The 57,671-nt window shown below is 65.9% G+C and carries 52 protein-coding genes (1 of these 52 only partly in view); 12 read left to right on the top strand and 40 right to left on the bottom strand.

Annotation, left to right across the window (positions count from 1 at the left end; all coding sequences use genetic code 11):
• Positions 1-104 precede the first annotated feature (104 nt).
• Positions 105-695 carry a YdcF family protein gene (locus tag A5788_RS09255; protein WP_049700781.1) on the top strand — a complete coding sequence of 197 codons (591 nt, stop codon included), beginning with the start codon at positions 105-107 and terminating at the stop codon, positions 693-695.
• Between the two features lie 82 nt (positions 696-777).
• On the opposite strand, the gene A5788_RS09260 is transcribed toward A5788_RS09255, so the two are convergent.
• The 3 genes from A5788_RS09260 to A5788_RS09270 form a co-directional block, all read right to left on the bottom strand.
• Positions 778-1,941, bottom strand: a complete 1,164-nt coding sequence (locus A5788_RS09260) for an acyl-CoA dehydrogenase (RefSeq protein ID WP_049700780.1) — start codon at positions 1,939-1,941, stop codon at positions 778-780.
• Between the two features lie 122 nt (positions 1,942-2,063).
• Positions 2,064-3,173, bottom strand: a complete 1,110-nt coding sequence (locus tag A5788_RS09265; RefSeq protein WP_064866540.1) for a GGDEF domain-containing protein — start codon at positions 3,171-3,173, stop codon at positions 2,064-2,066.
• A gap of 157 nt (positions 3,174-3,330) precedes the next feature.
• Positions 3,331-4,020: a TetR/AcrR family transcriptional regulator gene (locus A5788_RS09270; RefSeq protein WP_049700857.1), complete on the bottom strand. Its 690-nt coding sequence runs from the start codon at positions 4,018-4,020 to the stop codon at positions 3,331-3,333.
• A gap of 198 nt (positions 4,021-4,218) precedes the next feature.
• On the opposite strand from A5788_RS09270, the gene A5788_RS09275 reads away from it, so the two are divergent.
• Positions 4,219-4,794, top strand: coding sequence for a hypothetical protein (locus A5788_RS09275; RefSeq protein ID WP_231894150.1), 576 nt, complete (start codon positions 4,219-4,221; stop codon positions 4,792-4,794).
• Positions 4,795-4,807: 13 nt separating this feature from the next.
• On the opposite strand, the gene A5788_RS09280 is transcribed toward A5788_RS09275, so the two are convergent.
• The gene (locus A5788_RS09280; RefSeq protein WP_416259122.1) at positions 4,808-6,493 is read right to left on the bottom strand and encodes an AMP-binding protein; all 1,686 of its coding nucleotides are present in this window, start codon (positions 6,491-6,493) and stop codon (positions 4,808-4,810) included.
• A 216-nt stretch (positions 6,494-6,709) separates the two neighbouring features.
• On the opposite strand from A5788_RS09280, the gene A5788_RS09285 reads away from it, so the two are divergent.
• Both A5788_RS09285 and A5788_RS09290 read left to right on the top strand, forming a co-directional pair.
• Complete coding sequence (locus tag A5788_RS09285; RefSeq protein WP_064866542.1) at positions 6,710-8,281, top strand: hypothetical protein; 1,572 nt, start codon at positions 6,710-6,712, stop codon at positions 8,279-8,281.
• 57 nt (positions 8,282-8,338) lie between these two features.
• On the top strand, positions 8,339-10,390 hold the full coding sequence (locus A5788_RS09290; RefSeq protein WP_049700778.1) for an acyl-CoA dehydrogenase family protein: 2,052 nt from the start codon (positions 8,339-8,341) through the stop codon (positions 10,388-10,390).
• 16 nt (positions 10,391-10,406) lie between these two features.
• Here A5788_RS09290 and A5788_RS09295 read toward each other — a convergent pair whose 3' ends face one another.
• From A5788_RS09295 to A5788_RS09335, 9 genes are all read right to left on the bottom strand, one after another.
• Complete coding sequence (locus A5788_RS09295; protein ID WP_049700777.1) at positions 10,407-11,126, bottom strand: hypothetical protein; 720 nt, start codon at positions 11,124-11,126, stop codon at positions 10,407-10,409.
• On the bottom strand, positions 11,123-11,692 hold the full coding sequence (locus A5788_RS09300) for a hypothetical protein (protein WP_082937907.1): 570 nt from the start codon (positions 11,690-11,692) through the stop codon (positions 11,123-11,125). Before A5788_RS09300 ends, A5788_RS09295 begins: the two co-directional genes overlap by 4 nt.
• Positions 11,679-12,725 carry a DUF998 domain-containing protein gene (locus A5788_RS09305; RefSeq protein WP_064866544.1) on the bottom strand — a complete coding sequence of 349 codons (1,047 nt, stop codon included), beginning with the start codon at positions 12,723-12,725 and terminating at the stop codon, positions 11,679-11,681. Before A5788_RS09305 ends, A5788_RS09300 begins: the two co-directional genes overlap by 14 nt.
• Before the next feature lie 791 nt (positions 12,726-13,516).
• Positions 13,517-14,494, bottom strand: coding sequence for a porphobilinogen synthase (hemB, locus tag A5788_RS09310; RefSeq protein WP_049700774.1), 978 nt, complete (start codon positions 14,492-14,494; stop codon positions 13,517-13,519).
• A gap of 11 nt (positions 14,495-14,505) precedes the next feature.
• On the bottom strand, positions 14,506-16,176 hold the full coding sequence (locus tag A5788_RS09315; RefSeq protein WP_049700773.1) for a uroporphyrinogen-III synthase: 1,671 nt from the start codon (positions 16,174-16,176) through the stop codon (positions 14,506-14,508).
• Positions 16,177-16,228: 52 nt separating this feature from the next.
• The gene (gene hemC / locus A5788_RS09320) at positions 16,229-17,155 is read right to left on the bottom strand and encodes a hydroxymethylbilane synthase (protein WP_049700772.1); all 927 of its coding nucleotides are present in this window, start codon (positions 17,153-17,155) and stop codon (positions 16,229-16,231) included.
• Positions 17,152-18,546: a glutamyl-tRNA reductase gene (locus A5788_RS09325; RefSeq protein WP_049700853.1), complete on the bottom strand. Its 1,395-nt coding sequence runs from the start codon at positions 18,544-18,546 to the stop codon at positions 17,152-17,154. Before A5788_RS09325 ends, hemC begins: the two co-directional genes overlap by 4 nt.
• Positions 18,547-18,580: 34 nt before the next feature.
• Complete coding sequence (locus A5788_RS09330) at positions 18,581-19,387, bottom strand: redox-sensing transcriptional repressor Rex (RefSeq protein WP_049700771.1); 807 nt, start codon at positions 19,385-19,387, stop codon at positions 18,581-18,583.
• Between the two features lie 131 nt (positions 19,388-19,518).
• Entirely contained in the window at positions 19,519-19,776 is a 258-nt protein-coding gene (locus A5788_RS09335) for a glutaredoxin family protein (RefSeq protein WP_049700770.1), read from the bottom strand.
• Positions 19,777-20,033: 257 nt separating this feature from the next.
• Here A5788_RS09335 and A5788_RS09340 point away from each other — a divergent pair, with 257 nt between their 5' ends.
• Positions 20,034-21,119, top strand: coding sequence for an HAD family hydrolase (locus A5788_RS09340; RefSeq protein ID WP_082937919.1), 1,086 nt, complete (start codon positions 20,034-20,036; stop codon positions 21,117-21,119).
• Positions 21,120-21,633: 514 nt separating this feature from the next.
• Here the strand turns inward: A5788_RS09340 and A5788_RS09345 are convergent.
• The 12 genes from A5788_RS09345 to A5788_RS09395 form a co-directional block, all read right to left on the bottom strand.
• Positions 21,634-22,797 (bottom strand): zinc-binding dehydrogenase, encoded by a 1,164-nt coding sequence (locus A5788_RS09345; RefSeq protein ID WP_049699838.1) that lies wholly within the window; start codon positions 22,795-22,797, stop codon positions 21,634-21,636.
• 147 nt (positions 22,798-22,944) lie between these two features.
• Positions 22,945-23,247, bottom strand: coding sequence for a hypothetical protein (locus A5788_RS09350; RefSeq protein ID WP_049699839.1), 303 nt, complete (start codon positions 23,245-23,247; stop codon positions 22,945-22,947).
• 2 nt (positions 23,248-23,249) lie between these two features.
• On the bottom strand, positions 23,250-23,678 hold the full coding sequence (locus A5788_RS09355; protein WP_049700076.1) for a DUF6325 family protein: 429 nt from the start codon (positions 23,676-23,678) through the stop codon (positions 23,250-23,252).
• 33 nt (positions 23,679-23,711) lie between these two features.
• Entirely contained in the window at positions 23,712-24,884 is a 1,173-nt protein-coding gene (locus A5788_RS09360; RefSeq protein WP_049699840.1) for a lysophospholipid acyltransferase family protein, read from the bottom strand.
• 214 nt (positions 24,885-25,098) lie between these two features.
• Positions 25,099-26,163: an NAD-dependent epimerase/dehydratase family protein gene (locus A5788_RS09365; protein WP_049699841.1), complete on the bottom strand. Its 1,065-nt coding sequence runs from the start codon at positions 26,161-26,163 to the stop codon at positions 25,099-25,101.
• Positions 26,164-26,285: 122 nt separating this feature from the next.
• Positions 26,286-26,387: a 30S ribosomal protein bS22 gene (locus A5788_RS23490; RefSeq protein ID WP_003402602.1), complete on the bottom strand. Its 102-nt coding sequence runs from the start codon at positions 26,385-26,387 to the stop codon at positions 26,286-26,288.
• 241 nt (positions 26,388-26,628) lie between these two features.
• Positions 26,629-26,859, bottom strand: coding sequence for a helix-turn-helix domain-containing protein (locus A5788_RS09370; protein WP_005204681.1), 231 nt, complete (start codon positions 26,857-26,859; stop codon positions 26,629-26,631).
• Positions 26,860-27,080: 221 nt separating this feature from the next.
• Positions 27,081-27,917: a pyrroline-5-carboxylate reductase gene (proC, locus tag A5788_RS09375; RefSeq protein ID WP_049699842.1), complete on the bottom strand. Its 837-nt coding sequence runs from the start codon at positions 27,915-27,917 to the stop codon at positions 27,081-27,083.
• A 67-nt stretch (positions 27,918-27,984) separates the two neighbouring features.
• Positions 27,985-28,836 (bottom strand): thioesterase family protein, encoded by an 852-nt coding sequence (locus A5788_RS09380; RefSeq protein ID WP_064866548.1) that lies wholly within the window; start codon positions 28,834-28,836, stop codon positions 27,985-27,987.
• On the bottom strand, positions 28,833-29,729 hold the full coding sequence (locus A5788_RS09385; RefSeq protein WP_064866550.1) for a sugar phosphate isomerase/epimerase family protein: 897 nt from the start codon (positions 29,727-29,729) through the stop codon (positions 28,833-28,835). The genes A5788_RS09380 and A5788_RS09385 overlap by 4 nt, the downstream gene beginning before the upstream one ends.
• A 7-nt stretch (positions 29,730-29,736) precedes the next feature.
• A complete protein-coding gene (locus A5788_RS09390; RefSeq protein ID WP_064866552.1) occupies positions 29,737-31,464 on the bottom strand; it encodes a hypothetical protein in 1,728 nt (575 codons plus the stop codon).
• A gap of 27 nt (positions 31,465-31,491) precedes the next feature.
• Positions 31,492-32,508 carry a Ppx/GppA phosphatase family protein gene (locus A5788_RS09395; RefSeq protein WP_049699846.1) on the bottom strand — a complete coding sequence of 339 codons (1,017 nt, stop codon included), beginning with the start codon at positions 32,506-32,508 and terminating at the stop codon, positions 31,492-31,494.
• Between the two features lie 127 nt (positions 32,509-32,635).
• Between A5788_RS09395 and A5788_RS09400 the strand changes: the two genes are divergently transcribed.
• Both A5788_RS09400 and A5788_RS09405 read left to right on the top strand, forming a co-directional pair.
• Positions 32,636-33,460: a hypothetical protein gene (locus A5788_RS09400; protein ID WP_416259124.1), complete on the top strand. Its 825-nt coding sequence runs from the start codon at positions 32,636-32,638 to the stop codon at positions 33,458-33,460.
• A 39-nt stretch (positions 33,461-33,499) separates the two neighbouring features.
• Positions 33,500-34,660, top strand: a complete 1,161-nt coding sequence (locus A5788_RS09405) for a GGDEF domain-containing protein (protein ID WP_064866554.1) — start codon at positions 33,500-33,502, stop codon at positions 34,658-34,660.
• On the opposite strand, the gene A5788_RS09410 is transcribed toward A5788_RS09405, so the two are convergent.
• The 7 genes from A5788_RS09410 to mshA form a co-directional block, all read right to left on the bottom strand.
• A complete protein-coding gene (locus A5788_RS09410) occupies positions 34,642-35,328 on the bottom strand; it encodes a response regulator transcription factor (RefSeq protein WP_049699848.1) in 687 nt (228 codons plus the stop codon). The genes A5788_RS09405 and A5788_RS09410 overlap by 19 nt on opposite strands.
• Positions 35,325-36,812: a sensor histidine kinase gene (locus tag A5788_RS09415; RefSeq protein WP_064866556.1), complete on the bottom strand. Its 1,488-nt coding sequence runs from the start codon at positions 36,810-36,812 to the stop codon at positions 35,325-35,327. Before A5788_RS09415 ends, A5788_RS09410 begins: the two co-directional genes overlap by 4 nt.
• A 109-nt stretch (positions 36,813-36,921) precedes the next feature.
• Positions 36,922-37,260, bottom strand: a complete 339-nt coding sequence (locus tag A5788_RS09420; protein ID WP_049699850.1) for a GNAT family N-acetyltransferase — start codon at positions 37,258-37,260, stop codon at positions 36,922-36,924.
• Positions 37,261-37,314: 54 nt separating this feature from the next.
• Complete coding sequence (locus tag A5788_RS09425; protein WP_049699851.1) at positions 37,315-38,061, bottom strand: phosphoglyceromutase; 747 nt, start codon at positions 38,059-38,061, stop codon at positions 37,315-37,317.
• A gap of 136 nt (positions 38,062-38,197) precedes the next feature.
• Positions 38,198-39,805 (bottom strand): AMP-binding protein, encoded by a 1,608-nt coding sequence (locus A5788_RS09430; RefSeq protein ID WP_064866558.1) that lies wholly within the window; start codon positions 39,803-39,805, stop codon positions 38,198-38,200.
• A 95-nt stretch (positions 39,806-39,900) separates the two neighbouring features.
• Positions 39,901-40,509 carry a YbjN domain-containing protein gene (locus A5788_RS09435; protein WP_049699853.1) on the bottom strand — a complete coding sequence of 203 codons (609 nt, stop codon included), beginning with the start codon at positions 40,507-40,509 and terminating at the stop codon, positions 39,901-39,903.
• 42 nt (positions 40,510-40,551) lie between these two features.
• Positions 40,552-41,889 (bottom strand): D-inositol-3-phosphate glycosyltransferase, encoded by a 1,338-nt coding sequence (gene mshA / locus A5788_RS09440; protein WP_064866618.1) that lies wholly within the window; start codon positions 41,887-41,889, stop codon positions 40,552-40,554.
• Positions 41,890-42,068: 179 nt separating this feature from the next.
• Here mshA and A5788_RS09445 point away from each other — a divergent pair, with 179 nt between their 5' ends.
• The 3 genes from A5788_RS09445 to A5788_RS09455 are packed head-to-tail and all read left to right on the top strand — an operon-like array spanning position 42,069 to position 44,715.
• Positions 42,069-42,986, top strand: coding sequence for a metal ABC transporter solute-binding protein, Zn/Mn family (locus tag A5788_RS09445; RefSeq protein ID WP_064866560.1), 918 nt, complete (start codon positions 42,069-42,071; stop codon positions 42,984-42,986).
• Positions 42,983-43,795 carry a metal ABC transporter ATP-binding protein gene (locus A5788_RS09450; protein ID WP_064866562.1) on the top strand — a complete coding sequence of 271 codons (813 nt, stop codon included), beginning with the start codon at positions 42,983-42,985 and terminating at the stop codon, positions 43,793-43,795. The genes A5788_RS09445 and A5788_RS09450 overlap by 4 nt, the downstream gene beginning before the upstream one ends.
• Positions 43,792-44,715: a metal ABC transporter permease gene (locus A5788_RS09455; RefSeq protein WP_064866564.1), complete on the top strand. Its 924-nt coding sequence runs from the start codon at positions 43,792-43,794 to the stop codon at positions 44,713-44,715. Before A5788_RS09450 ends, A5788_RS09455 begins: the two co-directional genes overlap by 4 nt.
• Positions 44,716-44,878: 163 nt before the next feature.
• Here A5788_RS09455 and A5788_RS09460 read toward each other — a convergent pair whose 3' ends face one another.
• Positions 44,879-45,382, bottom strand: a complete 504-nt coding sequence (locus tag A5788_RS09460) for a DUF2599 domain-containing protein (RefSeq protein WP_064866620.1) — start codon at positions 45,380-45,382, stop codon at positions 44,879-44,881.
• An 81-nt stretch (positions 45,383-45,463) separates the two neighbouring features.
• On the opposite strand from A5788_RS09460, the gene A5788_RS09465 reads away from it, so the two are divergent.
• Positions 45,464-46,594 carry a hypothetical protein gene (locus A5788_RS09465; RefSeq protein ID WP_064866566.1) on the top strand — a complete coding sequence of 377 codons (1,131 nt, stop codon included), beginning with the start codon at positions 45,464-45,466 and terminating at the stop codon, positions 46,592-46,594.
• Between the two features lie 7 nt (positions 46,595-46,601).
• Here the strand turns inward: A5788_RS09465 and A5788_RS09470 are convergent, their stop codons facing one another.
• From A5788_RS09470 to A5788_RS09485, 4 genes are read right to left on the bottom strand one after another with little or no spacing between them, the layout of a single operon-like run.
• On the bottom strand, positions 46,602-48,278 hold the full coding sequence (locus A5788_RS09470) for an ArnT family glycosyltransferase (RefSeq protein ID WP_064866568.1): 1,677 nt from the start codon (positions 48,276-48,278) through the stop codon (positions 46,602-46,604).
• Positions 48,275-49,855, bottom strand: coding sequence for a glycosyltransferase (locus tag A5788_RS09475; protein WP_064869432.1), 1,581 nt, complete (start codon positions 49,853-49,855; stop codon positions 48,275-48,277). Before A5788_RS09475 ends, A5788_RS09470 begins: the two co-directional genes overlap by 4 nt.
• The gene (locus A5788_RS09480) at positions 49,852-51,390 is read right to left on the bottom strand and encodes a hypothetical protein (RefSeq protein WP_064866572.1); all 1,539 of its coding nucleotides are present in this window, start codon (positions 51,388-51,390) and stop codon (positions 49,852-49,854) included. The genes A5788_RS09475 and A5788_RS09480 overlap by 4 nt, the downstream gene beginning before the upstream one ends.
• On the bottom strand, positions 51,387-53,312 hold the full coding sequence (locus A5788_RS09485) for a hypothetical protein (RefSeq protein ID WP_064866622.1): 1,926 nt from the start codon (positions 53,310-53,312) through the stop codon (positions 51,387-51,389). Before A5788_RS09485 ends, A5788_RS09480 begins: the two co-directional genes overlap by 4 nt.
• 286 nt (positions 53,313-53,598) lie before the next feature.
• On the opposite strand from A5788_RS09485, the gene A5788_RS09490 reads away from it, so the two are divergent.
• A complete protein-coding gene (locus A5788_RS09490; protein ID WP_064866574.1) occupies positions 53,599-54,423 on the top strand; it encodes an alpha/beta fold hydrolase in 825 nt (274 codons plus the stop codon).
• Here A5788_RS09490 and A5788_RS09495 read toward each other — a convergent pair.
• The 3 genes from A5788_RS09495 to cysS form a co-directional block, all read right to left on the bottom strand.
• A complete protein-coding gene (locus A5788_RS09495) occupies positions 54,394-55,989 on the bottom strand; it encodes a carboxylesterase/lipase family protein (protein WP_064866576.1) in 1,596 nt (531 codons plus the stop codon). The two genes, A5788_RS09490 and A5788_RS09495, sit on opposite strands and share 30 nt — an antisense overlap.
• A gap of 69 nt (positions 55,990-56,058) precedes the next feature.
• Positions 56,059-57,012, bottom strand: coding sequence for a 23S rRNA (guanosine(2251)-2'-O)-methyltransferase RlmB (gene rlmB, locus A5788_RS09500; RefSeq protein WP_005204812.1), 954 nt, complete (start codon positions 57,010-57,012; stop codon positions 56,059-56,061).
• A 27-nt stretch (positions 57,013-57,039) separates the two neighbouring features.
• On the bottom strand, positions 57,040-57,671 hold the 3' portion of the coding sequence (gene cysS / locus A5788_RS09505; protein WP_064866578.1) for a cysteine--tRNA ligase. Its footprint extends 757 nt past the window's final position; the window shows 632 of its 1,389 coding nt (coding positions 758-1,389); its start codon lies beyond the right edge, outside the window — the gene reads right to left on this strand; the stop codon is at positions 57,040-57,042.

Below are 57,671 nucleotides of genomic sequence, written 5' to 3' on the forward strand. Positions count from 1 at the left end.
CGCGCAGTCGACACGCCCAATCGCAACGTTACATTCGTGAGAATTGTTGCTGAAGTGATCCTTGTGGCCTTTAGCGCGTACAACCTTCTCCGTAGGATGGCCGCATGCGTCTACGAACAGATCTCCGACTGCGTAGCGCCGCGGTGCTGCTGGCCCTGACGACAGCTCTCGCGGGCGGCGCGGTCGCCGCTGCTCCTGCCCACGCCGACATCAACGCGGGCAGCGTAGATCTCGGCAGCTCAGACCTGTTGAGCGCCAACAGTGTGTTCCTGTGGCAGAGTCCGCCGACTCGATACATCGTGGTGCTCGGCGCAAAGCAGGGGGTGTTGGGGCAGCCGCCCGCGATCCTGCAGCAGCGCATGAATGTCGGTGCCCGGCTTGCGCGCACCCATCCCTTCAACCGTGTGATCGTGTCCGGCGGCGACACCTGGTGGCTGCCTGTGTCCGAAGCGCAGTTCATGAACATCGGCCTGATCCATCGCGGGGTCCCGATGTGGCAGATGGTGAACGAGTCGGCGTCGACCTCGACAGTCCAGAACGCCGAGTTCACTGTCCGCATGCTCAAGTCGCTGGGCGCCACCGGAGCGGTGGTCGTCACCAATAACTTCCACATGCCGCGCGCGATGAAGAACTTCCGCGACGCCGCCAAGGCACAGCGCGCCAACCTGCTGTTCCAACCGGCCTACGCAGGCTGACGACACTGATACGACGACGCCCCGCTCACGAACCGAGCGGGGCGTCGTCGTTGATTCTGTTGTAGCCGAACGAGATTGGAGGTCAGCGCAGCAGCGCGCGGCTCATCACGACGCGCTGGATCTGGTTGGTGCCCTCGTAGATCTGCGTGATCTTGGCGTCGCGCATCATGCGCTCGACCGGGAAGTCGCGCGTGTAGCCCGCGCCGCCGAACAGCTGCACGGCGTCGGTGGTGACCTGCATCGCGACATCGGAGGCAAAGCACTTCGATGCCGAGCTGATGAAGCCGAGGTTCTTCTCGCCGCGCTCTGCGCGAGCGGCCGAGGTGTAGACCATCAGGCGCGCTGCCATGATGTTCATCGCCATGTCGGCGATCATGAACTCGACGCCCTGGAACGTGCTGATCGGGCGGTCGAACTGGCGACGCTGCTTTGTGTATTCGATGGCCTGGTCGAGGGCACCCTGTGCGATACCCACGGCTTGCGCGCCGATCGTCGGGCGGGTGTGGTCGAGGGTCTCGAGTGCCGTCTTGAAGCCGGTACCGGGCTCGCCGATGATGCGGTCGGCGGGGATGGTGCAGTCTTCGAAGTACAGCTCCGCGGTGGGCGAACCCTTGATGCCCAGCTTCTTTTCAAGCGGCCCGACCGTGAAACCCGGATCGTCCTTGTGCACCATGAACGCCGAGATTCCGTGAGCACCCATGTCGGGGTCAGTGACCGCCATGACGGTGTACCAGGTGGACTTGCCGCCATTGGTGATCCAACACTTGGTGCCGTTGATGACCCAGTTGTCGCCGTCCTTGCGCGCACGCGTCTTCATCGCCGCTGCGTCAGAACCGGCCTCACGCTCCGACAGGGCGTACGACGCCATGGCTTCGCCGGAGGCAATGGAAGGCAGGACCTGCTGCTTGAGCTCTTCCGATCCGTTGAGGATCAGGCCCATCGTGCCGAGCTTGTTCACCGCCGGGATCAGCGAAGCAGAAGCGTCCACTCGGGCCACCTCTTCGATCACGATGCATGCGGCCACCGAGTCTGCACCCTGGCCCCCGTACTGCTCAGGTACGTGGATCGCGTTGAACCCCGAGGTCGTCAGCGCCTTCAGCGCTTCTTCGGGGAATCGTGAACGCTCGTCTACGTCTGCCGCGTGCGGCTCAATTTCCTTGAGCGCGAGTGCTCGAATCGCCTCGCGGAGCGCGAGATGCTCTTCTGGCAGCTGGAATAGATCGAAATCGGGGTTGGCATACCCCATGAGAGCCTCCTCATTCAGTCAACGATGACATGATTTTAGGATGATGATGCGTTCCCATGAACGCGACACTGAGTGTCATATTACTCGCCCTCCAAGCCCATTGTCGACACTCGGTGCCACCCTTACGTCCATTCGACGCGATCACCGCCCGCGCGCTTCGCGCGGTACATCGCCGCATCCGACGAGCTGAGCGCAGCGCAGAGCACGTCGGCGCTCGACGACACCGTCGATGTCGGCCAGAGCGTCACCAGACACAGCCCGACGCTCGCGCGCACGTCGTACTGCGGCGACGACTGTGCGATCGCTTGCCGTATCAGATCGCCGATCTGCTCCACTCGTGTGAGCGAAGGCTGCGGACACACGACGGCGAATTCCTCCCCGCCGGTCCGAGCCACCAGGGCACGCGGCGAGACGACGTCCCCGATCGCACGTACGACGTCGCAGAGAATTCTGTCTCCGGTGCCGTGGCCGAACGTGTCGTTGATGCGTTTGAAGTTGTCCAGGTCGATGGCGATGAAGATCGCGCGGCGTTCGACTTCGGTGGAGAGATCGCGAATGAGCAGGTCGAATCGGCGCTCGAGACCCCGCCGATTGAGCGCGCGGGTGAGCGGGTCATGGTCGGACTCGGCGGCGTCGTCGCGCAAGACGAGTACCGCCACCTGCTGGCCGAACGGAACGGTGACGATCGTGACCGCCGCGATCATGCAGATGAATAGACCGAGCATCGCGTGATGATCGACGACAACCAGCGCATACAGCACGGAGATGAACACGCCCGCGACAACCAGGATCACCGCCAGATGTCGGACACTGTGGAAAAGCGAGACATACGCGGCCAGTGCCGCATACGCACATGAGCCGACCAACCCGACGAGCGGCATCCCGATCACGAACAGCGAGAGTCCGTACAACATGCACATCGCGTAGACGCGAATGAGAGAGCCCCGACGCGACGGCCAGGACGGAGCGATCAGCCAACTGATCCCGATGATCAGGGCAATCACGTTGTCGGCGACGAGGACCGCTCGTGCGATGGTGGTGTCAGGTCCACCATCGACCGCGAGCAACAGCATTGCGCCGATCGCCACGAGCACAACGCTCATGCCGACGCAGCCGCGCACAAGTGCGCCCATCCCGCTGGATTTGATCGACGCAACCACGGCGTCGTAACCGTCGGGCGCCATCCACGCCCGACGCAGCGCGTGCGAGTACCGCTGAGTCTGAACACTCACGGAGACTCCTCGAAACTGCTCCCCCGGGTGCCGCGCCACCTACAGCACATGGCAGGCAACGCCGACCACGGACCACATCATGGCACTTCAGCGACCATTTCGCGCTTGAATCACTCGCGACCCGCTCGTATTCATCCGATCAGGCGATCGGAGAGTGTCAGGTGCCGGAGTCGGGGATCGTCGAGCCGATCTTTTCGCTGACCGCCCGCGAGATTTCGAGTGCCGACGCGCCTGCGGGGAAGGTGATCACAGCTACCTCGGGTCGTCCGCTGGCACCGAGGGCCATCCGAATCCGTTCGAGGTCTCGACGCAACCGACCGAGCGTCGCGTCCGCGTCGCCGCGGATCATCGACCGCAGCAGGTAGTTGTGCGCCGAGGTGATCGCTGCGGCGAACGCGACGATGTCGACCGGCGACTCGTCGGGTAGCCGACTGCGCAGATACTCCTCGAAAACCCGCTGGTACCGATACGTCGTAACCAACTCGCGCTCGCGCAGAGTCGGCACCTTAGATACGACGTCCATGCGTCGAACCGCCAGGTCACGGGTGTTGTGAAAGTGCGTGAACACCAGCTCGGCTGCTGCGCACACCGCAGTCGGCGGGTCGACGTCGTCGCTGTCGGCGAGTTGCGCGGCCACGTCGGTCAGCAGTTCCTCATGGTCGGCGAAGATCATGTCCTCTTTCGACCGGAACTGTCGAAACAGGGTTCGGCGCGACACGCCCGCGGCGGCCGCGATCTGATCGACCGTCGTCGACTCGTAGCCGTTTTCGCTGAACAGACGGATCGACGCCGCGACGACCTGGGTTCGGAGATCGACCGATCCGCCCGCTGTGTCACTCGGTGCCATGGATTCAGTATCGCTGGTGGCCATCCCGTTGTGCCAACACGCGGCCGTCCGACGTGTGCGAAAGGAACACCGATTGTCCGATGGTCGGCGGAGAACCTCGCGCTTGGTCAGCCGAACGACACCCGGGCCGACGACGGCGTCGACCCGGGTGTTCTCGGCTACATTTTCGACGACCACTCGCCAGTCAGAGGAGATCGCGTGACCGTTCCGTCGTCGCAAGGACCCGACACTTTGCCGTCAATCCCCCGCTTCGACGCGACGACGCCGCCTCCACCCCCGGGTGTGGTGCGCAGCCAGATGATCGCAGGACCCGACATGTCGTCGCGGGCGGCGAAATCCCTGTTGCTCGGTCTGCGCCGTCAGCTCGTCGTCCAGGCTGCTGTCTTCGGCGGGTTCGGCGTTCTGCTCGTCGTCTTCGGTGCGTTCATGGCGGCAAGCGACGACTCGTCGTCCTCGGTACTGATCTATGGCTGCGCACTCCTCGTGCTCACGCTCGCGCTGCCGTTCTTTGCCTACCGTCGGATCATCGCCGTGTGGGCGAGATTCGCTCCTGCGGGCACGCCGATGTCGAGTGAGTTCTCGTTCGATCGCCTCACCCTGACGGCGGGCCCGACGACGAACTCTGTGCACGCGTCGGCAATCACCGGAGTCGCACACCTCGGGACCATGTTCGTGGTGAGGACCCGCCAGTTCGCGACACCCGCCATGGTCTTCCCCGAAGAACTCGTACCGCCTGCCGTCGGCGCCGACCTGCTCGCGCGCTACGCGATGTGATCGGCGGCGCAGGTCAATTCGCGGCGTTCTTGCGTAGCTCGAACTTGAGCACCTTGCCTGTCGACGTGCGCGGCAACTCGTCGGCGAAGATGATGTCGCGTGGAATCTTGTAGCCCGCCAACAGAGTTCGTGCATACTCGATCAACTCGTCGGAGCTCAGCGACCGCCCCTCTTTCAGGAGCACATACGCCCTCGCCCGTTCGCCCCACTTCTCGTCGGGGACACCGACGACCGCGACGTCGAGCACCGCGTCGTGGCTGACGAGCGCTTGTTCGACCTCGATCGTCGAGATGTTCTCGCCGCCCGAGATGATGATGTCCTTGGCTCGATCGCGGAGCTGAATGTAGCCGTCCGGGTGCATGACGCCGAGGTCGCCGGTGTGAAACCATCCACCCTCGAACGCTTGTCGAGTCGCGTCGGGATCTTTGAAGTACCCGGCCATGATGTTGTTGCCGCGCAACACGATCTCACCGATCGTCGAGCCGTCGGCGGGCACGTCGACAAGTGGCACGACGCCGCGCTCGACGACACGCGCGGGTTCTGCCTGAACCATTCCGACACCCTGCAGCGATAGTTTCGCGGCCCTGTCGGCGGGGTCGAGATCGTCCCAGGCTTCCTGGTACTCGCAGATCGTGTACGGGCCATAGCTTTCGGTGAGGCCGTATACGTGGACGACACCGATGTCGAGCGCCGCAAGCGCTGCGATCACCGTCGGAGACGGCGGTGCGCCCGCCGTGGTGATCCGGAGCGGCGCGTCGAGGCGATGCGCGCGTGGCGATCCGGCGATCGTGATGAGAACCGTTGGCGCACCGCACAGATTCGTGACTCCGAGGTCATCGATGGCGTCCCACACCGCGTCTGCGCGCACCAGACGTAGACACACGTGCATCGCCGACGCAGCGGTGACCGCCCAGGGCGTGCACCAGCCGTTGCAGTGGAACATGGGGAGCGTCCACAAATACCTTGTGCTGCCGGTGAATTGGTTGTGGTGCATTTCGCCCAGCGAGTTGAGGTAGGCGCCCCGATGCGTGTACATCACACCCTTGGGCTTGCCCGTCGTCCCCGACGTGTAGTTGATGCTGATGACACGGTCTTCGTCGTCGACAGTCCACGGGAGCGGCGTCGAATCAAGCTCCTCGGCGCCTGCGAGAAAGTCAGCGTACGAGCGAAGTCCACTGATGCCCGACGATTCGACGTCGCTCGGCGTTGGACCGAACTCGAGGTCGGTGATCTCGACGTACGACGTCACGTCAGGAACTTCGTCGGCGATGGAAGCGACGGTGTGTCGGAACTCGGCGTCGAAGAACAGTGTGGTGACGCCGGCGTGATTGAGGATGTAGACGAGTTCGGGGCCTGCAAGGCGTGAGTTGAGTGCGACGAGAACTCCGCCTGCGAGCGGCACCGCGAAGTGCGCGACGAGCAACTCGGGCACGTTGGGTGCCAGGTAGGCGATCCGCTCACCTGGCCTGATCGTCGACTCGAGGACCCGGGCAAGGCGCTGCACCTCGTCGCCGAACTCCGAGTAGGTCGCCGAACGCGCCCCGTAACGGATGGCGGTGCGATCGCCGAACACCTCGACCGAGCGCTGCAGGAAGCGAAGGGGCGTCATTTCCGAGCGATTGGCGGTCCCGGAGTCGATGCGCCCGAATTCGGCGTCGAGTTGCGCGGTGACAGCGACATCGGTTGTCTGTGACGACACAGTGTTCTCCCTGCTTGGCATCGATGACACGCGGGGTGAGGCCCGCGACGTTGACGTGCTCCTACGATATGGACCACACTCGTGTGCACGCCACCCCCGGAAGGAGGTGGCATCGGGGGTCGCAACGTCGCGGATGCTCACGCCAGGCAGGGCACAACACGACAACAGTCAATCGCTACTCAAAGCCAGACGGAGTTCCATGGGGGGACGCATCTGATGAAAACCGACGTCGACGCCACAAGCATGTCTCGACGGACCGGCGGGTCGCGACCGGTCACCGCGTTGGGGGCTGCACTTGTCGGAGTCGGCGTCGTCTCGGCGTTGGCGTCGCATACGCCCACTCCCCCCGACGTTCAGGTGCCGACTGTGACCGCCGACAACGGCGTGCGGCTCGCCGGGAACTCCGTGGCGAACATTCCGACGAACCTCCTTCAGACGATCGCCAACATGCCTGCCGTCGAGTACGAGGGCATGAACAAGACGAGTGAAGCGCTCGAGAATTCCAGTAACTGGTGGCTCTACATCCCGACCAACGTCATCGGGTTCGACCAGCAGGACAAGCAGAAGCTCGAAGGCACCACCCTGATGATGGTGCCGATTCCGCTTGTCGCACAGGCGAATTTCGAACAGTGGTGGATCACCATGGCCGCCAACGCGCCCATGACGGAGAACTGCACCGGCATCCCCGGTCCGTGTTCGGACGTCTTCTACTTCGACCAGTACGGGCAGGTGCCCACCTGGCAGTTGGTGTTGGGTTATCGCTTCCCGGAGATCCGCAACACCATCGATCCCAACCACGAGACCTACACCACTCCCGAGGGCAAGGTTGTCGAGATCCAGCCGGATTGGTCCGGCAAGTACTACAAGCTCGACCCGTGGGGACCGCAGAAGGCAATCTGGGAAACGCTGACGCAGGACCCGACCGGCTATCGACCCGCGCCCACCGCCGACCAGTGGCTCAAGGCACTCAATCGCCTGGGCAAGGCGTCGTGGATCGGTCTGAACCCCAACGTCGAGGGCACGTACTGCCTCCCCTGCCAGCTCGGCGGGATCAAGGGCGCGCCGGATTCGCTGCCGAAACAGTATCTGTTCGGCAACTACTACTCGTTCTTCGATTTCGGGCAACCACAGACCGAGCACAACTGGGTGTACAACCGACCCGACTACGACGAGAAGTCACGCCTCGACTACATCGAGGTGCGCAATGGGCAGGACCCGAAGGTCCAGCAGCAATTGCTCGCCGACGCCCGCGCCGCGACCACACCGGAGGCTCTGCGCGAGAGCACCGCGGAGTTCTACAAGAACATGGACGCGGTCGGCAAGCAGATCAACGAGAACATCGCGATCAACATCGAGGGCCTGCAGAAGGCATTCGGGGTCACGCTGGAGTCCGGACAGGATTTCCTCGATCAAATCGCGGAATCGTTTGGCGCGCAGCCAAAGTCGGCGTCGAGTCAACCTCGTGTCGAGGTACGCAGCCAGGTCACGATGAGCAGCACGCGTGCCACCCAGGGCTACGACGAGCGCGTGGCTCCCTCGACGGCACCGAACTCCGCCGCGCCACAGGTTGCTCACGCCAAGCCGGCAACGCGTCCGGCCCCGACAGACCCGTTCTCGACGCTCCGGACGCAGGTCGCCGATGTCAGCAAGCAGGTGTCCGACGCGGTCGCCCCGCTGTTGCCGTTCGGCCAGCATTCGAGCGCTCACGCGGCGCCGGGCAAACATGCTGCCGTCGACGGTTTCGCAGGCGGAAAGCACCGGGCCGTCGGTGTTCATCGCGCGTCATAAGCCTGTCCTCGCGGGTATCGACCCCCACGGTCGGAATCGATCCGTAACGTAGAGCTCATGTCGACCCCAACCGAGAGTCCCTCGACGCCAGCAACCGACGACGACCCCAGCATCGACACGGCAGTCGCCGACACCAGCGAACTGTCCGAAGCCGAACGCGGTCTGCTCGTCGACAACCTGCGCTACGTACTCGACGGACGCTGGCGAGCCACCCGAGATGAAGTTCGACGACGCGCCAACCGCGCCGACCTGCTTCCCGATCCGTCGCGAACTCTCGAACAGGCGCGTGCGCGCATCCTCGAGGAGATGCGCGAACTGTCCGACGAAGGATTCGCGGCTGCCGGATTCGGCGCCGACCACGGCGGCACAGGCGACGTCGGGGCGTCGATCACCGCGATCGAGATGCTCGGCTACGCCGACCTGTCCCTGATGGTCAAGGCGGGAGTGCAGTGGGGACTGTTCGGCGGCGCCGTCGAAAACCTCGGCACCGCAAGGCATCACGAGAAGTACGTCGCCGACACCATCAGCCTCGACCTCCTCGGCTGCTTCGCCATGACCGAGACCGGGCACGGTTCCAACGTGCAGGAACTCGAGACGACCGCGACGTACGACGCAGCCACCAAGGAATTCGTGATCCACTCGCCGACACCGTCGGCCCGCAAGGATTACATCGGCGGCGCTGCCGAACACGCCCGCATGGCATCGGTTTTCGCGCAGTTGATCACTGCCGGTCCCGGCCAGGAGCCGGAAAGCTATGGCGTGCACTGCTTTGTGGTGCCGATCCGCGACGCCGACGGCAACGACCTTCCCGGTGTGACGACGAGCGACTGCGGCTACAAGGGCGGACTGCCCGGCGTCGACAACGGACGCATCATGTTCGACGAGGTGCGCATACCGAAGGACAACCTCCTCAACCGCTATGCCGACGTCGAGGACGACGGCACGTACTCGTCGCCGATCGAGAACCCCAACCGACGCTTCTTCACCATGCTCGGCACACTCATCCGCGGTCGGATCACGGTTGCGGCCACCGCCGGAGCCGCGTCGCGTAAGGCGTTGGCGATCGCCACACGATATGGCTTGGTGCGCAGGCAATTCGACGCCCCGGGCGACGAGGAAGAGATCGTCATCCTCGACTATCTCGGTCACCAGCGAAAGCTGCTGCCGCTCATCGCGAAGTCGTACGCCATCGCATTCGCACAGAACGAGCTCACCGAAGAACTTCACGAGGTGCAGTCCGACACCCCGGCCGAATCGCCCGACGGCTCTGCCGACGATTCCAAGGCGGGTCGCCAGCGCGAGCTCGAAGCCAACGCCGCAGGACTCAAGGCGTACGCGACATGGCACGCATCTCACGCGATCAATGTCGCTCGCGAAGCATGCGGCGGCGCAGGCTATCTCGACGAGAACCAGATCTCGATCATCCGCGGCGACATCGACGTCTTCACCACGTTCGAGGGCGACAACACCGTGCTCACCCAGCTCATCGCCAAGGAAGTGCTTTCGGCCTACGCCGACGACGTCCAAGGCCTGTCGGCAGGCGGTTGGGTGCGGTTCATCGCGTCGATGGCGCGCGACGTCGTCGTCGAGAAAACCGCTGCGCGACAAGTGGTTCAGACACTCCTGGAGAGTTCGGACGAAGACACCGAGAAGTCGGCGCTGACCAACCGTGGTACTCAGCTTCGACTCTTCCGCAACCGCGAGGACCATCTGGTGCGCACCTGCGCGCAGCGTCTGCGTCGAGCTACCAACGACGACAACGATGCGTTCGAGGTGTTCAACAACGCGCAGGACCATCTGCTCAAGGTCGGGCAGGCTCGCACCGAGCGGATCGTGCTGGAGGCGTTCGTACAAGCCATCAACGACTGCGATTCACGCGCCGCGGCCGAGGTACTCGGCAAGGTGTGCGATCTGTTCGTCTACTCGGCCCTCGAGGCCGACCTCGGCTGGTTCATGATGCATCGCCACATCTCCGTGGAGCGCGCCAAGGCGATTCGACGCGGCGTCAATGAACTCTGCCAAGACCTTCGTCCCCACGCGGCGACGCTCGTCGACGCATTCGGCATCCCCGAGGAACTCATGGGCGCGCCGATGATCGACAACCACTGAGTGGTCGGGGGCTGGGTTAGCTGCTCGGCCCCCGCGGGGACACACCGAGTTGCACCGCGAGGTGCGCCTCGGTGAGTTCCTGCCGGAATCGTTCGACGTCGCGGGCCCACGCCTGGGCGAGCTTGCCGTCGACGAGCTTCACGCCGACGCCCTTGCGCCGTCGCGGAACACCCGCGAGTTCTCCGAGCGCCGGAGCGCTCTCCCACTTCTCGTGTTCGGCGCCATTGTTGGCCGGGTAGATCTTCTCGATGTCGGCGAGCGCCATCAGCAGTGTCCCCTGCTGCAGCGTGGTCTCGGTCAGTTCGACGCCGACGTGACGGCGCGCCGCATACACCTGGACGATCGAGAACAGCGTGATGATCGCTCCGAGGACCGAAATCCACAGCCAGTGCACGCGGCCGGGGCCTGCGATGTCCATCGCGAGCACGGCACCCGCGAGCACCGGACCGATCGCCACGACCCACCAACTTCCGCCCTGCTCGACGAACAACGTCTCGCCACGATCCTCGGGCGCCGGGATCGGGTTTGCGGGGTCCTCGGGCTCGGCGGGTTCCTCGGGGTCGGCGAGATCTGCGGTCTGTTCGGGTTGTGCGGCTTCTTCGGACTCGTCGGTGGGGGCTTTGTTGCCGTCGGTCGATTCCTCGCTACCGACATCGCCTTCAGGCTCGACGCTGCTATCCGCTGACTCTGCGGGTTCTGCGCTGCCATCGGCGGGATCGTCAGCGGCAGAGCTCACGCTCTGTCCCGTTTCCGGTCCTGCTTGTTCCGCGCGGAGGCGGCGCCGTTGGCGCCCGATCGGTTCTCGGCGGGGCGTGTATTACCGCCCGGCCTGCTCTTGCCGTTCGCGACGCGACCCTTGCCGCCCGACTTACCCTTGCCCGACGTCGACTTCTCCGGGCACTCGGGTGGGCTGCCGGCGTTGAACCACGCGTCGGCTTCCGGCCGGTAGGCGAACAACGATCCCAAGAGTCCGATGACTGCTGCGAGCAGCGTGAACGCCAGGGCAGGATCGCCGAAACTGAGGAACACCAGCATGATCACCACGACCAGCGTCAGCGCCGCCAACGAGGAGCGCCAACGAGCATCCCCGACGTAGGCCTTGCTGCCGAGCAGCACGTACGCCACGCCGACCGCGATCACGATGATCCCGATCCCGATCGGAAGCAGCGTCGGGCCGTCGGCGAAAATGCCTGCCAGGATGTAGACGACACCGAGCAGTCCCAACAGAACGCCGGACGCTATCCAGCATCGATACGCCCAGGTCACCATCTTCGGGCGTTTACTTGCGTCAGGAAGGGTCACTGCTTTGCTTTCTGTCTGTCGACGGCTCGCTGTGCGGCGTCGACTCGTTCTCGTGGCTGTGGAGACGCGCCTCGACGGATCGGTCCCCCTCTTCGGAAGCGTAGTCGCCGTGGCCCGTTCCCGACGGCGTGCCGACTGTATTCGGATCTTTCTGCAGCGATCCGGTCTGGGGTGTTGCGTTTTGGGGTGACCTGCTCTGGGGTGATGCCGCCTCGCTGGTCGTCGGCGGCTGCCAGCCCCGGAGTCGCGCCTCTTCTTCCCAGGACGTCGGCGAGTTCTGGGGATAGTTGGCGTTGTCGGGATACTGGCCGCCTACCGGAGGCTGGTCGGGTGCTTGTCCGTACGACGGAGGCGCGGCCTGCGGGTACGGCGGTGTCTGCTGGTAGGGCGGAGCCTGAGGGTACGTCGGAGTCTGCTGGTACGGCGGTGTCTGCTGGTACGGCGGGGCCTGCGGGTACTGAGGTGGGTACGCGGGAGGCGCGGGGTACCCGAGCGGCGTGGTCTGCGGTCGGCGGTAGTCGGCCATCGCGCGGCAGTAGGCGTCCGACTCACGTCTCAGGAGGAGGATGGTCGCGCCCAGCGCAGCGATGCCACCGATGGTCAGCGGAATACCGGTCCACCAGGGATCGACGCCCCCGATCAGCGAGAAGGCCATGTCGATGAGGACGAAAACCCCCATCGCACCGAGCAGGACCCGCGCCCAGTTGTATCCCTTGCGCACAAACCAGACGAAGGTCAACGAGATCGCGGACAGGACAACCGCGGTGATCACCGTAATCGCGATCAGGAAGCCCGAGGACGTCATGAGGTCTACCTCTGCGCGCGGGGTATCGGCGGGGAGGTCGGAGGCTCGCTGGTTCATCATGTCGCGCAGGGTCGGATACTGCGCGACGGCCGTGACTATCCTGGCGATGACCACGACAATCCACAGCTCACACGCGATCGCCACCGAGTCGGGCAGCTTCGGGCGCTTGTTCTGCCCGTCGGGCTGCGCGGACGCGGGGTCGCGACGCGGATCGAGAAAATGCGACATAGCTCCAGCGTAATGAACGCAGCTTGGTGCGCGATGAGGACCTGCGGAGCGCGGCTACGTACACAACTCGGACGCCAGCGCGAGGCCACGACAATAATTTCGATCGCCACCCGCTGACGTCACGATTGTGTACGCACGCCGGACCACCACGGCCGCCGATACCCGACGGCTGCGCGAAGTGGTCTCGACTCGGGACCTCGCTGCGCTCGGGCCCGCTCGACCAGCGGTTGTGGCCGCGCCGTCCAGCCAGCGGGGACGGGCCCGGCGGCCGGCGCGTGTGGTCTCGACTCGGGACCTCGCTCCGCTCGGGCCCGCTCGACCAGCGGGAAAGGCGGCCTCGCCCGACTAGCGGTGCGGGTCTCGCACGGCCAGCGGGAAGGCGCGACGAGGACCTGCTGAGCGCGGCCACGTACACAACTCGGACGCCAGCGCGAGGCCACGACAATAATTTCGATCGCCACCCGCTGACGTCACGATCGTGTACGCAGCGGGACCACCACGGTCGCCGGTACCCGACGGCTGCGCGAAGTGGTCTCGACTCGGGTCCTCGCTGCGCTCGGGCCCGCTCGACCAGCGGGAAATGCCGGACCGCCCGACCAGCGAGAAGGCGGCCAGCGGCGGTGCGAAGTGGTCTCGACTCGGGTCCTCGCTCCGCTCGGGCCCGCTCGACAAGCGGTTGAGGCAGCCCCGCATTACCAGCGAGTGGGGTGGTCTCGACTCGGGTCCTCGCTGCGCTCGGGCCCGCTCGACCAGCGAGAAAGCGCGCGCCGCGCGACCAGCGGTAAAGCGGCCTAGGCCAGCTTGGCGGCGACCTCGGTCGCCCAGTACGTCAGGATGATCGAGGCGCCTGCGCGTTTGATCGAGGTCAGTGACTCGAGGATGGCGGCGTCGCGGTCGATCCAGCCGCGCTCGGCGGCGGCGGTGATCATCGAGTACTCGCCCGAGATCTGGTAGGCCGCGACGGGAACGTCGGAGATCTCGGCGACGTCGCGGACGATGTCGAGGTAGCTCATGGCGGGCTTGACCATCACGATGTCGGCGCCCTCGTCGAGGTCGAGGTGCACTTCGCGGAGCGCCTCGGTGCGGTTGGCCGAATCCTGTTGGTAGGTACGACGATCGCCCTGCAGCGACGAGCCGACAGCCTCGCGGAACGGGCCGTAGAACGCGGACGCATACTTCGCCGAGTACGCGAGAATGCCTGTGTCGGTGAGACCTTCGGCGTCGAGCGCGGCACGAATCTCGGCGACCTGGCCGTCCATCATCCCCGACGGACCCAGAAGGTGCGCACCGGCACGAGCCTGCGCGAGCGACATCGACACGTAGCGCTCGAGCGTCGCATCGTTGTCGACTCGGCCGTCGTCGGACAGCACGCCGCAGTGCCCGTGGTCGGTGAACTCGTCGAGGCAGGTGTCGGCCATCAGCACGGTCGAATCACCGAGATCGTCTGCGAGAACACGCAATCCGCGATTGAGGATGCCGTCCGGATCATCAGCGCCGGACCCTATCGCGTCCTTGTCCTCGGCCTTGGGAACACCGAAGAGCATCAGCCCGCCGACGCCCGCGCGCACGGCTTCGTCGGCCGCTTTACGCAGCGAGTCGAGCGTGTGCTGCACGACGCCGGGCATCGATCCGATCGGACGCGGATCGTCGATGCCGTCGGCGACGAACATCGGCAGCACGAGATCGGCTGGGCGCAGCGCGTTTTGCGCGACCAACCGACGCATCGCCGGTGTGGTGCGCAACCTGCGGGGACGAATAACCGGTGCCATACGCCCCACCTCTACGACCGCGACCGCCGCGACTTCTTGCGCGGAGGAGGCAACGCGCCCTCGGCCCGCAGGCGAGCGGCGTGCTCGGCGAGGGCGTCGACCAGTTCGGTCACCGACGCCGACTCCGGCTGAACGTCGACGCGCAGTCCGAATTCGGTTGCGGTCTCGGCAGTCTTGGGGCCGATGCACGCAACGATGGTGCGCGCGTGCGGCTTTCCGGCGATGCCGACCAGGTTGCGGACCGTCGAGCTCGAGGTGAAGCAGACGGCGTCGAATCCGCCGGTCTTGATCATCTCGCGCGTCTCGGCGGGCGGCGGTGCTGCCCGCACGGTGCGGTACGCGGTGACGTCGTCGATCTCCCAACCGCGATCGCGCAGACCCTCCGAGAGGGTCTCGGTGGCAATGTCGGCGCGTGGCAACAGGATTCGGTCGACCGGGTCGAAGACGTCGTCGTACGGCGGGAAGTCTTCGAGGAGTCCGAGGCTCGACTGCTCGCCGGACGGAACCAACTCGGGGTTGATGCCGAAGGTCCGGACCTTCTCGGCCGTCGCTTCGCCGACGCAGGCGATCTTCACCCCGGAGAACGCGCGGGCGTCGAGTCCGAACTCGGCGAACTTCTCCCACACGGCACGCACCGCGTTGGTCGAGGTGAACACGACCCACTGGTAGCGACCGTCGACGAGTCCCTTGACGGCGCGCTCCATCTGAGCAGGGCTGCGGGGCGGCTCGACCGCGATGGTCGGCACTTCCTTGGGCACAGCGCCGTGGCTGACGAGGCGTTCGCTCATGTCGCCTGCCTGGTCCTTGGTGCGGGGCACCAGCACGGTCCAGCCGTAGAGTGCGCGCGACTCCCACCAGGAGAGCTTGCCGCGCTGGCTGACGACCTTGCCGATCGTGAGGATCAGCGGTCCGCTCAGCGCGTTGCCCTGCTCGTTGAGCGTGGCCAGCGTCGCCTCGATGGTGCGCTGTGCGCAGGTGGTGCCGTTGATCGTGATCGCGACGGGCGTCTGTGGGGCGAGACCGTGCTCGGTCAGTGCGCTCGCGGTCTCGGCCAGATGGCCCGACGTCGCGTGCAGCACCAGCGGTCCCGGTGCTGCGGCGAGCGCGGCCCAGTCGACGCCTTCGGCGCGGACGTCGGCCTCGGTGTGGCTCGAACCCAGCGGCATGCCCGCGTAGCTCGGGACCACGGAAGCCGCAGGCAGTCCTGGCAGCACCTCGAATGCGACCGAGGTGCGCGAGACGGCGTTGACCTCGGACAGCACCGAATCGGTCGTCAGCGGATCACCGGAGACGACGCGGACGACGTCGTCGCCCTCCTTCGCCGCGGCGACGAGGGTGCGAGCGACCTCAGCGGGATCGCCGAGTGCGGGATGGACGATCTGGTCCTGCTCCTCGACGGTGTCGTCCGCGGCGGTCGCCGAGTCGTCGGACTCGTTCTCGTCGGTGGCCTCGTCGGCCTTCTTCGTGTCGTTCTTGGTGCTCTTACGCGCGGATTCCGCGAGCTCCTGCCGGTGGGCGGAGCCGATCATCGCCACGACGGCTGCTGGAACGTCGGGATCGATGAAGGCGGTCGTCGCATTCGCGATCACTGTCCGCGCACGCACGGTTAGCAGTTCGGGATCGCCGGGACCCGATCCCACGAAGAGGATTCGACCCGGATTGGCCTTCTTCGTACGGCTCATGCGTTCGCACTCTCCTGCCCTCGTCGAGAGGGCTGCAGTTCTTCTCTGCTGCTCAGGAGTTGACGAGTTCGCCCGCTCCCAGATCCAGCAGTTCGGCGGCGAGGCCTCGTCCGAGTTGTGTGGCGTTGTCGACCGGACCCACCACCGAAGCGCGGATCACATCGGATCCGTCCTCGGCCGCCACCGCCGCACGGAGCGACAGTTCGGCGAAGATGCGCCCGTCCTCATCGATCGACTCGACCACTTCGGCTATCGCACCGACCGGTGCGGTACATCCGGCTTCGAGAGCCGCCAATACCGCACGCTCGGCGTCGACCGCCACGCGGGTGGCCTCGTCGTCCAACTCGGCGAGAATTCTCACCAGTTCGGCATCGTCGGAGCGGCACTCAACTGCCAGTGCACCCTGCGCCGGTGCTGGTAACAGCACCACGGGATCGAACGCTTCGGTGACCTCTTCGGCCCTGCCGATGCGGACGAGTCCGGCACGGGCGACAACGACTGCGTCGAGTTCGCCGCCGGCGACTTTGCCCAACCGAGAATCTAGGTTGCCTCTTAGGGGGCGGATTTCCAAACCGAGACCCAATGCTTTAAGCTGTGCCGCCCTTCGCGGGGAGGACGTGCCGATCGTCGCGCCGGGAGGAAGCGCCCCGAGTACGAGGTTACCCCTGCTGACCAGCGCATCTCGTGGATCTTCCCGGGGCGGGACGGCCGCGACTACCAGGCCCGGATCGGGTGCTGTCGGCAGGTCCTTGTAGGAGTGGACGGCGACGTCGACTTCGCCCGCATGCAGCGCGTTGCGGATGGCCGTCGTGAACACTCCGACGCCGATCTCGGCGACCGGGGCCGCCGACGCGTCACCCGCCGTCTTGATGATGACCAGCTCTGCGGGATGCCCGTTGGCGGTCAGGGCGTCGGCGATGGTCTGAGACTGGGTACGGGCGAGCAGCGAGCCTCGCGTACCGATGCGAATGGGGCTCAACGCTCTCCCTGATCGGCCGACGTTTCGCCGACGCCATGCTTGTCGCCCAGACCGCTCTCCGGCGCCGAGACGGCCTCGGCAGCGCCCGGCTTGAGCTCGAAGAGTTCACGCAGCGCCTCGGCGTAGTGGTCGCCGTTGGGCGTCGACGCGAGTTGTTTGACCCGGACAGTGGGGGCATGCAGCAGTTTGTCGACGACGCGTCGAACAGTTTTGGCGACCTCGTCGCGCTGAGCGCCCTCGAGGTCGGGCAGGCGGGTCTCGAGCCGGAGAATCTCCGCCTCGACGACGTCGGCTGCGCGTTGACGCAGCGCCGCGACGGTCGGCGTGACCTCGGCCTGACGCTGCAGGGTCAGGTAGTCGGAGAGCTCGCCGCCGACGATCGAGCGGGCAGCGGCGGTGTCGTCGTGCGCGGCCTGTGCCTCGGAATCGCCGCGCAGACTCTCGATGTCGATGACGTGGACGCCGGGCAGGCGCGCCGCGGCGGGATCGACGTTGCGGGGCAGCCCCAGGTCGCAGATGATCAGCGGCTGCACAGCGGTACGTGCGGCCAGTGCCGAATGCACCTCGCCGACGCCGACGACGGTCCCGATGGAACCCGTGCATGCGACGACGACGTCCGCGGAGGCCATTACGGCAGGCAGATCGTCGAATCCGACGCCGCGCACGGCGACTCCGGGATGATTGGCCGCGATATTGCCTGCGAGGTGCTCCGCGTTGGCGACGGTCCGGTTCACCACGACAAGCTCGCGGACGCCTTCACGGGCCAACTGGGCGGTCGCAAGACCCCCCATGGCGCCGGCGCCGATGACTACGGCTCTGCGCAGCGACTGCTCGGGATCGATCTCTGGCGCCGCCTTCTGCAGCAGATGCTGGGCGCGATGCAGCGCAACCGACACGACCGACGCCCCCGCGCGGTCGATTCCGGTCTCGGAGTGCACCCGCTTGCCGACGCGCAGGGCGTGCTGGGCGAGCTCGTGCAGGGTACGGCCGGTGGTCTTGTTGGCGTCGGCGTCGAGGTAGGCGTTGCGGATCTGACCGAGGATCTGCTGCTCGCCGACGACGATCGAGTCGAGGCCTGCGGCGACGGTGAACAGATGCTCGACGGCGGCCTCGGAGTAGCGGACGTACGCGTGGCGGGTGAGGTCGTTGATGGAAAGCCCGGAATGGTCGCCGAGCACGTCACCAACGGCTTCGAGTGCGGGGTGGAATGCGTCGACGACGGCGTAGATCTCGACGCGATTGCAGGTGGAGACGAGCATCGCCTCGGAGATCGCACGCGACGACAGCAGGTCGTCGACGAGCTTGGGCCGGTCATGGTCGGCGACCGCGAGTCGCTCCAGAACGTCGACGGGTGCGCTCCGATGGCTGATTCCGAACAGCAGAACACTCACCGCGTCACCGTCTCCATCGCAGATCTCGCACTCATCATCCTTGACCCACACTCCGTATGTCTGTTCTGGGCACGTCCGCGACGCCGACCCCCGGCAGTTGGTCAACAGCCAGATCGTCGCCGGGCCCCTTGGCCCTGAGCGGCACGTCCACAGGCAGGTCGACATGGCCCTGCTGCCCATCTTCCCCGACAGACAACGGGGTGCGTGACGCGTGGAACGTCAGCACCTGCAACTCCAAGGCTAGATCAACCTGTCTGACGACGACATCGGAGTCCGTCGACAACGTTGCGGCGGTCACGTTCAGCAGTTGCCGGATTCCCGCGGCGATCAACGCGTCAGCTGCGCGTTGTGCCTTGTCAGGACCGGTGGCGATCACCCCGATGTCGACCTGGCCGATCGACGGATCGTTCGCAAGAGAAGCGAGACCGGCGCACGGGGAGACCACCACGTCGTCGACGACGGTCCCTATGACGTCCGGATCGTCGTCGAACATCGCGACGACCCGGAAGGTGCGGTCGGTGGCTGTGTGCGCGACGAGTAGGCGACCGAGGGTGCCTGCGCCGACGAGCACGACGGTGTGGACGGTGTCGGTGTGCAGTGCGAGCGCGATGCGGGCGGTGAGGCGTCCGACGTCGTATCCGACGCCGCGTACGCCGTTGGCGCCGACATGGGACAGATCTTTGCGGAGGATGGCCGGGTTGACTCCCGCCGCGGTCGCCAGTTGGCCGCTGGAGGCGATCAGAATGCCCCGCTGCCCCAGGGAGCGCAGAACGTGGAGGTAGGTGGCCAGGCGCGTCACCGACGGCTCGGGGATGCGATCAGACGCCGACCCGATAGCCATTGCGCACACTCACTTTCGACTAACCCGACCGAAGGATCAGCGTAATACGCGGCCTTCGACGCTCGGCACGCGACCCGCGGCGGGAGTTCGGGGAGTTCGCGGGTTCAGGGTTTCGCCGCGCGCTCGGGCGTTCAGCGCTTGGCGGCGTCGAGGTCGGCGCGCAACCGCGGCTCGTCGACCTCCCAGTAGCTGTGCTCTTCGCCGTCGAGCAGGACGACGGGCAGACGGTCGCCGTACTCGGCGCGTAGCTCGACGTCGCCGGAGTTCGCGGCGGCGTCGACGTCGACGATGTCGAACTCGACGGACAGCTCGCCGCAGATCCGATCCAGGTCGGCGCGGGCGGCCTCGCAGGCCGAGCAGCCGTCGCGGGTTAGCAGCGTGATGGACATCGAACGAACTCCTTCGACGTTGGTGCCAGAACAGTCTGACACCATGACTACTCTGTTGGTGAGCAGGCCTGAGCGAGGCGGCATTCGTTGAGTGGTTGTGCATTCGTGAGAGGTGGAGGGTGGGCGTGACCTCTGAGGGCGAGGAGCCGAACGGCGAGGTTCCCGATTCCGGGTCCGAGGTGTCCGACGTCGGCGACACTCCGCACAAGGGCGCCTCAGACGGCGGAACGCCAGGTAGCGAGGCCCCTTCGGGCGGCGTGGGCGCGTCCGATTCCGCAGATGCCGAGGCGCGGCCGGTCCGCAGTGGCGAGGACTGGGAGTCGCACGCCGACGACGTCGACGGTTCCGTCGGCGACGATGACGACGAGATCCATGCCGACGACGAGTTCGACGACGAAGAATCCCGCCGGGTCACGACCTGGATCTCCGAGCGAGCTACCGCGGCCACCGGACGGTTCCGGCAGACCGCGCAGGAATTGCGACAGGCCCTCGCGGGAGAGGCGTCGGCGCAGGCGGCCGTCGATTCGCTGCGCGCCCGGCCACCGAGCGAAACCGAACCCGACGTCGACGTCGACCTCACCGCCGCGGCGTTCTTCGACGTCGACAACACGCTGGTGCAGGGAGCGTCGATCGTGCACTTCGCGCGCGGACTCGCCGCGCGAAAGTACTTCTCGTACTCCGACATCTTCGACTTCGCGTGGACGCAGGCGAAGTTCCGCATCACGGGCAAAGAGAACGCCCAAGACGTCGCAGAGGGTCGGGAAAAGGCGTTGTCGTTCATCGCCGGTCGCGAGACAGCCGAGCTCGCCAGACTCGGCGAGGAGATCTACGACGAGTACATCGCCGACAAGATCTGGCCTGGCACAAGGGCTTTGGCTCAGCGCCATCTCGACGCCGGTCAGCAGGTGTGGCTGGTCACCGCGACTCCGGTCGAGCTGGCACAGACCATCGCTGACCACCTAGGCCTTACCGGTGCACTCGGCACCGTCGCCGAGAGCGTCGACGGCAAGTTCACCGGACGACTCGTCGGCGACATCCTGCACGGCCCGGGCAAGGCACATGCCGTGCGCGCGTTGGCAATTCGCGAAGGACTGAACCTCAAGCGGTGCACCGCGTACTCGGACTCACACAACGACGTCCCGATGCTGTCACTGGTCGGGCGCGCCGTCGCGATCAATCCCGACGCTGACCTGCGCGACGTCGCAAAGGTGCGCGGCTGGGAGATGTACGACTTCCGTACCGCCCGCAAGGCCGCAAAGTACGGGGCGTCGACGGCACTGGTCGTCGGGGCCGCGGGCGCCGCGAGCGCCGGCGCCGTGAAGCTGCTGCGCAACAAGGGCTGACGCCGAGGGGTCGTCGGGCGTCGGGCTTCGGGTTTCGGCGCGCGCCGGCGGAAAGTAGGGGAAGGATTCTTCCCCTAGAAACCTCCTGCCAGCCGGGGCGTCGAAAGTAGGGGAAGCAATCTTTCCGGCACTTCCTGACACCTCCCCCGGAAACTTCGCGGGGACGAGTACGAAACCCGAGGAAAGAACCTTTCCCCTAGAAACTTCGGGCCAGCAGCTCCCGAAACAGCCTGCCGCACCGTCGAAACGGCGCGCCGCACCGTCGACGCCCCGCCCGCAGAAAGTAGGGGAAGGAATCTTTCCGGCACTTCCTGACCTCTCCCCCGCAAACTTCGCGGGGACGAGTACAAAACCCGAGGAGAAAACCTTTCCCCTAGAAACTTCCGCCGGCCGGTGCGCCACAACCCGAGGAAAGAACCTTTCCCCTAGAAACCACCCGCGGGCTCGACGGCCAAAACTAGGGGAAAAACCCTTCCCCTAGAAACCTCCCGCCGGCCTGCCGGCCCCGCCGGCCTCAGAGCCCCGCGACGGGGCTCGACGGGTCGATGAGCACCTTCGCGTGGTGCTCCGCGCCGCCGAGGATCTCGAAAACGTCTGCGACTGCGTCGAATCCGATGATGCCGGTGACCAGTGGCGTCACGTCGACCTTGCCGTCGGCGATGAGGTGCAGCGCGGTGCGGAACTCGGCGGGGTCGTAGTAGATCACAAAGCGCAGGTCGAGTTCTTTGTTGATCGCCATCGCGGGTCGGAAGCGGTCGGACTCCATGCACACGCCGACCACGACGATGCGCGTCCGCAGCGGCACGCCCGACACGATGTTCTCGATCATTCCCGGCACGCCGACGCACTCGAACACGACCGGCCCCTTCGGGGTGGCGCCGACCTTGTCGCCGAGTTCGATTGCCTTCCACCACGGCAGGCCGTAGATGCGGCGCAGGATGTGCATGGCGTCGAACGCGGTGCCGAGCAATTGCCCTGTGCGCGTGAGGTATTCGCCCTTCTTGGCGGCGATGTCCCACGGGGAGTCGACAGTCGGGTCGACGACGATGTCGGCGCCGCAGCGTCGGGCAAGATCTCGACGACCCGCCGACAGGTCGGAGGCGATGACGGTCTTGACGCCCTTGGCCTTGAGAACCAGGATCACCGACAGCCCAATAGGTCCGCAGCCCACCACGACCGCGACGTCGCGCTTGCTCACGTCACCGCGGTTGACCGCGTGCACGGCAACCGACAGCGGTTCGGTCAGGGCGGCGTGGTCGAGTGGCACGCCGTCGGGCACGGGCATCGTCATGTCCTCGGAGACGACGACGTACTCGGCGTAGGCACCGGGGGCGTCGGCGCTGAGTCCGACGAGGTGCTCGGTCTCGCCGTGCTTGATGATCGGTAGTGCGGCGACCAGGGTTCCCGGCGCCCACTTCTTGCGGCACTTGGGGCCGTACTCGGCGATCTCGCCGATGAATTCGTGGCCCATCACGACGTGATCTGTCGAGCGCATGAAGCGGTCGTAGCCGACCTCGGCGGTGACATCGGCGGTGTCGTCACCGTGCGTGCGCGCGTGCAGATCAGAGCCGCAGATCCCGGTGCGCCGCACCTTCAACAACACCTGACCTGGACCTGGCTGCGGCTTCTCGATCTCCTCGACACTCAGCTTGCCCTCGTGACACACCACTGCCCGCATCGGCTTCCTCTCGTGCGATGTTCCAACACTCGTTGTAACGTTCTACCGCACAATACGCCGACGCTGTGACGCGGCTCCCTGCCCTGGGTCCGGCCAAGCGAGAACAAGTCCGGACGGGACAAGCCCGTCGCAGCCGCCAGAGCCTCGTCAGGAGAAGATGCGCGACGAGATCTCGGCGAACTCGGTATCGGTGACGACGCCCGCCGACCGCAGCGACGTGAGCGCATTCATGAGTTGCGACTTCGGATCTGCGGCAACCGGCTGAGCGGCCGGCGCAGCAACAGGCTGGGCAACCGGCTGTGGGGCAACAGGCTGCGCAACCGGCTGCTGCGCGGCGTGCGCCTGCTGCGATGCTGCCTGCGCGGCCCACCTGTCCTGTTGCCGACGCTGCACCCGGCCGTGCACCGAGCTGGCGACGGCCGCGCGGCCCGCTGTGCGAATCAGGCTCATGATCAGTTCCCTTCGAGAGCGTCAGTGGCGTCGAGAGCGTCGATCAGGTCGTCGACGAGGACCGGCCCCTCGGTGAGCACGGTTCCGCCGTCGGCACCCCACGCGCCGATGACGGGGAGGAACGATAGCTCCTCGTAGACCACGATGGCGGCGACCTCGCCTGCGGCGAGCGATTCCGCGGCAGCAGCGACGTCGTCGTCATCGATCAGGTGCGAGTCGGCACCCGAGAATTCGTCGAGGCCGACGCTCGCGGCGTCGAGTCGCTGCACCTTGCCGTCGGCGTCGCGGCTGACGAACTCCGTGTCGAGAACGTTGACCCGACCCGCAGCAACCAGGTCGGTCAGCACCGCGAAGCCGGCCGACGGCACGGGCGCCGACGGAAAACTCACGACAATGAAATTGATGGGGCCCAAGTCGGCGTCGAAACTCACGCCCTGAGAGTATCGCCCACCGCTCGCTGCCACTCAGCCGAAGTACACGCTCCCCCGACGGCTGAGCATGCGGAACAGTGTCTGCTGAATCTCTTCGCGGACATGGTCGGTGAGGTCGAAGACAACCATGGGGTCGTCGGCGGACGACTCGTCGTAGCCGCCCGTCTCGATGGGACGGCCGAAGTGGATATGCCACTTCGACGGCAGCGGCACCAGACCCAGCGGTCCGAGCAGTGGGAACGTCGGCGTGATGGGCAGGTACGGCAGCCCGAGGATGCGGGCGATCGGCTTGAGGTCGGCGAGCATCGGGTAGATCTCCTCCGACCCGACGATCGACACCGGGATGATCGGGCTGGCGTTGCGCAGCGCCGTCGTCACGAAGCCTCCGCGACCGAATCGCGCGAGCTTGTACCGATCCTTGTAGAGCTTTCCGATCCCCTTGTAGCCCTCGGGCCACACCGCGGTGAGTTCGCCCGCTCGCAACAGGCGGTCGGCGTCGTTGGTGCATGCGAGGGTCGCGCCGATACGGCGGGCCACCTCGCTGACCGCTGGTGTGTCAAAAGCCATGTCGGCGGCGAGGATTCGCAGATGCCGACCGGTTGGGTGATTGTCGTGCAAGGCGAGGCTGGTCATCAGCGCGTCGATGGGCAACGCACCGGCATGGTTGGCGACGAGCAGAGCGCCACCTGTGAGCGGCAGGTTCTCCACACCGGTCACCTCGACACGGAACCACTTCTCGTACACCTGGCGGATCGCGGGGAACCAGACCGACTCGGTGAAGTGCGGGTCGAAGCCGAAGTCGTCGATCTCGTAGTCGCCGGTCATCCGCTCACGAATGAAACCCGCTGTGGCAGTAAGTGAATCAGCAACTGCACCACGGATACCACCGAGACTGAACAACGGGCTGCGCGCAGGTCCACGCTGCTCGACGCCGAGGGCGTCGGTCTCGAGCGCGACGTCGTCGTTGATGGGGGTGACCGCAGCGGGCGGCCGGCCGAAGCCGTCGGTATTGGGGTGGCCGATACTCGACGGCGCCGTTGCCTGCTGGCTCGGGTGGCGACCGCGGCCGCCATCGCGCGTGACTCCCGGCTGATCGCGACGAGACGCTTCGAGGCCCGCCCTGGAGTTGCCCACACCGGAGCTTGCGTACAACTGGATCACCTTTGCCGTCCGTGCATCACCAGAAGACGTCACGTGATTCGACAAGGCGTTCCACCCCCAACGGGTATGACGCAGAAGAACGGGAGGGGGGTGCCTGGTGTCGCTGCGTCGACGCACCGGGCCTGACGCCCGAGTTTACGGGTTCGTCCCTGATAGTGCACGTTCCGCCGCCGTATTTGCATTGTCATTGAATGCGTCAAATTGGGGATTCAAATTGACGCCAAAAACAGACAGTCTGTGCGATTTGTGCGCGAATTGTTCAGGCAAGCCGATGCGCCGCCGATACGACTTGTCGTTCCGCTTTTCGCCACGTATCCGGCGCGATCACAGGAGTCACACCACTGCGGTCGACGAAGTCGTCGAGCGTCTCCGACGTTGAGTACCGGGGCGCGAATCCGAGCTCGGTGCGCATCCTCGTTGTGTCGAGAACCCTTCCGTACGTAAGGAATTCGGTCTGCGACGACCGCAGACGAGCTGAGCGAAGATTCTGCATCACCCCGGTGATCGGCGCGAGCAGACCGCTCACCACGGGCAGTTCCACGTGTCCGACGCGTCGAATGGCCTGCGTCAACGTCACCACTCCGTCGCCTGCGATGTTGAAAGTTCCCGGCCGCCCACGCAGCGTCACGTGTTCCATTGCTGCGAGTGCGTCCTCTTCATGCAGAAATTGCAGACGTGGTTGATAGCCGATGACAGTCGGAACCACCGGGAGCGAAAGATAGGAACTCATCCTGGTGTTGATTCGAGGACCGAGCATGGCCTGCAGTCGCATCGTCGTCACGTCGATGTCCTGGCGTCGTCGCGCGAGTCCGCGCACGTACCCCTCGACGTCGAGCATGTCGCGTCCGTAGCCGCGACGGGGTTCACGCTTAGCGGGCGTCTCCTCGGTGAAGTAGGCGGGGTCGCGGGGGCTCGCACCGTAGACCATCGCCGTCGAACGCAGGATGAGCCGTTTGACCGAGGGGCTTCGCTGACACGCACCGCACACCTGCATCGCGCCGAGGAGATTGAACTCCTTGATGGCCGCGGAGTGCGGAGCGGTCTCCATGATCGACGTCGCGGCGTGCACAACGGTGTCGACCTCGTAGTGCGAGATCGCCTTCGCTATCGCGGGCCTGCGGATGTCGAGGCGCAGGAACTCTGCGCGCCCCATTCGCCGCATCAGGTCCTTGCGCGGCACCCGTGAGTCGACTGCGAGGACCCGCTCGACGTCGGGATTGGCCGCCAGTGCGGCGACGAGGTATCCACCGAGAAAGGTCGACGCCCCGGTGACCAGCACCGTGCGCGGAACCTGTTGGACGTCGGATTGAGAACCATCGGGCATGAACGCAAGGCTAGCCCGACGAAAAAGAACCCGCACTCAGGCGGGTTCTTTTGGCGCGCGGTCGAGATGACCGCGAACGTATCGGTGGAGCGAATCCGCGCCGACTTACTCGGCGCGAGCGCTCACTTACCGAGTTTGCGACGCTGCACGCGGGTACGACGCAGAAGCTTGCGGTGCTTCTTCTTCGACATGCGCTTGCGGCGCTTCTTGATCACTGAACCCATCGGGGCACTTCCTTACTCACACGGTCTCACGCGGTTTCACGGCACGCTGTCGTCGACACTCACACTTGGGTGGTGAGGCCTGCCCGCCGGAACCTTGCGGCGAGATCAGCTACGCGATCATCAACACTACCGGTCGAGGTCGCAAAGAGAAAAATCAGGGGACCTCTGGTGAACACCACAACTCCTGCCGACGGCGCGCTGCGCGCGTTCGGCAGGAGTTGCCTCGTAGTTCGCGGTCGGACTAACCGGCGTCGAAGTAGGACGTCTCCAGGTAGTCATGCACAGCCTTGGCGTGCACACGGAAGGAACGACCCACGCGCACGGCGGGGAGTTCCCCACTGTGGACGAGGCGATAAACGGTCATCTTCGAGACGCGCATCAACGATGCGACCTCGGCCACGGTCAAGAACTGCGACCCTGAAGCCGCGTTGCTGACCGCACCTGACCTGTCACCAGGAGTCTCTGCTGCCATGAGTTACTCATACCTCCGGAGCACGCGTCGCGGCCGCCGGCTTCCCCTCCGGCGGACACCAGACACGCACGTGCTTAAAGCAGCTTAGCGTGGCAGATGTGAAAAAAGCGACGTAAGTGGCCTGGATCGGCGGCATTTCTGGCCCTCGACCACAACATGCTGGGGTTTTGGCCGGTAGAAGCCCCAAATATTGGGAGCCGACACCCGACGTGGTCGGCTGTTCAGCCTCCCAAACCCTCAACGTCGGGTCGACGTCCCGCGCGCGCACTGGCTTGCGCACACGCCTCCGTGGCCCGATACATCGCTGCTCGCGCACCGTTTTCCTCGAGCACGCGGATCGCGGCCGCGGTGGTTCCACCGGGCGATGTCACGGCTGCGCGCAGGTCGACCGGAGAGACCCCGGAGTCGCTCATCAGGATCCCCGACCCGCGGATCGTCTGCACTGCCAATTCGCTCGCCTGCGCGCGGGTGAGGCCGAGCGCAACGCCTGCGTCGATCATCGATTCGGCGAGGAGGAACACGTAGGCGGGTCCGGAGCCCGAGATCGCGGTGACCGCATCCATCTGCTTCTCCGGGACGACGATGACCTTGCCGACGCTCTCGAGCAGCCCGACGACCGCGGTGAGCTGCTCTGGGTCGACGTGGCGCCCCGGCGCGACCGCCGACATCGCTTCGTTCACGAGCATCGGCGTATTCGGCATGACCCGCACGACCGGCACGCCTGCGGGCAGCGCGTTCTCGTAGCGGGCGATCGGCACTCCCGCCGCGAGGCTGATGGTGACGCGCTCGGATTCGCCGTCGTCGTCGACCCGCGCGAGTTGGCGCAGCACGGCGTCGACGATGTCGGGTTTCACCGCGATGAAGACGTATTGGGAGCCCTCGACCGCGGTGGGGATATCGGTGACCAGTACGCCGTACTCCTCGGAGAGCTCGCGGGCGCGTCCCTCGTTGGGCTCGGCCACGGCCAGGTTCTTGGGCTGGTGACCCGCTGCGATGAGTCCGGCAAGGAGCGCCTCGCCGATCTTGCCGCCGCCGATGACGGCGATCCGTTCACTCACGTCGTGGTGCCTTTCTTCTCAGCCGTGACATCTGTGGTCAGCGGAATTCGGGTCAGCCGGGTTCGTATCAGCTCTGCCGCTGCGGGATCAGCGCGAGCTGACGCGACTGCGCGACCACGGTGCCCGTCGAGTCCACCACGAGGTGGTCCTCCTCGAACATTCCGGGTCCTACCTCGGTACTCGACGCCGCGAACCGCAGCCAACCCGGCGCGGGATGTCGTCGGACATAGGTGGTGAGCTGGACGGTCGGCGCCCACCCGAAGAGCGCGAGGTTCATCACCACCGGCGGCGAGATGTCGCAGACCAGCACGGCGAAATCGACGTCGGGCTCGGCGTTCTTCGGACGCGTCCACCCGCGCACGACCGGCTCACCGGTCTCACCACGCGCGACGGGGAAGCTCGTCGGATCGAGCACCAGGTCGAGTGCAGCCCCGAGGTGCATGACCTCACCGACCGGCGAGCCGTCGATGGAGATGCCGCCGGGCTGGGGATCGACGGGCAGGTCGTCGAGCACGGACGGCGCCGAGTGATGCGGCGTGCCGCTGTCGGGTCGCGCGAGGGTGACCGACGACGACACCATCAGTCGTCCGTTCTGCGCGAGGTCGACGGTCAGCAGGGTGACGGTGCGACCGCGTTTGCGCAGCGTCACCGCCAGGTCGACGTCGGCGGGATCGGGCGCGGCGAGGTAGTCGCTGGCAATGGCGACGGGCACGAGGTCGGCTGCCGACGGCATCGACTCGTCTGACCCGACGAGCTCGTCGTATGCGTGCAGCGCCGCTCGGGCGACCAGCATCTGCATCGTGCCGCCGTGCACCTTGGGTCCGATCGTGAACGTCGGGTCGATACTCGCGCGGTAATTCACATCGCCGGGGCCCTCGGTGGGACGCAGGGTCAACAGCCCAGCGATCTTGTCGCTCATTCGGTTTCGGTCTCCTGGATCGGTGCAGTGCGGACGGGATCGCGTCGAAGGTTGGTTCGCGCGAAGTCGAGGGCGCGCCCGAGGAGGGCCGCGCGTTCGGGTTTGGTGCGTGCCGATCCCGTGCTGACCTCGAGCACAACAGCCCCGGCGAAGTCGCTCGCGGCAAGGCGTCGACACACCTCGACGCAGGGTTGCGATCCGTCGCCCGGAATCAGGTGCTCGTCGGTTGCCGCACCGCTGCCGTCGGCGAGGTGGAGATGGCTCAGCGCCGACCCCATGCGATCGAACAGCTCGACCGCGTCGACCCCGGCCGTCGCGGTGTGCGAGAGGTCGAGGGTGTAGTGCGCGTACCCGTCGTCGGTGGGGTCGGTGGACTTCCCGAACGCCGATGCCGCGCGGCCCGGTCCTCCCCCACGTGCGTTCAACCGCTGCGCCGAGCGCTTACCCGCGCCGAAGAGCCTGTCGGCGCGCATCGGGAACATGTTCTCCACCGCGACGTCGACGCCGCTGTTCTCCTCGAGCTCCGTCACGAGATCGTCGAATGCTGCGGTGTACGCCCGCTGCCAGCGGAAAGGTGGATGTACGACGACGGTCGGCGCTCCGAGATCCTCCGCCGCCGACACCGCCCGCGCCAGCTTGGCCTGCGGATCGCGACCCCATACGCGCTGCGAGATGAGCAGGCACGGCGCGTGGATCGACAGCACCGGAACCTGATATCGCTCGGACAGATACTCGACGTGAGAGATGTCCTGGCTGACAGCCTCACCCCACACCATGAGTTCGACGCCGTCGAAACCCAGCTCGGCCGCGTACGCGAAGGCAGCCTCGGTGTTCTGCGGATAGACCGACGCCGTCGACAGCCCGATGGGGATGTCGGCTACAGGAGTGACCATCAGATCCTCACGTCGCGAGCAACACCAGCGGGCCGATGGTCACAATCAGTCCGACGCCCAGCGCCAGCAACGTGGTGAACAGGTCGCGGGAGTGCCGCACGGCGTGGGTGAACGAGACGATGCCGAAGATCACCAGCACCGCCAACACCAGCGCGAAGTAGACGTTCCAGCGCCAGAGCTCGGTGAATCCCCAGAACAATCCGACACCGACCGCCAGCCCGAGGATCGCCTCGCCGATGACCAACAGCCACGCCTTCGCCGGCGAACGGCCGTCTTCGTCGTCGGAGTCGCCGGTCTGCGAGTCCTTGGACGTTGCCGCCTTCGACGTGAGGGTTTTGGATTTGGGGGCGTCGGACGTCGGGGCTAGGAGAGCCGCCGTGCTGTCCGTTTCCTTCTCGTCTGCCGCGCTCTTGTCCGCTGCGCCCGCGTCCGCTGGGTTCTTTTCCGCAGGGCTCTTGTCCGCTGGGCTCGTGCTGACTGCGGGCGCGACCGCGGCGGCGCCGACTCCGGTCGAGCCTGTCGTCGCGGCCTCGGGTGAGTCTGATTCGAGCGCCTCGGCCGCATCTCGATCGGCGTGCTCACGGGCGTCGCGCTCGTCGTCATCCTCGCGGACACTGTCGAAGGACGAGTAGCCGTACGCGCGGTCGCCGTCGAACTTGCCTGCGTCGAACTTGCTGTCGTCGTCGTAAGCACTTGCGTCACTGGGTCGTTCGACGTCACTGAATGTCTCGACGTCACCGGATCGCTCGGCGTCGGGGATCACGTCGCGTGACTCCTCGACGATCCCGATGGCCGTGGTCTCCTCCACGAGCGCGGCTCCGGAGGTGTGGCGATCGTCGTCGACGAGTGAGTCGGACTCGACGTCGGTGCGGTCGTCCCGCGCGGCGGCCTTGCGCCCGAACCACCCGCGCTTGCGCTTGGGTTTGTCGCCGGAGCGTCGGGCCGAGCGCTTCTTCGACGACGCACTCTTCTCGTCGTCATCGTCGTATTCGGCGAACGACCGGTATGCGTCGAAGTCGTCGTCGATGACGTCTGCGAACCTGCCGGTGCGGGCGGGCGGCGGCGCATCGAGTTCTACGACGTCGACGTCGTCGGCCTCGACGAGTCGCACGCCATCGGCGGTGTCGTCGTCGCCGACGATCGGGATGATTCCGGTGACAGCGTTCGCGTGCTCGTCGCTGACAGGTTCCCCGTCGGACGTGCCGCGCGATGCCCGCTCGGCGATGGCGGCGGAACTGAAGTCGCGTGTCTGAGGAGGAGCGTCGTAGACACCGCGGTCGAATCCGGTCGACGCGCCGGCGGGGTCGGCGGAATCCTGGAGCGGTCGGCGGTCGGTCGCACGTCGCGGGACCGGGCTGCTCGACCGCGGGAAATGCGGCGCGGAGTCAGGCGACTCCCAGGCATTCGGCGCGCCGGCCGCCGGGGTGTCGGTCTTCGGTGCCTGAGTCTTTGGAGCCTGAGTCTTTGGAGCCTGGTTCTTCGGTGCGCTGGTCTTCGGGGCTTCGCTCCTGGGCGCGTCGGTGATCCGCGGGATCTCGCCGGTGAGCTCAGACACCGAGACGGCTCCGTCGCGCCCGGCACGGCGCCTGCCGCGGGTTTCGGTGAGGCGCTTCGTGCGTTCCTCGTCGGCGATGGCGGCGTCGCGACGTGCGAGCAGTTCCGACACGGAGATGGGCCTCGACTCCGACGCCGAGTCGTCCGATCCGCCCGTGGGTGACCCCGGTTGCTTGGCCATCGAAACTCGCTCTCCTCCTCAGGCCGCCTAGCGCAGGCCCTGGGTTGCCGGTGTCGAACCCGCCGACCCTGTGCGGGTCGCTTCAGTGGGGGTCGTCCCGATCTGTTCTTGGTTGTCCGCCAGCTCGGTGTCGAGACGACGCAGGATCACGCCCTCGCGCAAGGCCCACGGACAGATCTCCAGTGTATCGACCGACAGCGCCCGCATCGCCGCCTCCGCGACGAGCGCGCCCGCAACGAGTTGACCTGCACGGTCGGCGCTGACGCCCTCGAGTTCTGCGCGGTCGTCGCGGGTCATCCGCGAGATGAAGGCGATCAACTGGCGCAGCCCGCTCGCGGTGAGTTGACGCTTGACCCGCAACCCGGCTCCCGACGGCGCCGCGCCTGTCAGCCGCGCGAGCGACCGGAACGTTTTCGACGTCGCAACCGCGATGTCGGGTTTGCCCGCGGCACGCAGTTCGCGCGCGGGGTCCCTGAGCTCGGCGTCGAGCCAGTCACGCAGCACGCCGATACGTCGACGGTCCGGCGGATCGTCGGGCAGCCACTCGCGGGTCAACCTGCCCGCGCCCAGCGGCAGGCTCAACGCGACGTCGGGCTCCTCGTCGACGCCGTTGGAGATCTCGAGCGATCCACCTCCGATGTCGAGCGCGAGGATGCGCCCGGCGCTCCAGCCGTACCAGCGCCGCACGGCCAGCGAGGTCAGCCGCGCCTCGTCGCGACCGCTCAACACGGTCACTCGGACACCGGTCTTGGCTTCGACGCGGTCGAGCACTTCTTCGGAATTGGTCGCATCGCGCACAGCAGACGTCGCGAACGCCATCGTCTGCTCACACCCCGACGTGGCGGCGATGTGGGTGAACTCGTCGACCGAGTCGATCAGCGATCGGGCACCGCGCTCGGTGAGCCTGCCCTTCTCGTCGATCTGTTCGGCGAGCCGCAGAACCGACTTGGTTGAGCTCATCGGTGTCGGATGGCCGCCGCGATGGGCATCGACGACGAGCAGGTGGACAGTATTGCTGCCCACGTCGAGCACTCCTAAACGCACGCATACACGGTAGTGCTTCGACGATTCGCCATGTTGCGTGGGTGGCGAAACACACGGGCGCGATCAGACGCCACGCTGCCGATACGACTACCGTGAACGCGTGCCAAGCCCCACCCCGTCCGCACAGATCTCACCGGCTCCCGAGGTACCACTCGACTTCGCGCGCGAATGGTATGAGTTCTTCGATCCCGCGGACCCAGAACACCTCATCAACGCCGACCTGACCTGGCTGTTGTCGCACTGGACGTGTGTCTTCGGAACACCGGCGTGCCAAGGGATCATCGACGGCCGACCCGACGACGGCTGCTGCAGCCACGGCGCCTACCTGACCGACAAGGACGACCGGAAGCATCTCGCGAAGAGCGTCGCCATGCTCACCCCTGACGACTGGCAGTTCTACGAGAAGGGATCCGGCAAAGATCCCCTCGGCAAGAAGGGGTATCTCGAAGAGGGAGACCTCGACGACGAGCCCGCACTCAAGACGCGAACTCACAAGGGCGCGTGCATCTTTCTCAATCGTCCCGGTTTCGACCGCGGACCCGGATGTGCACTACACGCCATGGCGCTGCGCAAGGGCATCGAGCCGTGGAGCGTGAAACCCGATGTGTGCTGGCAACTTCCGATCCGGCGCGAGCAGGACTGGGTGGAGCGCCCCGACGGGACGCAGGTCCTCAAGACCACGATCACCGAGTTCGACCGTCGCGGTTGGGGCGAGGGCGGACACGATCTCAAGTGGTACTGCTCGGGTTCGCCCGACGCCCACGTCGGCGCGACGCAGGTCTTCGAGTCCTACGCCCCGGAACTGACCGAACTCCTCGGCAAACCCGCATACGACGAGTTGGCTCGGGCGTGCCGACGCCGCAACGGCCTCGGGATCGTCGCGGTCCATCCGGCGACAGCCGCGGCGACCACGCGCCGGACGACTGACATCAAGTACGAGGAACTGGGTTAACCGCTTCGCAGGCGCCGCGCATCGGGCACACTACCGAGCATGCGATTTGGGATACCAAATACAGCTCGGCAGTTGCTGAAGGCCGACGAGTACGAGTGGCTGGTGTCCTATCTCGTCGCGCGCGGCCTGCTCCGCTGGAGCAGGTGGCTGGTAGCGATCGACGGCGCCACCATCGGGGTGACTGCGATGCTCGCCGCCCTCGCTCCCCCAGGCGTGCTGTGGCCGTATGGCAACCTCGTGATGGCGGGTCTGGCCGTCGCCGGCATCTGCTGGGCGGCACGGTGGCTTTTCGGGCGCTGGCCGTCGCATCTCGAATCGTTGGTATTGATCGCCGCAGCCGACATCGGTGTCGCGACAGCATGTTTCGCTCATCACAACCTCGTGCTCGGCGTTGCCGCGACACCGCTGTTCGCGGCAACGGGGGCCTACATCGCCTTCTTCCACAGCACCGCAGCCAACATCTGCCATATCGTCTTCGCGGTCACCGTGGTGGTCACTGCCGTGGTCGCAAGCGGTTTCGTTCAAGGCCTGCAATGGCTTCCGGTCGCGATGAGCAAAGGCTTGATCGCCTTGTTGCTGACAGCGCTTGTCCTGCCGTTCCTGCGCATCGCCTACAGCATGTTCCGGTCCAGTGCTGACGCGTCGGCGGTCGACTCGCTGACCGGATTGCTGAACAGGCGCGGCCTTCGACAGGAGGTCGCGAAGGCCGAGATCGAATCACCCGACTCGACCCCGTGGACGGTCGTCGCGGTCGATCTCGACAACTTCAAGGCCGTCAACGACATCTACGGGCACCAGCGAGGCGACGACGTCCTCGTCGCAGTAGCCGACGTACTCCGACGTTGCCAGGTCCCGGGTACGCAGACACTGATCGTCAGACTGGGCGGCGACGAATTCGCGATGGTGTTGCGTGCAACGAAGACCGATGCGGAGTGCCTCGCCGCCCGCGTCCTGCAGACAATCAGCCAGGAAACCGATCTCGGCGTGTCGGCGAGCCTCGGCGTCGCCACCGGCACCCCGACCAGCGACGTGTTCGAACTGGTCGCGTCGGCGGACACGGCGATGTACACGGCAAAACGATCAGGCGGCGACCAGGTGGCTCAGGCCACGCTCGGCACGGGTCAGAACTCCAACAGTCAGAACTCCAACAGTCACGACCCGGACAGCCGGGAGTCGAACAGTCAGGGCTCGAGTTTGTAGCCGAGCCCGCGGACCGTCACGAGGTGCTTCGGGCTGGCCGGGTCGGGCTCGATCTTCGAACGCAGCCGCTTCACGTGGACATCGAGAGTCTTGGTGTCGCCGACGTAGTCCGCACCCCACACACGGTCGATGAGCTGACCGCGGGTCAGCACTCGGCCGGAGTTGCGCAAGAGGTACTCGAGGAGGTCGAACTCCTTGAGCGGCAACGTGATCTGCTGTCCGTTGACGGCGACGATGTGGCGCTCGACGTCCATCCGGACCGGACCTGCCTCCAGAATGCCGATGGCCAGGTCGTCGTCGATTCCGTCGCCACCGCGGCGCAGCACGGCACGGATGCGGGCGATGAGCTCGCGCGCCGAGTACGGCTTGGTGACGTAGTCGTCGGCACCGAGTTCGAGTCCGACGACCTTGTCGATCTCGCTGTCGCGCGCGGTCACCATGATCACCGGCACGCTCGACCGCGTGCGCAACGACTTGCAGATCTCCGTGCCGGACATGCCGGGCAGCATCAGATCGAGCAGAACGATGTCGGGGCTGACGCGATCGAAAGTGCCGAGTGCCGCAGCGCCGTCGTTGACGACAGTGGCCTCGAATCCCTCCTTGCGCAACAGGAATGCCAGCGGATCGGCCAGCGATTCCTCGTCCTCGACGATCAGAACGTGAGTCACCTGTCGGTTTCCTTCGGTCGTGCGAGTGGCGCAGACGGAACCGTCTCGCCCTGGACCACGGCTACAGCTGCCGTAGGTTCGATTATTTCGGTACCGGCTATTCCGGTGCCGGCCACGTCGGTGTCGTCGTCGCCCCAACCGATCTCGGTGCTCATGTCCTGCGGAATGCACAGCGTGAACGTCGAGCCGGTGCCTGGCTTACTCCAGAGCGAGATGACTCCACCATGATTGGCGGCGACGTGTTTGACGATTGCGAGCCCCAAGCCGGTGCCGCCGGTACTGCGTGACCGCGCCTTGTCAACACGGAAGAAGCGCTCGAAGACTCGTTGCTGATCGGCCGGCGCGATCCCGATGCCCCGATCGGTCACGGCGATCGCCACCATCGGCCGTCCGTCGTGGCGGGTCACCCGCCTGCTCACCGAGACGGTTGTGTGCGGCGGGGAGTAGGAGATGGCATTGACGATCAGATTGTTCAGTGCCGTCAACAACAGCATCCGGTCGCCGCGCACCGTCAGGCCTGCCGGGGCGTCGGCGCGCAGTGAGATCGACGCCGCTTCGGCAGCGACACCGGCTGATTCGATCGCGTCGTCGATCAGTGTGTCGATGTCGACGAGTGAGAAGTCGGCGGTCTCGCCCTCCTGCAGTCGCGATAGTGCGAGCAGTTCGGTGACCATGTTGCCCATGCGCGTGGCCTCGGCGACCACACGATTACCGAAGTGCTGCACCGAATCCGAGTCGTCCGACGACTCCAGCAGCGCCTCTGCGAGCAGGCTGATGGCACCGACGGGCGTCTTCAGTTCGTGCGACACATTGGCGACGAAGTCGCGGCGGGTCGCCTCGACGCGCAGGTGCTCGGTGTCGTCGGCGCCGTAGACAACGGCGTAGCGCTCCTCGCCCTCACGGACCAGCCGCGCGATACAGCTCACCGATTCGACGGTCTTGCCGCGTGCACGTCCCGTCGAGAGAAATCCCAACGCCGACGCGGGGGGTTCGAAATCGAAACGACGCTCGGCCTCGGTGTCGAGGACTTCTTTCGCCGCTTCCCAGACCGAATCGTCGAGCAGCCTGTCGCGCACGAGAGCCAATTCGACGGCGCGATGGTTGTAGAGGACGACGTCGCGGAACTGGTCGACGACCGCGACCGCGGTGTCGGAGTTTCGCACGATCAGTCCGAGCAGTCCCGCGGTGGTCATCCGACCGTCCTCCGTGACGCCGTTTACGTCGGTCTCGCGCAGCTCGGCGCTCTCGGGCACCACCCGCGGGCGCTCGGCGAGAGTCAACGCGTAGCTGGGCTGATCGTCGGCGATCTCGGGAACGACGGGGGCGGCAACATTGGTCGCGTGGTTCGCATCGTCGCGACTGCTGTCGAGCCCGCTGCGTGACATCGCGTCACGACGCCAGAAACGACCGAGCGCGAATCCGACGAGGACGGCTGCCACGAGGACGACGGCAACTGTCACGCCGCCCACGAATACACCGGTCACAACGTCAGCTTACGGCCCACCAAACTGCAGGAACACTCAGTGCAGGACAGTTCGACCGCTGTTCACGCACCGTTCCACCCGCATTACGTGACACCGCCGTCGCTTGCATTCAGGAGGTGACCGACGCCACCAGGTCGGCGTACTCGGGGTGCTGGTCGATGTAGTGACGAACGTACGAGCAGACCGGCACAACCTGCTTGCCCTGCGACCGGATGTCGTCGAGGACGGTCCGAACGAGCTGGCCTGCGTACCCGCGTCCCGAGTAGGCGTCGAGGATCACCGTGTGAGTCAGAATCACCTGGTAGGGCTCCGACACGTAGTCCAGGTACCCGACCAGCCGATCGGTGGGTTCGACGTCGCGCGGATCGGACTCGGGATCGGTGAGGATCGCCTCGTACCTCTCCTGCGGTGCCGAGTGGACTATGCGCAGGGTTCCAGAATCGGCCATGCAACCAATGTAACCGCGGTCACGGCAACCCGCCCGTGACAATTGGGTTACGGACTACTTCTTACCCTGCGCCGCGACGGCCGCAGCACCTGCGGCAGCAGCCTCGGGATCGAGGTAGGTGCCGCCGGGGTTGAGCGGTTTGAGGTTGTCGTCGAGGTCGTAGCGCAGCGGGTTACCCGTAGGGATGTTGAGCGCGGCGATGTCGGCGTCGGAGATGCCGTCGAGGTACTTGACCAGCGCGCGAAGCGAGTTGCCGTGCGCGGCGATGAGCACCGTCTTACCCGCCTTGAGATCGGCGGCGATGTCGGATTCGAAGTACGGGATGAGTCGCTCGACGACGTCCTTGAGGCACTCGGTCAGCGGAACCTCGGGGAGGTCGGCGTACCGGGGATCATTCGTCTGGCTGTACTCCGAGTCGGGTTCGATCGGCGGCGGCGGGGTGTCGTAGGAGCGGCGCCACAGCATGAACTGCTCCTCGCCGAACTTCGCGAGGGTGTCGGCCTTGTTGAGACCCTGCAGGGCGCCGTAGTGACGCTCATTGAGACGCCAGTCGCGGACGACCGGAATCCAGATCCGGTCGGCGGCGTCGAGCGCGATGTTCGCGGTGGTGATCGCGCGTCGCAGGAGCGAGGTGTAGAGGACGTCCGGCAACAGATCGTGCTCGACGAGCAGCTCGCCCGCGCGCGTCGCCTCCGCTCGACCCTTGTCGGTCAGCGCGACGTCGACCCAACCGGTGAACTGGTTGGACGCGTTCCATTCGCTCTCGCCGTGCCGCATGAGAATCAGGGTGCCGTTGCTCATAGGGGTCAGTTTTCCATACAGAGGCTTTGCACGGGGGCTTCACCCGAGCCTCCACACGGGGTCGACGGGTCATCGACAAGAGCGGGCCGCCCTCGGAAGTATCCGAAAGCGGCCCGCTGCCTTGCGATCTGGGTGGCTACTTGCGCAGATCCTTGCGCAGGATCTTGCCGGAAGCCGACTTCGGGATGACCTCGATGAACTCGACGGCGCGCACCTTCTTGTGCGGCGCGACCTTCGCGGCGACGAAGTCGATGACCTCGGCTTCGGTCAGCTCCACATCAGACTGCTTGACGACGAAAGCCTTCGGGATCTCCTCGCCGGACTCCTCCTCGATGACACCGATGACTGCCGTGTCGGCGATCTTCGGGTGCGTGAGCAGCAGCGCCTCCAGCTCGGCCGGCGGCACCTGGTAGCCCTTGTACTTGATGAGCTCCTTGAGGCGATCGACGATGTAGACCGATCCGTCGGCGTCGAGCTGGGCCATGTCGCCGGTGTGAAGGAAGCCGTCGGCGTCGATGGTGTCGTTGGTGGCCTGCTCGTTGTTGAGGTATCCGAGCATCACGTTGGGTCCGCGGACCCACAGTTCGCCGGGCTCGGACAAGCCCTCGCTCGGCACTGTGAACTCCTCACCCGTTGCCGGGTCGACGATCTTGTTCTCCGAGTTCGGAATTGGCCAGCCGACCGACGAGAGCGGCGGCTCGTCGAGCCCAAGCACGGCCTGCGAGTCGACTGGGATGAGGTGGCTGACGGGCGAGAGCTCGCTCATGCCGTAACCCTGCAACATGTGCAGATTCAGTCGCTTGGCGACCGCCTTGCCGAGCTCGTCGTCGAGCGGCGCCGCACCGGAGAGCATCGTGTGCAGCGACGAGAGGTCGTAGTTGTCGATGATCGGATGCTTCGCGAGAGCCACCGCGACCGGCGGCGCGATGAACGCGTAGGTGACCTTGTAATTCTGGATGTTCTCCAAGAATTCGACGAGATCGAACTTGGCCATCACGACGAGGCTCGCGCGGGCGCGCAGTGCGGCGTTGAGCAGAACGGTCATGCCGTAGATATGGAAGAACGGGAGGACAGCGACGATCACGTCGTCGCGCGCCATCCCCTGCAGTGGGGCGATCTGCGCGACGTTGGCGACGAGGTTGGTGTGAGAAAGCTTGACGCCCTTGGGGTTTCCGGTGGTACCCGAGCTGTAGGGCAGGACGGCGACGTGCGTCGCCGGGTCGAATGAGACATCCGGCGCCGGCAGATTGGGGCCGAGCAGGTCGGCGGCGTTGGGATGGCCCGACGCCTCGACGCCCTCACCGTCGAGGATGACGACGGCGTCGTCGGCGATGCCGACCTCTTTGGCGGCCTCGAGAGCCTGCGCGGCCATCGGCGAGATGGTGACGAGCATCTTGGCACCGGAGTCGGTGAGTTGCTTGGCGATCTCACGCGCGGTGAACAGCGCGTTGATCGTCGTGGCCGTCGCACCCGCGCGCAGCACTCCGTGGAAGACGGTGGCGAACGCGGGAATGTTCGGCGACAGGATTCCGACGACATCGCCGACGCCGATGCCGCGCGCCGCGAGAGCGCCTGCGGCGGCGTTGATCTGGCCGATCAGTTGGCGGTACGTGGTCTTCGTGTCGGTCTTGGGGTCGACGAGCGCGACGCGGTCTAGGTCGTCGTCGGCGATACTGCCGAACAGGTAGTCGTAGACGCTGACATTCGGGATCTCGACGTCGGGGTAGGGACTCTTGACGCTCATGGCACCTCCGTTGGTAAATCAGTCAAATAGGATCTTACCAACGGCTGTTGCCACGATGTGACGGCCCTCTCTGCATCCCGCCTGCTCGCGCACCGTCACTCGTCGAGCTGCGCGCCTCCCGCAGGACCGTCCTGCGCGGCGTCGACCACCGAGGAGGGCTCGTAGCGACCTTCGAGCGGCTCCCCCGGCTCGGGTAGCGATTCCTTGTCGATGAGGTGCTCGAAGGCGAGCAGATTGCGTAGCGACTCGCCTCGCGAGACACGCCACGCCCATTCGCGGCGGATCGACGTCGCAAACCCGAGCTCGAGAAGCGTGTTGAAGTCGCCGTCCGCGGCTTCGAGAACCTGGCCGAGCACGCGATCGATCTCGTCAGATGTCAACGCGTCCACCGAGATCCGACCCACGAGATAGATGTCGCCGATGTTGTCGATGGTGTAGGCGACACCGTAGAGCCGACGATTGCGCTTGAGCAGATAGCGGTAGACCGCCTCGTGGTTCTCGTCGGCGTGGCGACAGACGAATGCCTCGACGCGCACCCCGTACGGACCCGCGGTCAGCAGGACCGTCGTCTTCAGCTTCTTCTCTCCGGGCAGATCGAGGATGACGTGTTCGGATTGTGCTCCGCCGGAGCTCTTTCGGCTGTAGGGGATGTCGCGCTCGGTCAGCGACTTCTCCAACAGTTCGAGATTCTCGATGTGGCTCATCGCTATCACTCCTGACGACGCTGGGTCGGTTGGATGTTCGGATCAGACATTCGCACGATGACGACGCCGCCACCGTCTCGACGCGCGCCGCGCGGCGCCTGTCGGGCTCACCCGTGCGCCGGGGGCCGCGGCAAACGAGGCCATCGCGCGGGAGTAGCTCTCCTGCAACGCATCTGCGGTGTGTTCCCAGGAGAAGTTCTCGGCGTGCGCACGTGCGTGTCGACGCATCGCGGCCAGTTCGTCCGGAGAACCGATCATCTTCTCCAGCGCGTTGGTCCAGTCGCCGATGGCGTGGCCGTTGACCAGAACACCGCTGCGTCCCGATGAGACCGCGACCGACAGCCCACCGACATCGGCCGCGATCACGGGTGTACCGCAGGCCTGCGCTTCGATCGCGACGAGACCGAACGACTCCGAATAGCTGGGCACCGCAACCACATCCGACGCCCGATACACCTGCGCGAGCTTCGCGGACGGCTGCGGCGACAGGAAGATCACCTCGTCGGAGATACCCAGTTGCGTGGCGAGATCAACCAGCGCAGAAGGTGTTTCGAGACCAGAACCCGACGGACCGCCGACGATGAGCACCCGCACGGGCCGATCCCCACCCCGCGACCGCTCGATCAGCGGAGCCGCGGCGCGCAGCAAGACGTCGGGAGCCTTCAGCGGCTGGATACGTCCGACGAACGTCAACAGCGTTGCCTCAGAAGGCAATCCGAGTTCGGCGCGCGCCTGCGCCATCGAGCCGGGGGTGTAGCAATCGAGATCGGCTCCCGGCGTGACGATGTCGATTCGCGCCGGGTCGGCGTGATACATCGAGACCAGTTCATGCGCCTCGGTCGCGGTGTTCGCGACGAGACGATCAGCCTCGTCGACAACCTGCTGCTCACCGATCACGCGCAGCATCGGTTCCGCGGTGTCACCCGCGGCGAGTGACGCATTCTTGACAGCGGCAAGGGTGTGCGCGGTGTGCACCAGCGGAACTCCCCACCGATCCCGCGCGAGCCAGCCGACCTGCCCCGACAACCAGTAGTGCGAGTGGATCAGGTCGTAGTAGCCGGGGCGCTGCTGCGCCTCGGCCCGCAGCACGCTGGCGGTGAACGCGCACAACTGCGTCGGCAGATCGCGTTTGTCGAGTCCTTCAAATGGTCCGGCGACGACGTTGCGCACGGTGACGCCGGGCGCGGCCTCGACGATGGGCGCATCCGACGACGACGTCGCTCTGGTGAAGATCTCCACCTCGACGCCGCGTCGGGCGAGGCGCTGCGCGGTCTGCCACACGTACACGTTCATGCCGCCGGCGTCGCCCGTGCCGGGCTGCGCCAACGGAGAGGTGTGTACCGAGACGAGCGCGACTCGCCGCGGCCCCCTGAAACTCATTACTCCACTGTAGAGAAGGTCCGGCGGCCGACGATCCTCAGCACACCCGAACAACGCAGGTAGACGGGCGCTGCCGCGCTGATCGTTGCGTGCGGACCGACCCCACAGCGCGGCGTCGTCGATCATCACCTACACTTCTTTCGGTAACGATTGTCATTAGCGAAAAGGGTAGGCGAACGATGAAACGCGCAGTCCTGGCACTGACCACGGCCCTTGCTGTCGGCGGGGCACTGACACTTGCCGGTTGTTCTGGCGACAACTCGGGCAGTTCCGACGGCAAGCCGACCGTCGTGACCTCGACAAACGTGTGGGGTGCCGTCGCGTCGGCCGTCGCGGGAGACAAAGCGTCGGTGACGGTGTTGTTCAACGATCCGACCGGCGATCCGCACGAGTTCGAGCCATCCGCGGCCGACTCTGCAAAGGTCGTCGACGCCGACGTGGTGTTGATGAACGGCGGACACTACGACGAGTACATGGAGAAGGCGTCGCAGAACGCCAAGGGCTCCGTGATCAACGCCTTCGACACGATGACCGGCCACCACGAGGACACCGATCACTCCGCGCACGGCGAGACCAACGAGCACGTCTTCTACAACCTGCCCGTCGTCGGCCAGGTGGCCACCGAACTCGCCGACGACCTCGCCGCGAAGGACGAGGCCAACGCCACCACGTACCGCGACAACGCCAAGGCGTTCAACGAGAAGATCGACGGTCTGCGCGGATCGCTCGCCGACATCAAGAAGGCCCACGACGGCACGGAGGTCGCGCAGACCGAGCCGCTCGCGGCGTACCTGCTCACCGAGGCGGGCCTGCGCGATGTTGCCCCGGAAGGCTTCACCGCGGCCGTCGAAGAGGGACAGTCGCCGTCGGCCGCCGACCGCGCCGCGATGGAGGATCTGCTCCGCAAGCGTGAGGTGCAGGTGTTCATCTACAACACCCAGGCCGTCGACGCGGTCACCGAAGCGTTGCTGTCGATCGCGAAGTCTGCCAACGTTCCTGTTGTGGAGTTCACCGAGACACTGCCTGCGGGCCAGAACAGCTACATCGACTGGCAGCAGAAGCAGATCGCTGCGCTCGCCTCGGCACTGCCGGCGTGAGCGGGTCTGATCCCGACGGTCGCGAACCCGTCGCATCGTTCCGGCACGCCCGACTCGCCTTCGGCGAGCGGGTGCTCTGGGATGATCTCGATCTCGACATCATGCCCGGCGAGTTCGTCGCCGTGCTCGGCCCCAACGGCTCGGGCAAGACGTCGTTTCTACGCACACTGCTACATCAGTACCCGTTGTCGGCGGGTGAGCTGACGGTCACCGACCAGGTCGGATACATCCCGCAGCAGCACGCGGACGACGCCGACTCGATGGCGATCCGCGGTCGCGACCTCGTCGGATTCGGAGTCGACGGCGCGCGCTGGGGTCTCGGCATCCGCGGGCGTCGGGCGCGCAGGGCGAAGGTCGACGCCGCGCTCGCCGAGGTTGACGCGACCGAGTTCGCGGACGCACCCGTCGGCCTGCTGTCCGGCGGCGAGCAGCAGCGGCTGCGCGTCGCCCAAGCGCTCACCACTGATCCTGAACTGCTGCTCTGCGACGAACCGCTGGCCAGCCTCGATCCGGCCAACCAGGAGCGGGTCGTCGAACTCATCGACAAACGACGCCGCGACGCGGGCACAGCCGTCGTGTTCGTCACGCACGAGATCAACCCCGTGCTCCCCTACGTCGATCGCGTGCTGTACCTGGTCGGCGGCCGATTCCGCATCGGCACCACCGAAGAAGTGATGAACACCGCGACGTTGTCGGAGCTGTACGGCAGCGACGTCGAGGTGTTGCGGGTCAACGGCCGTCTGCTCGTCGTCGGCGGTGAAGAGGACGCACACCACTGCACCGCTCCCGAGGGGCTTCCCGCGACATGACGATCAGCTCGACCCCAACCGACCTCGCCGCCGGGCAGACGCTGCTTGCTGCCGACGTGCACTGGAGCGACTTCTGGGACTTCTCGGTGACAGCGGATCTGCTGCACTACGACTTCGTGCTGCAGGCCATGCTCGCGCTGGCACTGCTCGGACTACTCGGCGGCGTACTGGCGCCGCTGATCGTCGTGCGACAGATGTCGTTCGCGGTGCACGGCGCGAGCGAACTGTCGGTGACCGGTGCCGCCGCTGCACTGCTTGCCGGCATCAGCGTGAACATCGGCGGGATCATCGGCGCCGTCGTGGCCGCAGGCGTGTTCGGCTATCTGGGAAACAAGGCACGAGAACGTGATTCGGTCATCGGCGTGGTGATGGCGTTCGGGTTGGGTCTCGGCGTGCTGTTTCTCGCGCTCTACGGTCGGATCGGCACGGGCTTCGCGCTGCTGACCGGCCAGGTGGTCAGCGTCGGCGTGCAGGGCCTGACCGCCATCGCGGTCACCACCGTCGTCGTGCTCGCAGTGCTCGCGGTGATCTACCGGCCGCTGCTCTTCGCGTCGATGGACCCGCGCGTCGCCGAGGCGAACGGCGTTCCGATGCGCACGCTTTCGGTGATCTTCGCGATCCTGATGGGACTCGCCTGCGCGCAGGGCGTGCAGATCATCGGCGCGCTGCTGGTGATGTCGCTGATGATCACCCCCGGCGCCGCCGCGGCCCGCCTCACCGCCAACCCCACGCTGATGATGGTGCTGTCGGTGATCTTCGCCGAGGTCGCCGCCGTCGGCGGGCTGATCCTCTCGCTGGCCCCCAAGCTGCCGGTCTCGGTGTTCGTCACGACGATCTCGTTCGTGATCTACGTGATCTGCCGCCAGATCGGCGCGCGCCGCGAACACACGACCCGCCGCGCCATCGCCGCCGCGGGGTAGGGGTCGGGGCGGGGCTGTGGTCGGAGCCTGCGGCGCTGGCCTGGGTCGGCAACGGCCTGCGCGGCCCCACGACCTTTCCCCCAGTTCCCGCGCCGCTCGACGACCCTTCCCCCACTTCCCGCGCGCCGCCGAGACGCCCGCCCGAGCCAGAACGCGCCGCGCCTCACTCCTCCGGCGCGCCGGGGTTGCAGCGGGTGGCGATCATCGTCGAGTCGTCGACGACGGGTCGTTGCGGTTCGATGTTCCAGCTCGGCTTGTTCGGGTCGACGGCGCGGGCGAAGTTCCAGTGGCACACGAACTGCGCGTTCATGCCGGGGGTGTCGGCGTCGGGGGCCAGCGCGAGCACCTCGCGCCAGGCGACCTGCGCGCCGTCGTCGGCGATGCTCGCGCGGCCGTTGGGCGTTGGATAGATCTGCAGACTCGGTCCGACGGCCGTGCTCACCCACGTGACATGGTCGACATATGGCGGCGGGTGCGCCGGATCGAGGACTGGAGACGCTGACGGCGCCCCAGACGCAGCACCCGACGGCGCCCCGGAGCCAGACGCCGCATCCGACACACTCGACTCGGCCCCAGACCCCGACACACTCAATGCCGACGCGGACGTCGGCGCGCTCGACGTCGAGTCCGCGCCGCAGCCAGTCAGCGCGAAGACGAGCGCCACCATCAACGAGAGCACCGCCGCGGCGCGCGTCGTCCGGAATGTTCTCACCGCTTCGACGGTAGTCGGCGGAGTAGGGTTCGAGGCGTGACCTTCCGGCACGCGCTCCGATTCTGCGTGATCGCTGCGCTGGTCATGGTCTTCGCCGCCGCGTGCGGCCAACCTGCTCCCAGAACGCTAGACGACGAGTCGGCGGCACCCTCGGCGCACCACGACTTCGCAGGCAGGGTGACGACGACAGAAACCGGGCTCACACTCGACGGACGCACCTGGTTTCCCGCAGGTTTCAACAGCTACCAGCTCGGCACCGATTGGGCGATCAATGTCGGATGCGGCGCCCAGGTCGATCTCGACGAGTACTTCGGCAAGCTCCCACCGCGGGCCCTGACGCGGTTCAACCTCTACTCGGCGTTCATCGTCGACAAGAAGACCGGCAGAAGCAACTTTTCACGGCTCGACGCCGTCTTCGCCGCAGCCAAGCGGCACAACCAGATGATCCTGCCGGTGCTGACCGGAAGCTCCGGCGCGTGCGAGAACGAGAAGTTCAAAGAGCGTTCCTGGTACCAGAGCGGTTGGCGCACAACTGAAATCGCTGCGGCAATGACCTTCGACGACTGGCTGTCCACTGCGATCAAACGCTGGCACGACGAACCGACGCTCGCGGGCTGGGAGCCGGTCGGAGAGCCCGAGACGAGCAACTGCGGAGCTACGGGATGCGCCTGGCAGACACGTACCTGTCCAGCCAACGGCGCGGCGGTTCTGCGAACATTCTTCGTCGAAATCGGCCAACGTATCAGGGCCATCGACTCCAAGCACCCGATCTTCGCAGGCTTCGTCGGGGGCGACCAATGTGGGCTCACGGGAGGCGATTACGCGCGCGTCGCCGCATCCCACGGCCTCGACGTTCTCGACTACCACGACTACAGCGCGGGCGGCGCGATCGCACCGGGTGGCAGCAATCTCCCTGCGCGCCTTACCCAGGCAAGAAAACTCGGTAAACCGTTGGTGGTCAACGAGATCGGGATCGAGGCCGGGTCGTGTCTGCCACTCGACAGTCGCGCACGCCAGTTCACCAGCAAGTACGAGTCGCTACGCTCGGTCGGGGTCGCGGGTGCCCTGCTGTGGGCATTCGTCCCCGACCCGCGGCTCGACGACTGCACGTTCGACATCGGCTACGACGACCCCGCCTGGCAGGTCGTTGCACGCGAAATCTCCTGACACGCACTCACGACGTCCGCGGATTCACCTCGTACACACGCCAATTCGGCATGTTGGCACCCTGGTTGCGGGCCTCGAGGACGAGTGTTGAGATCTGATCGCCGTTGTCATACAGCGTGGGGTATCGAATGTTCAATGCGTCCGACGACCCGCGCCCGGCTCGCGGCACCGCGAGCAGAAACCGCACTCCGAACCGAGCGGGTTCGTTCAAGATCTGGTCGAAGTCCTGATCCGACGGAATCACGAACTGCTTCGGATGTCGGGACTGCACGACAACCGCGAATCCGTAGACGGTGTCGGTGAGCACGCTGCCGTCCGGCAGATGCAGCGAGTCGAGGTACTCCGCGAGCGCCCGCTCAGTCGAGAACGACCGCAACACTCGGGCTTCGTCGAGGTAGCGCTTCTCCGTCGAATCGGGTTTGGGCGCAACGACAGAGCGGTATGCGAACTCCTGCGGCGCATACTTCGGCGACGTCATGCCGGCGGCAGTGACGGGGAGTCCCACCACGAATGCGAGGACCGCGACAGTGCCGATCACACCGTAGCGCCACCCTCGTCCCGCGCGCGGATTCGCTTGCGGCAGTGACGCTCGCGGTCCGAGTCGACGATACGGTTCGATGCGGCGCGCCGGGGTGGCGAGCAGCGCGGTCACCGCGGCCAACAGGATGATCGTCATGTAGAAGCGCAAGAATCCGAAAGTGGTTCCGCGGACGTAGCTCAGTACCTGAAACGCAACAACGGCACCGATGATCAGGACCGGTACCGCGAGCGGGTACAGCCGGTGTCGGCGAATACGCACCCACGCGACGAGAACGAACAGCACGAGGTACAGCGGCGCGAGGATAAGTAGTTCGGTGATCGAGAAACGCAGCGCCTCAATGCCGGTCGCGCTGCCCGTGCCACCCGACTGATCGATGATCGCGGTGTTTCCGTACTGCGAGGTGAACTGTGCGAACGCCTGGCCTGTGATCAGCCAACTCGTGATGGCCCAGACGATGAACGCCAGCAGGCTCGGCGACGCGACGAGCACGACGTCGAGCAGCGCCCGCTGCGCGCGCAGCCTGCGCCCGACTGCCTTGTCGGAACGTCGATACGTCACGAATGCCACAAAGCACCCTGCGACAAATGCTGCGACCGCGCCGTCGTATCTCGTGAGGTAGGCGAGGCCGAGAGCGATTCCGGCGACGATCAATTCGTGTACGTCATCGGTGTCGACCCACCGGATCAACCGTCGGACGGCCCACGCGAGAAAGAAGATGTACGGCGCCTCGCTCATCCCGTTGGCCCCGTACAGGATGATCATGGGGTTGAGCGCAAACACGAGCGTCACGATGACGGTCATCGCCGGGGGTAGTGCGCGATCGCGCGCCACCCCAGACACCTGCACCACGGCGCCTGCCATGAACGCCGACGACATGATCGCGGCCGACAACGCGTCGGTCGTCATCTGCGGCCACCACACCGACAGCGCGGTGAGCGGTAGCTGCACCAGCGCGGTCAGGGGCGTGAAGATGAATCCTATTGCGGCCAAGTGCGGATCCCGACTGAACAGCACGCTCTGCGCTGCTTGCACGCGAGCCAACGAGTCGCCGAAGTAGGCGTGCACGCCGACTGCCAGGTACACACCGAAAGCCAGGTAGGCCAGCCACACGACGAGCCACAGCGCGACGGATCGACGGCTCATTGAGCCGCCTGCGTCGACGAAGCCGTACCCGACGAAGCCGACGCGTCAGAAGCACCGGAAGCGTCAGACGTGTCAGACGGACTGGCGTCGGACGTGAGTCCGTGGGCCGTCTTCTCCCAGTACGACGGCCGAAACAGCAACTGCCACATGCCCTTGATCGCCGCGATACTCATCATCACCCAGTAGAACGGGACGATGAGCCCCGACCAGAGCAGTTCGCCGCGGTCGTCCTCCCGATTCGCGACGAGCGTCATATAGATCGCCGCGCTGTTACCGATGACGAACGAGATCAGCGACAGGTAGTAGATCGGCCCGGGGAAGAGCTGCGCGACGAACGCCGGGTGCCCGGCGATCCACACGATCAGGATGAGCCAGAAGATCATGTTCATACACGCGATAAAGGGAGTGCCTGCGATCAGCAGGGTGAACCGAATCATCCCGAGCAGCCCCATGAAGTGGAAGAGGCGCCGGGGCCTGCGCATATGCACGAGCCACGTCTGCATGTAGCCCTTGTACCAACGCGACCGCTGACGAATCCAGTTGATGCCATCCACATTTGCTTCTTCGAGCGTGACCGAGTCGAGCACAGCGGTGCGATAACCCTCGCCTGCGATGCGCACCCCGAGATCGGCGTCCTCGGTGACGTTGAACGGATCCCACGCACCGAGCTCGATGAGCATGTCCTTGCGGAAGTGATTCGACGTCCCGCCCAACGGAATCGTCGCCTTGCTGACCATCAGTCCCGGCAACAGGTAGCCGAACCAGATGCCGTAGTCGGCGGTGAACCATTGCGTGAGAACGTTGTCGGTGACGTTGTAGAAGCTCAGCTTGCCCTGCACGCAGATGACGGAATCGTCGTCGAGTTCACGAAACGTAGCCACCACCCTGCGCAACTGGAGCGGGTCGGGATGATCCTCTGCGTCGAAGATGGTGACGATATCGCCTGTGGCGAAATGCAATCCGTAGTTGCAGGCTTTTGGTTTGGTCCGCGGATCGCCGGGCGGTGTGAGCACCGAGGTGATGATGGGCGACGAGTCGACGGCGTGAGCGGCCTCGATCGTCGGGGCGTCGTCCTCCTCGAGCAGCAGCAACACCTGCAGCTTCTCCTGCGGGTATTCGAACGATTCCATCGCCTCGATCAACTGTCCGACGACCTCCGGCTCACCGTATGCGGGAACCAGCACAGTGTACTTCGGCAGGTCGTCTTCGGCTATCGCTCGCGCCGCCTCGTCGGAGATCCGGATCGCACCGTTGACCAGGCCCAGCCGAAATGTGTTGAGCCGCTCGATGAGCGAGACGATGTAGATCACCGTCGCGATCGACACCAGCGTCGCCGCGGTACCGACCGGCCAGAACACGAATCCGACGACGATGACGGCGACCACGACGGCACCGATGATCTTCTGCGTCCGACTGAACGCGACAGACGCGGTCATCATCGGATCTTCGCTACGCAGCCGGTTGATCGCGTCGTCGAGCGCTGCAGTGCGGTACTTCTCGTCCGAAAGCAGTTCGTCCACTTCTTCTTTGGTGGTAGGCGAGGCGAATGTCGGTTGCTCCGAAGCGGATTCGGTCATGGCTGATCCTCCCGCCGTACGCCGGACAGTTGTTCGTTGACGATGTCGCGCCCGGCGTCGAGTACCAGCTGCCGGTCCTTGAAATCAGGGCGGTCGTCACGGGTCACCGCGTTGCCCCGCAACGTGATGTCGACCAGCGCACGCAGATTCGTCGCGATCGTCAGGTCGGGTTGCGGGAAGTAGGCGTTCGGCTCGTGGTTGTCGACCGACCACACCGACACCTGCTGCGCGTGCGTACCGTTGCCCCATAGCCAGGTGAGCAGGGTGTAGGTGAGGTACCTCTTGTCATCGAGGATCACCTCGAGAACTGCTGGGATGCCGTGCGGCAGTACCACATTGACAGAGTCGGAGAAGCGGTCACCGAACAGGTCGTAGGTGAAGGTCTGCGGGTAGAGGTCGAACTGCAGCGGGTAAAGCGTTTCGATCGTGTCGACGACCACCTTGCGCGGGCGGGACTCCTTGTCGAATGCGATATCCCCGGATCGCTGGATCAGATTCTGTCGCGCCAACTGCGCACCGCGCCCGTAAAGGTTGTGGGCGAAGTCGTAGCGCACCGTCGGCCCATCCTGGCGCCACTCGGGTGGCACCGCCAACGGTGCCTGTGTCGACAATCCCGCGATCGTCGTCACCGGCGTAGCCACCACTCGCTGAAACGGCAGGAGCAGCGTGATCACAGCACTGACCACAAGCACGCAGATGGCACCCGCCTTGACCGTCTCGACGCCCGGCTCGTACAACGGGCGGTCGAACGGACGCGACGTCGTGTGCCGCCGGCGATGCAGGTACGCGATCAACCCGACGACGAAGACGCTGCCAACCGCGGGGAGTGCCTGAAACGCGAAGAGCGGGGCGTCGGGATGCAGGACGTGGACAACCACGACGATCACGACCCCGAGCACGACCGCCGCGATGAAGCCGATCAGGGCCGACCGTCGATCACGACCGATCGCGATTGCGGCGGCCACCGCCCCGAACACCGTCATCACCAGACCCGCGGACAACTCGTTGCCACCGATACTCAGCAACGCGACCCGGTACACGATCGGAAACGTCACCAGTCCGAACAGCCACACCCAGTGGTAGCGCATCGTCGGCCGCAGCCCGAACATCAGGATCGAACCGCCGAAGAAGAACGTCAGCAGGCCGAGGATGTCGAGGTGCGTCAGCAGATACAGCGAACCGGTGAACCGGTTGGTCAGCGCGCCGTCGAAGCAGAACGACAGCAGCATCACGATGACACCGACGATGATGTCGGTCTGACGATCGCGGATCGCCCGCTCCTCGTGGCGGCGCAGCGTGACCCCGTACGCGGCCATGGCGACAAGGACCAGCACCACGAGGATGTAGCTGAGATCCGACTCGTATACGAAGATCTCGCGGTACCACTGCCCGATGTTGTGCCAGTAGGCGACAACCGTCGCCGCGACCAGCAGCAGCCACCTGAGGAGCAGCCGCGAGACAATCGACCTACCCGCACTCCGCGATTCCTCCGACGACGCGCCGGAGGAGTCAGCGGGTGCCTCGGTGACGGTCATTGCGCGCTGTCGTCACCGGTGTGTCGACGCCGCAGCAGCTTGAGTCCTGCTGCGACGATCAGGAACAGGATCACCGCTCCCAGGATCACCGCCACGACGACGAGCCACCCCAGCGGATGACTGTTCGACGTCTCGTCGTGGGCACCCGCGTCGGCGTCGACCGTGATCGGATCGCGGCCCGAGATCTTCAGCGCGGCGTCGCCGGTCGCGTTCGAGGCGTTGTCGGAGAACCAGCGCAGTAGATCGTCGAGGTCACCGGCGTCGTTGGTCGAGGTCGCGACCAGCGTGCTGCGGTCGTCGGACCGCGTCACCTGCAGCGACCCGAACTGCACCTGCGGATTCAGCGTGACCTTCGATTCGGCGCCGGACGACGAGCGTACGGTGACCGTCCCCGACTTCTGCGTCACCGGCAGCGCGACGCCGTCGGGTAGTCCCTGTCCGTCGGCGGCGATCAGCACCGCAGGCTGTGTCGACGACGCGGCGTCGGACATCGAGACCACGTCGACGCCGAGCGGCACCGCGGACAACCGCTGCATCGTCGTCATGATCGAGACCGCGCGCGCGACGTCGGGGACGTCGCCCTTGGTCCACGCGAGTTGCGTGCGCGGCATCAGTGACTGTGGCATCGATCCGAGCCCCGCGGGGATCGGCGGATCTGCGGGCGAGCTACGTATCTCGCCTGCCGCAGAGACGCTCAGCGACCCACGGGTCCCGTTGCCGCAGCCCTCTTTGACGTCGCCCCGTTCGAGCGTGACGACCAGCCCGTTGTACCTGCTCAACGCACCGTTTGGCAGGTCGACCCACTGGTTGAACGCACCCGAGTCATCGGTCTTGATCGTCGCGATGACGCGATCCCCCAGCCGTACCGACACCACCGGCGACGACCCGTTCGCCGCCGGTGTCGCCGATCCGATGAGTTGCACACGGATGTCCTGCGACGGCCTGCCAAGGCGCGTCTGGTCGATCCCGAGCGTGATCGACGGCCATGCCGACGACGTGACGATCTGATCGTTGATACCCAGATCGGCCAGCGTCTGCACCTCGGGAGTCAGCTGCGGCGCGTCGTGCAGCGGACCGGCGACCGCGGAGGAACTCTGCGCGATCGGCGACAGATTCGACGTCAGAGCCCGCGCCTGGTTGGTCAGCTCGTTGGCCTGACCGCCGATCACCAGATAGGCAGCGCCATTCTGATTCTCGACGCTCAGCCCGGCGGGCGCCGCGCTGCTGATCACGATCTGACGTTCGAGCGAATCCGGTTGACCGCTCGGCACGAGCGAGCCCGCACCCAGTGACGCGACGTCGATGTCGAAGTCGGCGGTGCCGTAGTTCGACGCGACGGACGTCGCCAGACCGACGGCCGCCGACGCCTCGGCACTCGTCGGGTTCTGCGGGACGAAGATCGTGAGTTTGCGCAGGATCGGGGGAAGGAATTCGGCGACACTTCGGGGGATCGCCTCGCGCCCGGTGAAGGAGAGCGTCGTGTCGCGGATGTGGAACGCGTTGTCCGGGTCGAACTGGCAGATTCCGCTCACGGTCAGATAGGCCCGCAACGTGATGTCGGCGGCGTTGCGGGTCACACGAACACCCGCCAGCGGCAACTCGATCGGCGAGTTCGGCGCCGGATTGATCGGCGTCCGCGAGATCACCCGGTCACCCTGCAGTACGTCGACCGTCCCGCCGGTGACGAACGGCGGGACGTCGGTAAACCCGCTCAATTTGTCCGGCGTCAGGTTCTGTGGCACTGGAATCGAGACGCTGACCTGGGCCTGCTGGCCCGCAAAGGTGATGTCGGGAGCCGCCCCGATCGATCGCAGTCCCAGTGGAGGTGGTGTGTCGCCCTGCGCTGCCAACGCGTCGCCGACTCCGGATAACGCCAGCACTGCACACAGTGCCGCGGCGATCACAACAATCCGACGGCACATGCCCACTCTGCATACCCAATCCCCCGTGACGGGAACTCCACCGATCTCGCCTCAATGCGTCTGGCCGGAAGCACTTGCACGTTTGAGGTTAATGCTGTGCAGATGCGACTGTCAACGAACACACATCAGCGTGTCAGCGTTGGGACGGGTGACCTGCCGCATGTGTGCTGCCGTTGCAGTTTCGAGTCCATTCCGTGTCCACAGGCTCCACGGCTTCTGGAAGCATGGGCCGCATGTCCAACGGCAGTTGTCGCCGCCTGGGAGGGTTGGCCGGAGAATCGAGCGGATGATCGACGCACATTTCCGCAGTGCATCACCGAGTGTCGGCGACCGCGCCGACGGTGGAAGCTACATCGACATCAACGGGGATCTGCTGTGGCATTTTCAAGGTGGCGACCCGATGGGTCCGCCCACCGTCCTATTGCACGGCTCGTTTTCGTCGGCGTCGAGTTGGGGTGCGCAGTTCGGCGACTTCACCGACGCGGGCCTTCGCCTGTTCGTACCCGAGCGCAGCGGTCACGGCCACAGCCCCGACTGCCCCGGCCCCTACAGTTTCGCGTCGATGGCCGACCAGGTCATCGCCTACCTCGAGAATGTCGTGCGCGGCCCCGCGAACATCGTCGGCTGGAGCGACGGTGGCGTCATCGCCCTGATGATCGCGCAACGCCGTCCCGAACTCGTGGCCCGGATCGTGACAACGGGTAGCTATGTCAACCGGCACGGACTCACGGTCTCCGCACTGACCGACCGCCTCGACGAGAGCGACGAGAAGGTCGTCGCGTGCCTTCGGGACTGCTTTCTGCACGACGACGGAGAACACGACGGCGGGGAATCCGACGTCGTCTTCGACAAGACGGTCACCATGCTGCGCTTCGAGCCGGAATTCGAGAGCACCGACTTCGCGGCGGTGACTGCCCCGACCCTCGTCATCGCGGCCGACTGCGGAATCGTTCGTATCGAGCACTCCGTCGACCTCGCAGCGACCCTGCCCAACGGTCGGCTCGCCGTTCTCCCCGGCACCCACATCCTCCCGTTGGAGTCACCGCACCTGTTCAACCCACTGGTGCTGACCTACCTGGCGTCAGATCCCCCGAGCAGCGTCGAACTCTGACTCGATCGGGTCACCGTCGACGATCAGGCCGGTCCCCCGATGCCATGCGAGTCTGCGTTCGCCGTCGGGATCGGCTTCGACGCGATCGGTCCGGTCGATGACCAGGATCTCGCGGTCGTCCTCGAAGTAGCGCGGCCAGTCGTCGCCGGGGACGCCGGTGCGCGCGAAGGTTCCCCACCGCGACTGCATGTCTGCGGTGACGCGGGCGACGGCACGCCAGTCCCCGACGCTCAGCGGCGCACCGAGAGCCGAGCGGTAGGCACCGAACACCGCGAACAGTTCGGTCGCGTGCGTCGCTCCGACGCCGAGCTTGCCGAGCACCTTGGTGAAGAAGTCGTAGCGGTAGGTGTAGGTAGGCGCGACGCGACTGTGCCCGTCGGCGAAGGCCACCGCTGGCGCCCAGAAGGTCGCGTCGGCCGACAGTCGCAGCCGTTCGCCCGGACCCGCATACAGCGCGGAGATCTGCTCGCGGGCACCCTCGTCCTCGACGCGCAGGAGCATGCGCTCGGCGTCGGGAAGCATGTTCCACAGCTTCTCGAAGAGTTTGCCCTCGTCCCGGTTACCGCCGACGATCAGCGGAACCGGGTGTGTTTCGCCAGCTCGCGCCGCGTCGACCGGTAGTTTCGGCAGCAGCGCGCTGCCCGCGACGGGCGCGAACGGTACCGGTTCCGGGGTCTGCGCCCTGGCGGCGAAGCGCATCAGCCGATTGCTCGCCCGGAAGATCTGCTCGGGGCTCGCGCCGTCGAGGAGTTCACGCGCGGTGACGGGGGCGATCGGCTCTTCGCCATCGTCGGGGTCTCCGGTGCGACGCTCCGGGTCACGCAGCAGGCGCAGGAACTCGTCGGCGAACGTTGTCGCGCTCGGCTTGCTCACGACGAGTTCCGGCGCGGGACTCTCGGCGATCGCGCGCGCGAACAAACCCTTGGCTTCCGGGGTCGCGAGCAGCGTCAAGACCGCCGATCCACCCGCACTCTCACCGAACACCGTCGTGTTGTCCGGGTCGCCGCCGAATGCCGCGATGTTGCGCTGTACCCAGCGAAGCGCGGCGAGCATGTCCGACAGTCCCGGGTTCTCGTCGAAGGTGCGTTCCGGCGTCGAATAGTCACTGAAATCGAGCATTCCGAATGCCCCGAAGCGGTACTGCACAGTCACGACGACGACGTCCTGCGCGCGTGCGAGCGCCGCGCCGTCGTACAGCGGCGTCGCCGCGGTGCCGAGGATGTAGGCGCCGCCGTGGATGAAGACCATCACCGGGCGCGGCGTCGACGACTGCTCCTCGGGGGAGAAGACGTTGAGCGTCAGGCAGTCTTCGCTGGTCGGTACGTAGCGCCCCGGACCCGTCGCCGTGAATCGACGCTCCTGGATGGCGGCGTTGCCGAATGCCGTGCAGTCGCGAACACCCGGCCACGGCGCCACCGGCTGTGCGTCGCGAAAACGGCCCTCACCGACGGGCGGAGCTGCGAACGGAATGCCCTTCCAGCTGATGGTGCCGCGTCGGGCGCGTCTTCCCCTGAGACCCCCGACAAGTCCGTCGGTCGTGGTCACGATGGTGTCGATCAGCGTCATTGCCTCAACCTAACGAACGTCGGGCAACCACGGTCACACAGGTCCGATGGGACGCCTGCCGGCAGGGGGCTACTGCTGACGACGCTGGCGCGCGAACTCGGCGAGCACCACGCCCGCGGCGACCGACGCGTTGAGGCTTTCGACGTCGCCTGCCATCGGGATCGAGAGGATCGAATCGCACGTCTCGCGCACGAGCCGCGACAACCCCTTGCCCTCCGATCCGACGACGATCACGGTCGGCCCGGTGCCGTCGTAGTCGTCGAGCGTCACGTCGCCCTCGGTGTCGAGGCCGACGATCTGCGCGCCGGTCTCCGCCCACTCCTTGAGCGTGCGGGTCAGGTTCGGTGCCTGCGCGACCGGTAGGCGCGCGGCTGCGCCGGCACTGGTCCGCCACGCCACCGCGGTGACACTCGCGCTGCGGCGCGCCGGGATCACCACGCCGTGCCCACCGAAGGCGGCGACCGAACGGATCACCGCGCCGAGATTGCGCGGGTCGGTGATGTTGTCGAGCGCGACGAGAAGCGGCGGGGTGCCCGACTCCATGGCGTCGCGCATCAGGTCGTCTGGATGTGCGTACTGGTACTCGGGCACCTGCAGTGCGACACCCTGATGCAGTCCGTTGGCCGACATGCGGTCGAGTTCCGGCTTGCCGACCTCGAGGATCGCGATGCCCTTGTCCGCCGCGAGTTTCACCGATTCGGCGACGCGGTCGTCCGGTTCGCTGTTGACCGCGATGTAGAGGGCCGTCGCGGGAACGCCCGCGCGCAGACACTCCAGCACCGGGTTGCGGCCGAGCACGTACTCCGGACCGTCGTCTTTGCGACGCGGATTCGGCCTTCCCGCAACGCTTTTCCCGGCGGCCTTCGCCTTCTTGTGTGCGGCATGGTACGGACGGTCGACGGCCTTGGGTGTCGCGCCACGGCCTTCGAGTCCGCGTCGACGCTGCCCACCGGAGCCGACGGTCTGCCCCTTCTTGCTGCCCGATTTGCGCACTGCGCCACGGCGTTTGGAGTTTCCGGCCATCGTTGTCGTCCCGTCCGCTTGAATTGCTTACTTGCCCTTGAGCGCCCAGGTGGGGCCGTCGGGAGTGTCGGTGACCTCGATACCGGCCTCCGACATGCGATCTCGCACAGCGTCGGCCGTCGCCCAGTCTTTGTCGGCACGTGCCTGTGCGCGCCGACCGAGTTCCGCATGCACCAGTACATCGAGCGCCGACATCGCATCGGTCTCGTCGGAGCCTTCCAACCAATGCTCGTCGAGAGGGTCGACGCCGAGCACATCCATCATCGCGCGGACGGACTCGGCGGCGGCAACAGCCGCGCCACCGTCGCCCGCCTCGAGAGCGGTATTGCCCTCGCGCACGACGTTGTGGATCGTCGCCAACGCGGCGGGCACGCCGAGGTCGTCGTCGAGCGCCGCGGCGAAGTCGGGATGCACCTGCCCCACGGCAACCTGGCCCACGCGCGAAACAACCCGTCCCACAAACGATTCGATACGCCGATATCCCGCGGCAGCCTCGGTGAGCGCGCCGTCGGAGTACTCGAGCATCGACCGGTAGTGCGCACTACCGAGGTAGTAGCGCAGTTCGACGGCCCGCACCCGCTGCAGCATCGCCGGGATCGCCACGACGTTGCCGAGCGACTTGCTCATCTTCTCGCCACCCATGGTGACCCAGCCGTTGT

The organism is Gordonia sp. 852002-50816_SCH5313054-c (assembly GCF_001665925.1).
GTDB classification, from domain to species: Bacteria; Actinomycetota; Actinomycetes; order Mycobacteriales; family Mycobacteriaceae; genus Gordonia; species Gordonia jacobaea.

What these genes read in the sequence shown, in the direction of transcription:
- A5788_RS09255 (WP_049700781.1), top strand. Translation starts at nt 105, where the DNA reads ATGCGTCTACGAACAGATCTCCGACTGCGTAGCGCCGCGGTGCTGCTG.
- A5788_RS09260 (WP_049700780.1), bottom strand. Translation starts at nt 1,941, where the DNA reads ATGGGGTATGCCAACCCCGATTTCGATCTATTCCAGCTGCCAGAAGAG.
- A5788_RS09270 (WP_049700857.1), bottom strand. Translation starts at nt 4,020, where the DNA reads ATGGCACCGAGTGACACAGCGGGCGGATCGGTCGATCTCCGAACCCAG.
- A5788_RS09285 (WP_064866542.1), top strand. Translation starts at nt 6,710, where the DNA reads ATGAAAACCGACGTCGACGCCACAAGCATGTCTCGACGGACCGGCGGG.
- A5788_RS09290 (WP_049700778.1), top strand. Translation starts at nt 8,339, where the DNA reads ATGTCGACCCCAACCGAGAGTCCCTCGACGCCAGCAACCGACGACGAC.
- A5788_RS09305 (WP_064866544.1), bottom strand. Translation starts at nt 12,725, where the DNA reads ATGTCGCATTTTCTCGATCCGCGTCGCGACCCCGCGTCCGCGCAGCCC.
- hemB (WP_049700774.1), bottom strand. Translation starts at nt 14,494, where the DNA reads ATGGCACCGGTTATTCGTCCCCGCAGGTTGCGCACCACACCGGCGATG.
- A5788_RS09315 (WP_049700773.1), bottom strand. Translation starts at nt 16,176, where the DNA reads ATGAGCCGTACGAAGAAGGCCAATCCGGGTCGAATCCTCTTCGTGGGA.
- A5788_RS09330 (WP_049700771.1), bottom strand. Translation starts at nt 19,387, where the DNA reads ATGGCTATCGGGTCGGCGTCTGATCGCATCCCCGAGCCGTCGGTGACG.
- A5788_RS09335 (WP_049700770.1), bottom strand. Translation starts at nt 19,776, where the DNA reads ATGTCCATCACGCTGCTAACCCGCGACGGCTGCTCGGCCTGCGAGGCC.
- A5788_RS09345 (WP_049699838.1), bottom strand. Translation starts at nt 22,797, where the DNA reads ATGCGGGCAGTGGTGTGTCACGAGGGCAAGCTGAGTGTCGAGGAGATC.
- A5788_RS09350 (WP_049699839.1), bottom strand. Translation starts at nt 23,247, where the DNA reads ATGAGCCTGATTCGCACAGCGGGCCGCGCGGCCGTCGCCAGCTCGGTG.
- A5788_RS09365 (WP_049699841.1), bottom strand. Translation starts at nt 26,163, where the DNA reads ATGCCCGATGGTTCTCAATCCGACGTCCAACAGGTTCCGCGCACGGTG.
- A5788_RS23490 (WP_003402602.1), bottom strand. Translation starts at nt 26,387, where the DNA reads ATGGGTTCAGTGATCAAGAAGCGCCGCAAGCGCATGTCGAAGAAGAAG.
- A5788_RS09370 (WP_005204681.1), bottom strand. Translation starts at nt 26,859, where the DNA reads ATGGCAGCAGAGACTCCTGGTGACAGGTCAGGTGCGGTCAGCAACGCG.
- A5788_RS09380 (WP_064866548.1), bottom strand. Translation starts at nt 28,836, where the DNA reads ATGAGCGACAAGATCGCTGGGCTGTTGACCCTGCGTCCCACCGAGGGC.
- A5788_RS09385 (WP_064866550.1), bottom strand. Translation starts at nt 29,729, where the DNA reads ATGGTCACTCCTGTAGCCGACATCCCCATCGGGCTGTCGACGGCGTCG.
- A5788_RS09390 (WP_064866552.1), bottom strand. Translation starts at nt 31,464, where the DNA reads ATGGCCAAGCAACCGGGGTCACCCACGGGCGGATCGGACGACTCGGCG.
- A5788_RS09405 (WP_064866554.1), top strand. Translation starts at nt 33,500, where the DNA reads ATGCGATTTGGGATACCAAATACAGCTCGGCAGTTGCTGAAGGCCGAC.
- A5788_RS09420 (WP_049699850.1), bottom strand. Translation starts at nt 37,260, where the DNA reads ATGGCCGATTCTGGAACCCTGCGCATAGTCCACTCGGCACCGCAGGAG.
- A5788_RS09425 (WP_049699851.1), bottom strand. Translation starts at nt 38,061, where the DNA reads ATGAGCAACGGCACCCTGATTCTCATGCGGCACGGCGAGAGCGAATGG.
- A5788_RS09430 (WP_064866558.1), bottom strand. Translation starts at nt 39,805, where the DNA reads ATGAGCGTCAAGAGTCCCTACCCCGACGTCGAGATCCCGAATGTCAGC.
- A5788_RS09435 (WP_049699853.1), bottom strand. Translation starts at nt 40,509, where the DNA reads ATGAGCCACATCGAGAATCTCGAACTGTTGGAGAAGTCGCTGACCGAG.
- mshA (WP_064866618.1), bottom strand. Translation starts at nt 41,889, where the DNA reads ATGAGTTTCAGGGGGCCGCGGCGAGTCGCGCTCGTCTCGGTACACACC.
- A5788_RS09445 (WP_064866560.1), top strand. Translation starts at nt 42,069, where the DNA reads ATGAAACGCGCAGTCCTGGCACTGACCACGGCCCTTGCTGTCGGCGGG.
- A5788_RS09455 (WP_064866564.1), top strand. Translation starts at nt 43,792, where the DNA reads ATGACGATCAGCTCGACCCCAACCGACCTCGCCGCCGGGCAGACGCTG.
- A5788_RS09460 (WP_064866620.1), bottom strand. Translation starts at nt 45,382, where the DNA reads ATGGTGGCGCTCGTCTTCGCGCTGACTGGCTGCGGCGCGGACTCGACG.
- A5788_RS09470 (WP_064866568.1), bottom strand. Translation starts at nt 48,278, where the DNA reads ATGAGCCGTCGATCCGTCGCGCTGTGGCTCGTCGTGTGGCTGGCCTAC.
- A5788_RS09475 (WP_064869432.1), bottom strand. Translation starts at nt 49,855, where the DNA reads ATGACCGAATCCGCTTCGGAGCAACCGACATTCGCCTCGCCTACCACC.
- A5788_RS09480 (WP_064866572.1), bottom strand. Translation starts at nt 51,390, where the DNA reads ATGACCGTCACCGAGGCACCCGCTGACTCCTCCGGCGCGTCGTCGGAG.
- A5788_RS09485 (WP_064866622.1), bottom strand. Translation starts at nt 53,312, where the DNA reads ATGTGCCGTCGGATTGTTGTGATCGCCGCGGCACTGTGTGCAGTGCTG.
- A5788_RS09490 (WP_064866574.1), top strand. Translation starts at nt 53,599, where the DNA reads ATGATCGACGCACATTTCCGCAGTGCATCACCGAGTGTCGGCGACCGC.
- A5788_RS09495 (WP_064866576.1), bottom strand. Translation starts at nt 55,989, where the DNA reads ATGACGCTGATCGACACCATCGTGACCACGACCGACGGACTTGTCGGG.
- rlmB (WP_005204812.1), bottom strand. Translation starts at nt 57,012, where the DNA reads ATGGCCGGAAACTCCAAACGCCGTGGCGCAGTGCGCAAATCGGGCAGC.